Source organism: Massilia norwichensis (assembly GCF_024753245.1).
GTDB lineage: Bacteria > Pseudomonadota > Gammaproteobacteria > Burkholderiales > Burkholderiaceae_D > Telluria > Telluria norwichensis.
Genome location: NZ_JANUGX010000002.1, coordinates 1 through 56,778 on the forward strand (window position 1 = coordinate 1; position 56,778 = coordinate 56,778).

The window sequence follows — 56,778 nt, forward strand, 5'->3', positions numbered from 1 at the left end:
CTCGTTTTTCTGCAACACCAGCGGAGTTATCAAAACGCCTAGCTCAACTACTTGATTTCGTTCAGCTTTCTTGTGCTGCAGAAGCAGGGGGCGAACTATAGCAAACCGGCACTCTGATCTGCAAGGCCTCGCCCAGACTTTTTACAACAGCCAATCGATGGGTAACCACGACAGGATACGCACCCCTGCCCGCTTCCAGATACTGGTTCCGGGCTCGGTCTCATGCCGCACAACCCCCTCGGGCGTGCGCTCAATCCAGACCAGCTTGCCGTCCTGGTCGAGTTTCACTTCATATGCGGCGTGCGGCATGGTGTTCGTCAGTCGCGCGTCGAGGTCGCGCGCGAGTGCCGCACTATCGATGACGAAGCCCATTTCGGTATTCAGCTCGATGGACCGCGGGTCGAGATTGAAGGAGCCGACGAAGACCCGGCCACCGTCGACGCCAAAGGTTTTTGCGTGCAGGCTCGATCCCGAACTGCCGAGTGGTCCCGTGCGCGTTCTGGACTTCGTATCGCCGGCGACGCGACGCAATTCAAATAAGGACACCCCGGATTCCAGCAGCGCGCGCCGCCACTTGGCGTAGCCCGCGTGGACTGCAGCAACGTCGGTCGCTTCCAGTGAATTGGTCAAAACCCGGACCTTGACGCCGCGCGCCGCCATGTCCCCGAACGCACGGGTGGTGTCCTTGCCAGGGACGAAATACGGCGAAACGACGTCGACCTGGCGCCGGGGTTCGCCCAGCAGGTCGCGCAGCCTGGGTGCGAGTCTGGTTTCCGGACGGGCTCGGTCCAGCACCTTGTCCGGATCGTCGCTGATCAGCTGGGTCGTGGCCCACTCCAGGTTCAGGCGGCGCTGCGCCAACTGCTCGACGAAGGGCAAGCTGCGGATCGCCTCTATATAGGCCTGGCCCGCCGGCTGGCCGCGTACCGCCCTCAGCTCTTGCTCGAGCGTTGGGGGAGCCGGGTCGCCGGCCGGCCCAACCAGGGATGAAACCGGGTAGGCAGAGCGGCTATTCCAATAGCGGTCGAAGTCGTGCGAGACGGCCTGCACGACCGGCCCGATCGCCATCACGTCGAGATCGACGAACAGCAGGTCGCCGGCCGCATCGAAATATTCGTCGCCGATGTTGCGCCCGCCGACGATCGTCACCTGGTTATCGACCGTAAAGGACTTGTTGTGCATGCGGCGGTTGAGCCGGCCGAACTCGCCGAGGTAGCCGAGACTGCGCCAGCGACGCATCGGAAAGGGATTGAACAGGCGGACTTCGATGTTCGGGTCGCGGTCCAGCTCGGCCAGCACCGGGTCCAGCCCCGCGGTGTTGTTATCGTCCAGAAGCAGACGAACCCGGACGCCGCGCGCCGCCGCGCTGCGCAAGGCATCGAGCAGCAATAGTCCGGTCAGGTCCTTGCGCCAGATATAGTATTGAAGATCGATGCTGCGCTCGGCACGGTACGCCAAGGCCGCACGCGCGGCGAAGGCGTCGCGCCCCGCCGCCAGGGGATACACACCCGACAAGCCCGGATGCGCCGCCGCCAGCGGGACCACGGCGCTGCCCAGCCTGGTGCCCGCGGTATCCTGAAGGGCAAGCGAAGGCGCGTGCGGCGGCAGCGGCGGCAGCGACGCGCAGCCAATGACGGCCGCCGCCACCGCCAGCACCAATCCGCAGCCGATGACAGCCGCGCGCATGCTGCTTACATGCCCTCGAAGTCCGGCTTGCGCTTTTCCAGGAAGGCGTTCATGCCCTCTTTCTGCGCCGGCGTACCGAAGCCGGCATGGAAATAGCGGCGCTCGTAACGCACGCCTTCGGTCAGCGTGGTCTCGAACGCCCGGTTGACCGAATCCTTGATCTGCATGGCCACCGACACCGGCATCGCCGCGATGGTGTTCGCCACTGCCAGCGCTTCTTCCATCACTTTATCCGCCGGGAACACGCGCGATACCAGGCCGGTGCGCTCGGCTTCGGCGGCGTCGATCATGCGGCAGGTCAGCAGCATGTCCATCGCCTTCGACTTGCCGATGGTGCGCGGCAGGCGCTGGGTGCCGCCGGCGCCCGGGGTCACGCCGACCTTGATCTCCGGCTGGCCGAACTTCGCGCTGTCGGCGGCGATCAGGAAGTCGCACATCATCGCCAGCTCGCAGCCGCCGCCCAGCGCATAGCCGGAGACGACGCCGATCACCGGCTTGCGCACGTTCAGGATGTGTTCCCAGTTGCGGCCGATGTAATTGCCGGGGTAGGTGTCGGCATAGGTGTAATTCGCCATGGCGGCGATGTCGGCGCCCGCCGCGAAGACCTTCTCGCTGCCGGTCAGGACGATGACGTTGACGGCCGGGTCGGCATCGAACTTGTACAATGCATCGCCCAGTTCGTTCATCATGTTGTCGTTCAAGGCGTTCATCGCCTTCGGACGGTTCAGACGGATCACGACAACCTTGCCATGCTCTTCGATCAGCAGGTCGGAATATTCCATGGGACACCTCTTGATTAATAAGATAACCCTGCGATTGTAGCGCCTGCGATGGCACAAATGACAAGGATACGTGGCCTGCTCCGCAAACTTGGCGGCGACCAGCAACTACGCAACCCCGATTTCCGCCGCTTCTGGTTCAGCAGCATCCTCACCAATTTCGGCGCCCAGATCACCCTGCTGGCCCTGCCCATCTGCGCGGCGCTGCTGCTGCACGCCACGCCCAGCCAGATGGGTACTCTGGCGGCGCTCGGCTCCTTGCCCTTCCTGTTGTTCGGCCTGCCGGTCGGCGTCCTGCTCGACCGCAGCCGGCGCCTGCCGGTCATGCTGTGCAGCGATGCGATGGTGGCGCTGAGCCTGGCGAGCGTGCCGATCGCATGGTGGCAGGGCTGGCTCGACATGCACTGGCTGTACGCGGTGGAGTTCGTGCTGGGCACCGGCTACGTGGTCGGCGGCGGCGCCGAGCAGATCTTCGTCACCTTCCTGGTCGGGCGCGATGGCCTGATCGATGCGCAATCGAAGTTCGCAGCGACCGAATCGGCTTCGCGCCTGCTTGGCCCGGGCCTGGCCGGGATCCTTGTACAGGCGCTGGGTGCGCCCTTCGCGATTCTCTGCAACGTGGCCGGCTTCACGGTCTCGATCTGGAACCTGCGCCGCATCCGCGCGTGCGAACCGCAGCCGGTGCCGCCCGAAGCGCACGTCCTGCGCGACATGCTGGCCGGCCTGGCTTTCGTCTGGCGCCATCCGACGCTGCGCCTGCTGGCCTGGACCTCGGCCTGCTGGCACCTGCTGTTCTATGGCTATATGGCACTGTACGTGCTGTTCGCGACGCGCGTGCTCGGCATGTCGGCGGGGATGATGGGCACGGCGCAGATGCTGGGCGGGGTCGGCGTGCTGGCCAGCTCGGTGCTGCTGAAACCCCTGACGCGCCGCTTCGGCGCGGGCGGCACGGTCGTGATCGGACTGTGCGCATCGAGCATCGGCTTCATGCTGATGCCGGCGATCCCGCGCGACCTGCTCGGCAGCAGCAACGCCAGCGCGGCCGCCTATGCGATCGTGGTGTTCTGGCTGGACTGCGGCGCCACCCTGTTCTTCCTGCCCTACCTGGCGCTGCGCCAGCGTGTCACGCCGGATGCCTTCCTCGGCCGCATGACCTCGACGATGCGCTTCATGACCGTGGCCATGGCGCCGGTGGGCGCGGCCGGTGCCGGCCTGCTGGCGGAGCACATCGGCGTGCGCGGCGGCCTGGCCGTGGTGGCGGGCGGCGCGCTGCTGCTGACGGCGTCGACGCTGCTCGGCACGCGCCTGCATCGCGTCGAGGGATAGGCGCTTCCGGAACTCAGCGTGCGGCCTGCACCGTCGCCGGCCGCGGCAGCAGCACCCACATCTGGCCGCGCTGCTTCATGCGGCCCGCGTTGTCGGCCGCCTGGCCGCCGAAGCCGAAGAAGAAGTCGGCCCGCACCGCGCCGCGGATCGCGCCGCCGGTGTCCTGCCCCATCATCAGGCGCTGCACCGGGACGTCGCTGGCCGGCTCGCTGGTCGCCAGGAAGATGGGTGCGCCCAGCGGCAGGAAGCTGGGGTCGATCGCCACCGAACGGCTCGGCGTGAGCGGCACGCCCAGCGCCCCCTTCGGCCCCACGCTCGGATCCGGCAAGCGCTCTTCGCGGAAGAAAATATAGCTCGGGTTGACGTTGAAGAGTTCCTGGCGGCGCTCCGGGTGGGCGGCGATCCAGGCCTTGATGCCCTGGGCCGAGGCTTCGGCGCTGGTGAGTTCCCCCTGCTCGACCAGCCAGCGTCCGATCGCCTTGTACGGATGGCCGTTCTGGTCGGCGTAGGCGATGCGCACGACCGCGCCGTCGTCGTCCAGCTGCACGCGGCCCGAGCCCTGCACCTCGAGGAAGAAGGCCTCGACCGGGTCGTCGACCCAGACCAATTCCTTGCCCGGCAGGCGCGCGCGCTCGATCTCGGCGCGGGTGCTGTAAGGGACCACGGTCTTGCCGACCAGGCGCCCGCGCAGGCGCATGCCTTTCAGAGTCGGATAGACGCTGGCCAGGTCGACCGTCACCAGGTCATCCGGCACTTTATAGAGCGGGGTCTGGTAGGCGCCGCCGCGCTTGCGCGAGCCGTGCAGCATCGGTTCGTAATACCCGGTGATCAGGCCGGTATCCGCACCGTCGGCGGCACGCACCAGGTTCGGCACGAAATACGTTTCGAAGTACTGGCGGATGGCCACGCCATTGCCGGCATCGACCAGTTTGGCGCTGGCACAAGGCGTTTTCCAGTCCGGCTTGGCGCCCAGGGCGCGGCAGGACGCCATGAAGGCCGGCCAGGCCTGGCGCAGGTCGTCCTGCTGCCAGCCCGGCAGCGCCTCGAAGCCGACCGGCGTGAACAGCGGCGCAGCGGGAGTCAACTGAGAAGGCAACTGAGGCGGCTGCTGGGACGGCGCCGACGGCACCGGCGCGGCCGGCGGCGGCAATGTCACCGGCGGTTTCGGTTGAGGCTTCGGCTGGGGCGAAGGCACAGGCCGGGTGGGCGCAGTCGTACAGGCGGCCAGCAGGCTCGCCATGGAAACCAACCCGACCAGGCTGCGGACAGGTACACTTCGACGTGTCGAAAACATAAGGAACCGTGTTATGTGGATACTGGTACTGGAAGCAGGCGCGGCACTGTGCCTGCTGGTCTTCATCGTCTGGTGGACGATGTTCTCCGGCCGCAAATAAGCGCCAACCAAGCTTTAACGCCGACTGCTCAGTGCAGCGCGTGCGGCAGCGACAGCACGAATTCCGGAATCGGCACCTCGAAACGATGCCCATCCTCGGCGACGAAGAAGTATTCGCCGGTCATCGAGCCCTGGGCCGTTTCCAGCTGGGTGCCGCTGGTGTACTCGAATTCTTCGCCCGGCTTGAGCAGCGGCTGGTGGCCGACCACACCCAGGCCGCGCACTTCCTGGGTCTTGCCGTTGGCATCGGTAATTACCCAGTGACGCGAGATCAGCTGGGCCGGCACGTCGCCGGTGTTCTTGATCGTGATCGTGTAGGTGAATACGTGCAGCGTCCGCTCGGGCTTGGATTGCTCCGGGAGGTATTGGGTCCTGACATTGATCGCGAAATCGTAGGCGGCCATCTTGTTTCCTTTTTTCTAAGGCGCCATCATACAACGGTGGCGAAAAGCGCGCCGTCGTACAATAACGGTCTTTCTGAATTGCAGACTTGCAGACCGCCATGACCACCTACCGCATCGCTCCCAGCATCCTGTCCGCCGACTTTGCCCGCCTGGGCGAAGAAGTGAAGAACGTTGTCGCCGCCGGCGCCGACATCATCCACTTCGACGTGATGGACAACCACTACGTTCCGAACCTCACCATCGGCCCGATGGTCTGCCAGGCCATCCGCCCGCACGTGCAGGTGCCGATCGATGTGCACCTGATGGTCAAGCCGGTCGACCGCATCATCCCCGACTTCGCCAAGGCCGGCGCCAACATCATCACCTTCCACCCTGAAGCGTCGGAACACATCGACCGCTCGCTGCAGCTGATCCGCGATAACGGCTGCAAGGCCGGCCTGGTGTTCAACCCGGCCACGCCGCTGCACTACCTCGACCACGTGATGGACAGGATCGACATCATCCTGATCATGTCGGTCAACCCGGGCTTCGGCGGCCAGTCCTTCATTCCGGAAGCGCTGAAGAAAGTGGCGATGGCGCGCCGTATGATCGACGAGTCCGGCCGCGACATCATGCTGGAGGTCGACGGCGGCATCAAAGCCGACAACATTGCCGCCGTGGCAGCGGCCGGCGCCGACACCTTCGTGGCCGGTTCCGCCATCTTCGGCAAGCCGGACTACAAGGCCGTGATCGATTCGATGCGCGCCGAGCTGGCTTCGGTACAGGCGAAGTAAGGATGAAGGCCGGCGCTGCGGCAATCAAGGCCGCCATCATCGACCTCGACGGCACCATGCTGCACACGGTGCCGGATTTCGAACTGGCGCTGAACGGCATGCGCGCCGAATTCGACCTCGCGCCGATCGACCAGCAGACCATCGAACCGATGGTCGGCAAGGGCTCGGAAAAGCTGATCCGCGACGTGCTGTTGCTGGACTACGACGCGGGCAAAGTCGACGCCGTGTTCGACCAGGCCATGGCCGCCTACCAGCGCCACTACCTGGCGATCAACGGAGAGAGAGCCACGCTCTACCCCGATGTGATCGAAGGCCTGCGCGCCATGAAAGAACTCGGCCTGCGCCTGGCCTGCGTCACCAACAAGCCGATCGCGTTCACGCTGCCGCTGCTGGAGCGGAAGGGCCTGGCGCCCTGGTTCGAGCTGGTCTACGGCGGCGATTCGCTGCCGAAGAAGAAGCCCGATCCCCTGCCCCTGCAGCAGGTCTGCCGCGACTTCGGCCTGGCACCGGAAACCGTGGTGGCGATCGGCGATTCGAGCAACGATGCCGAGGCCGCGCGCGCCGCCGGTTGTTTTGTGCTCACAGTCCCATATGGATATAACCACGGAATGCCTGTGCAAACTATTAATTCCGATGGTATAGTTAATTCGCTGCTAGCTGCAGCGAAGCTGATATCTGCACACAACAGCACCTCAAACTAACTTATCTATACATGTTTTTCACCAAAAAACACACCGTCAACCAAACCGGCGCCCTTGAGGCCTGGCTGTGGCGACGCTGGCAATCCTGGGCTAACTAACCCGACTGATTGCTGCCGGCGCACGCCCCGCGTGCACACCAAGCCGGCAGGTTTTTTGAAGAAAACGCCGCCCGACCTCCCTCCCCTCGGCCGGCCCGGAGAAAAGCATGACCGAACTCGAATTCAAATCGCTTGCCACGCAAGGCTATAACCGTATTCCCCTGATCGCGGAAGCTTTTGCCGATCTCGAAACCCCGCTCACGCTCTACCTGAAACTGGCGCAGAGCCAGGACGCCGGCAAGAACACCTTCCTGCTGGAGTCGGTGGTGGGCGGCGAGCGTTTCGGCCGCTATTCCTTCATCGGCCTGCCGGCCAAGACCATCCTGCGTGCGACCATGGACGGCAACGGCATCACGGTCGAGAAGAACGGTGAGATCGTCGAAACGCACCAGGGCAATCCGCTCGAATTCATCGAGGCTTACCAGCAGCGCTTCAAGGTCGCGCTGCGTCCTGGCATGCCGCGCTTCTGCGGCGGCCTGGCCGGCTACTTCGGCTACGACACCGTGCGCCACATCGAGAAGAAGCTGGCCGGCAAAGCGCCGAAGGACGAGCTGAACCTGCCGGACATCCAGCTGATGCAGACCGAAGAGCTGGCGGTGATCGACAACCTGTCGGGCAAGCTGTACCTGATCGTCTACGCCGATCCAAGCCAGCCCGAGGCCTACACCAAGGCCAGGCAGCGCCTGAAGGACCTGCGCATGATGCTGCGCCGGAGCGTCGACGCACCGGTCACCTCGTCCTCGGTCCGCACTGAGGCCGTGCGCGACTTCAGCAAGGAGGACTACCTGAAGGCGGTGGCGGTGGCCAAGGAATACGTGATGGCCGGCGACCTGATGCAGGTGCAGATCGGCCAGCGCATCCGCAAGCCCTACGTGGATTCGCCGCTGTCGCTGTACCGCGCGCTGCGTTCGCTGAACCCGTCGCCCTACATGTACTACTACAACTTCGGCGACATGCAGATCGTCGGCTCCTCGCCCGAGATCCTGGTCCGCAACGAATCGGCGCCCGAAGGCGGCCGCAAGGTGACGCTGCGCCCGATCGCCGGCACCCGTCCGCGCGGCTCGACGCCGGAACGCGATGCCGAGCTGGCCCACGAGCTGCTGAACGACCCGAAGGAAGTCGCCGAACATGTGATGCTGATCGACCTGGCGCGCAACGACATCGGCCGCATCGCCAAGACCGGCACGGTGAAGGTCACCGACCAGATGGTCATCGAAAAATACTCGCACGTGCAGCACATCGTCTCCAACGTCGAGGGCGAGCTGAAAGAAGGCATGTCCAACCTGGACGTGCTGCGCGCCACCTTCCCGGCCGGGACGCTGACCGGCGCGCCGAAAGTACGGGCGATGGAAGTCATCGATGAGCTGGAGCCCGTGAAGCGCGGCATCTACGGCGGCGCCTGCGGCTACCTGAGCTTCGGCGGCGAGATGGACGTGGCGATCGCGATCCGCACCGGTGTGATCAAGGACGGCAACCTGTATGTGCAGGCGGCGGCCGGCATCGTCGCCGATTCCATCCCCGAGATGGAATGGCTGGAAACGGAAAACAAGGCGCGCGCCGTGCTGCGCGCCGCCGAACAGGTCCAGGACGGACTGGATGGGGAGTTCTGACATGCTGCTCATGATCGACAACTACGACTCGTTCACCTACAACATCGTCCAGTACTTCGGCGAGCTGGGCGAGGATGTGCGCACCGTGCGCAACGACGAGATCTCGCTGGACCAGATCGCCGACATGAACCCGGACCGCATCTGCATCTCGCCCGGCCCGAAGAGCCCGAAGGATGCCGGCGTCTCGGTCGACGTGCTGAAAGAGTTCAAGGGTAAAAAACCGATCCTCGGCGTATGCCTCGGCCACCAGGCGATCGGCGAAGCCTTCGGGGGCAAGATCATCCGCGCCAAGCAGGTCATGCACGGCAAGACCTCGAAGATCGCGCACACCGGCGAAGGCGTGTTCAAGGGGCTTCCGAGTCCTTTCACCGTGATCCGCTACCACTCGCTGGCGATCGAACGCGCCTCGCTGCCGGCCTGCCTGGAAGTGACGGCATGGACCGACGACGGCGAAATCATGGGCGTGCGCCACAAGGAATTCGACATCGAAGGCGTGCAGTTCCACCCCGAGTCCATCCTGTCCGAGCACGGGCATGCGATGCTGAAGAACTTCCTCGAAAGATAAATCGTCATTCCCGCGCAGGCGGGAATCCAGGTTTTCGTGTCGCTGCGAACTTGGGTCCCCGCCTTCGCGGGGACGACGTGCAAAGATAAAGGCGCTGCCATGATCACCCCTCAAGAAGCACTCCTCCGCTGCATCGAACACCGCGAGATCTTCCACGACGAGATGCTGCACCTGTTCCGCGAGATCATGTCGGGCAAGCTGTCGCCGACCATGGTCGCGGCACTGACGGTCGGCCTGCGCGTGAAGAAGGAAACCATCGGCGAGATCACCGCCGCGGCCCAGGTCATGCGCGAATTCTCGACCAAGGTGCCGATGGCCGACACCACCCACCTGCTCGACATCGTCGGCACCGGCGGCGACGGCGCGCACACCTTCAATATTTCGACGGCGTCGATGTTCGTGGCGGCGGCAGCCGGCGCGCGCGTGGCCAAGCACGGCGGACGCAGCGTGTCTTCGTCTTCCGGCAGCGCCGACCTGATCGAATCGCTGGGGGCGCAGATCGACCTCAAGCCCGAGCAGATCGCGCAGTCGATCGCGCAGACCGGCATCGGCTTCATGTTCGCTCCGAACCACCATGCGGCGATGAAGAACGTGGCGCCGGTGCGCCGCGAACTCGGCGTGCGCAGCATCTTCAACATCCTGGGACCGCTGACCAATCCGGCCGGCGCACCGAACATCCTGATGGGTGTGTTCCACCCCGACCTGGTCGGCATCCAGGTGCGCGTGCTGCAGCGCCTCGGCGCCGAACATGCGGTGGTGGTCTGGGGTCGCGACAACATGGACGAAGTCTCGCTGGGCGCCGGCACCATGGTCGGTGAACTGATCAACGGCGAGATCCGCGAATACGAAATCCACCCGGAAGACTTCGGTTTGCAGATGATCGCCAGCCGCAACCTGAAAGTGGCCGACGCCGCCGAATCGAAGCTGCGCGTGATGGAAGCGCTGCGCGGCGAGCCGGGTCCGGCGCACGACATCGTGGCGCTGAACGCTGGCACCGCGCTGTATGCGGCAGGCGTGGCAACGTCGATCGAAGAAGGCCTGCAGAAGGCGCGCGCCGCCATCGCTTCCGGCGCGGCGCTGGCCAAGCTCGACCAGTTCGTCAGCGTGACCCGCCAGCTGGGCGCAGCGAACTGAGATGCTGGGCATCCACGACCTGCCCTTCTTCATTCTCTCGGGGCTGCTGCTCAACATTCTGCCCGGCCCCGATTCGCTGCTCATTATGACCCGCAGCGCCACCCAGGGCTGGCGCGCCGGCAGCGCGGCCGCGTTCGGCATCGGCGCCGGCACCTTCGTGCACATCCTGGCTGCGGCGCTCGGACTGTCCGCGGTGCTGGCAACCTCTGCCGCCGCGTTCACGGTCGTAAAACTGGTTGGCGCGGCTTATATTTTATGGATGGCGCTCAGCCTGCTGCGCAGCAAGCGCGTCACGGAAAGCGCCGCTGCACCGGCCGTAGCGCCCCTGCCCTACCGAAAAATCTTTGGCCAAGGTTTCCTGACGAATGTGCTGAACCCGAAGGTGGCGCTGTTCTTCCTTGCCTTCGTCCCGCAATTCATCGATGCCGATGCGCCGAACAAGGCCCTGGCCTTCATCGTCCTCGGCTGCATCTTTAATGTTAACGGCATGCTGTGGTGTAACGCGCTGTCCTTGTTCACGGCCCGGGCCAGCGAGCGCGTCAAGCTAAGCCCTGTCGTGTCCCTGTGGCTCAAGCGCGTCACCGGCAGCCTGTTCGTCTGGCTCGGCGTCAAACTGGCGCTGTCCCGGCAATCCTGAAGGTCTCCCATGTCCGACATCCTCAACAAGATCCTGGCGGTAAAGGCCGATGAAGTCGCCGCCGCAAAAAAACACCGCGACCTGTACAGCCTGCGCCGCGAAGTCGAAACCGACACCGAACTGCGCGCCAAGCTGCGCGGTTTCGAAAGCAGCCTCCGCCGCAATATCGAGCTAGGGCGCGCCGGCGTGATCGCCGAAGTGAAAAAGGCTTCGCCGTCGAAGGGCGTGCTGCGCGCCGACTTCCAGCCGGCGGCCATCGCCGAAAGCTATGCCAAGGGCGGCGCGGCTTGCCTGTCGGTGCTGACCGACGAACAATTCTTCCAGGGCTCGAGCGCCTACCTGCAACAGGCGCGCGCCGCCTGCGAGCTGCCGGTGATCCGCAAGGATTTCGTGGTCGACCTCTACCAGGTGTATGAAGCGCGGGCGATGGGTGCCGATGCGATCCTCCTGATCGTCGCGGCCCTGGACCACGGCCTGATGGCGGAACTCGAAGCCTGTGCTCAGGAACTCGGCATGGATGTGCTGGTCGAAGTGCATGACGGCGATGAGTTGAACGCTGCGCTGCGCCTCAAAACGAGGCTGCTGGGCATCAACAACCGCAACCTGCGCACCTTCGAAGTCACGCTCGACACCACCCTCGGCCTGCTGCCGAACATCCCGGCGGAGCGCCTGGTGGTGACCGAGTCGGGCATCCTGGCGCCGGCCGACGTCAAGCGCATGCGCGACGCCAACGTGCATGCCTTCCTGGTGGGCGAGGCCTTCATGCGCGCGCCCGATCCTGGCACGGAGTTGCGACGTTTATTTGACTAGATCATGAAAACGATCATCCGCTCAAGCCTGGTTTTAGTAACTTCAATCGCAGGCTTGAGCGGATGCTCGACTGTGATCACGGCCACGACCGCCGTCGCCTCCACCGTGGGGCATGTTGCCGGCGCGGTGGTCCGCCCCTTCACTTCTTCCCCTGCGTCGAAGCCCGCATCGCTTCCCTCGCCGGCCGGCCTGGACGACTACAAGACCCAGGTCGCGCGCCACGTCGTCGAGCACAATCCCGGCCACAACTACGACGGCACGCTGCCGCCCCTGCTGCCGGCCATCGTCGTCCTGGAAATCACGGTCGACCGCGACGGCCAGCTGACCGAAGTCGCGGTGCAGCGCTCGCGCGACCCCGATGCCTCCGAAGTCGCCCTCGACGCGGTGCGCCGCAGCACGCCGTTGCCGCCACCGCAGCAGCTGGCGCAGGCGGGCGGCAAGCTCACCTTCTCGGAAACCTTCCTGTTCGCGGACAGCAGGCGCTACCAGTTGCGCAGCCTGGCCGGGCCGCAGGCGTCGGAATAATTTACGAAAATACGCTTGCGGCATAATGGGGGGATGAACACCTCCCCACTCCTGGCCAGCGACGTCTGGATCGATCATCCGCAGGGTCGCCTGTTCAGCCGGCTCTGGCGCCATACCGACGCCAACCAACTGGCCGGCAAAACAACGCCCATCGTCCTGTTCCACGACTCCCTGGGGTGCGTCGATCTGTGGCGCGATTTTCCCGCTCTGCTCGCGGTCACGACCGGCCGCGACGTGATCGCCTACGATCGCCTCGGCTTCGGCCGTTCCGACCGGCGGGAAGGAAAACTGGCACTGGACTTCATCGCCGACGAAGCACGCGCTTACTTCCCGCTAGTGTGCGAGCGCCTGGGTGTGGATCGCTTCATCGCCTTCGGCCATAGCGTCGGCGGCGGCATGGCCGTGCACTGCGCGGCCCAGTATCCGGAACGTTGCGAGGGACTGATCACCGAATCCGCGCAGGCCTTCGTCGGCGAGGAAACGCGGGCGGGCTTACTGGAAGCCCAAGGGCGGTTCGAGGACGCACGCGCCCAGTCGCGCCTGGAGAAATACCACGGCAGCAAAGCGACTTGGGTACTCGATGCCTGGTTAGGCACCTGGCTCGATCCGGCATTCGCGGCGTGGTCGCTGCTGGATGTCCTGCCGGCGGTGACCTGCCCGGTGCTGGCCATCCACGGCGCGCTGGACGAATACGGTTCGTCCAGGCACCCGGAGACGATTGCGGAACATGCCGGCGGCCCCGCGCAGGTCCGTCTCCTGCCCGGGACCTACCACGTCCCGCACAGGGAGCGGCCCGACGAGATCGCCGCGCTGGTGGCCGGCTTCAGCTCGCGCTAGGCCGCGCAATCGCCGCCGCCCGGCGCGCACCCGCCGGCGCCACGCCGATGCTGACGCTCGGCGCCACGCAGCCCTGCAAGGTCACGTCGAAGCGCATCAGTTCGTCGCGACGGAAGACGTGCACCTCGACGGTATCGCCGACGCGGTAGCGCGCGAACAGCTGGTCCAGGTTGGACGGATTGCCGTTGACGCGCAGGCCGTCGATCGCGATCACGATGTCGCCCGCCGACAGGCCGCCCTGGTGGGCCGCCCCGCCCTCATGGACCTGGGTCAGCTTGGCGCCCAGCGGGTCGCGGCCGAGGCCGACGTTCAACGAAGGCTTGCTGGTCTTGCGCTCATCCAGCACCTTGACGCCGAAAGGCGCGTACAGCTTGGCCAGCGGGATGTCGTCGGTGCCGCGCACATGGCGCTCGAAGATGGATTTCAGGCGCAGGCCGCTGACTTCGTCGAACAGCGCTTCCACTTCCTTCTCGGTGATGCCGCGGCCGCTGCCCGACGCGCCGGCGTAGAAATCGCGGCCGTAGCGCTCCCACAGCGTGCGCATCAGGTCGTCCAGCGACTTCTCGCCGCCGGTCTTGGCGCGGATCGTCAGGTCGAAGGCCAGGCCGACCAGCGAGCCCTTGGTGTAGTAGCTGATGATGGCGTTCGGCGCGTTCTCGTCCTGGCGGTAGTACTTGGTCCAGGCATCGAAGCTGGATTCGGCGATGCTTTGCTTGGTGCGGCCGCTGCCGCGCCAGACGCTGCCGACGGTCTTGCCGAGCAGTTTGAAATAGGTTGCTTCGCTGATGATGCCGCTGCGGACCAGCATCAGGTCGTCGTAATAGCTGGTGAAGCCTTCGAACAGCCACAGCAGCGGCGTGTAGTTCTCGACCTGCAGGTCGTAGGGCGCGAACACGGCCGGCTTGATGCGCTTGACGTTCCAGGTGTGGAAGTACTCGTGGCTGCACAGGCCGAGGAAGGTGATATAGCCTTCGCTGCGCTCGGCGGTCCTCAAAGCGGCGGTGGTCGGCAGGTCGTTGCGCGAGCAGATCAGGGCCGTCGAGGCGCGGTGTTCGAGGCCGCCATAGCCATCGCCGACCGCCATCGTCAGGAACACGTAGCGGTCCATCGGCGCTTTTTTCGTCTTCGGCTCGAAGAAGGCGATCTGGGTTTCGCAGATGGCTTTCAGGTCCTGCTGCAGGCGCTCCATGTCCAGGTTGGGCACGCGGCCGGTGACCACGATGTCGTGCTGGATGCCATAGGCTTTGAAGGATGCCAGCGCAAACTCGCCCATCTCCACCGGATGGTCGATCAGCTCGTCGTAGTCGGCGGCGATGTAGGTGCCGAAGCCGTAACGCTTGGCGCCGAGTTCCGGTAGCGAGGTCGCCACGCGCCAATCGCTGGCATCCGGGTGGCCCGGACGCTGGATGTCGACCTGGTGCGGCACCGCTTCCTGGCCCTGCACGCGCAGGAACACGCTGGTGCCGTTGAAGAAACCGTGGGTCTGGTCGAGGTGGGCGGCGCGCACCGACATATCCCAGGCATAGACTTCGTAGTGCAGGGTCAAGGGGCCGGCCACCGGGGCGGCGCGCCAGGTGTGCTTGTCGAGCTTGACCAGTTCGACCGGCTGGCCGCCGGACTCCGCGCGGATGCGCACGATGTTGCGGGCGAACTCGCGGATCATGTAGCTGCCCGGGATCCAGGCCGGCAGCGCGAACACCTGCCCTTCCGGGTTTGGTGCCGCAACGGTGACGGTGACGTTGAACAGGTGGCCCGCGAGGTCCTTCGGCACGATGGTGTATTGCACCCCGGCCGGTTTCTTCTGACTGGTTTTTTTCATGGCGATGAACAATCTCTCACTTTTTCACCGTAGTGTAATCGGATTCTTCGGCGAAAGGTGTTCAAAACGTATGCATACCTACAGGTCGGCGGGGGTGTCGATATCTCTGAAAATGCCGGGATCGGTCACCGCGATCTCGGCGACCGGACAGGTTTGCAGCAGACGGCGCGCGCCCTGGTCGCCGGACAGCGCCAGCAGCGCATCGAGGTGGACGCGGCCAAAGCCGACCGGATTGCCGCGCCGGCCGTCCAGCACCGGGGCGGCAATGCCGGCGCCCGCCGCCAGCGCATCGGCCAGCAGCCGCAAGGTGGCAGGCGCCACGTGCGGCATGTCGCCCAGCGCCACCAGCCAGGCTTGCGGATCGTGAGAGAGGGAATGGCGGATCGCCTGCACCAGCGACGCCGCCATGCCGGTGTCGGCGTCGGGACAGACGGTGACTTCGCAGCCAAGGGAAGACAGCAGCGCGCCCACGCCGCCATCGTCGGGCGGCACCACGGCGATCACGGTATCGAAAAGGGACAGCAGCTTGCGCGCACTGGCGACGACCACCGGGTCGCCGCCGGCGGCGGGCAGCGGCTGGAGCAGCTTGTTGCGCTGCCCCAGCGGATCGAAACGGCGTCCCCTGCCGGCGGCGAGCAAAATGCCAACGACAGGGGCGTTCATGCGCTTACGCCGAAGCCAGGTCGAAGGGCAGCTTGCGCAGCCGCTTGCCGGTCAGCTTGAACAGGGCGTTGGCGAAGGCCGGCGCCAGCGGCGGCAGGCCGGGTTCGCCGAGGCCGGTCGGCGGGTCGTTCGAAGGCACGATGTGCACCTCGACCTGCGGCATGTCATTCATGCGCGCCACCGTGTAGTCGCCGAAGTTCTGCTGCTCGACCACGCCGTCCTTCAGCGTGATGCGCGCGCCCGGCAGCGTGGTACCCAGCGCCATCAGCGCCGCGCCCTCGACCTGGGCCGCCACGCTGAGCGGGTTCACCGCCAGGTTGCAGTGCACGCCGGCGACCGCCTTGTGCAGCTTCGGCGTGCCGTCCTTGGCGATCGACGCCTCGACCACGTAGGCCACCACGGTGCCGAAGGACTCGTGCACGGCGACGCCCCAGGCGCGGCCTTTCGGCAGCGTCTTCTTGCCGTAGCCGGACTTGGCCACCGCCAGGTCCAGCGCCGCATGGTGGCGCGCGTGTTTCGGATCGATCAGCTTCTTGCGGTACGCGACCGGATCCATCCCGGCCGCATGCGCCGCCTCGTCGATCAGGGTTTCCATCACAAAGGCGGTGTGGGTCGAGCCCACCGAGCGCCACCACAGCACCGGCACATTGGCCTTGGCCATGTGCGCGCTGAGGTTCATCGGCACGTCGTAGGGTGCGCCCATGCCTTCGACCATGGTGCTGTCCACGCCCTTCTGGATCATGAAGCCTTCGAAAGGCGTGCCGGCGGCGATCGACTGGCCGACAATCACATGGTCCCAGGCCTGGATATTGCCCTGCGCGTCCAGGCCGATCTCGGCGCGGTGCAGGTGGGACGGACGGTAGTAGCCGCCGCGGATGTCGTCTTCGCGGCTCCACATCATCTTGACCGGGCCGTTGTTCCCTGCTTCCTTCCACGCCTTGGCGATGTTGACCGCCTCGACCACGAAGTCCGAGCTCGGCACCGCGCGCCGGCCGAAGCCGCCGCCCGCCATCATCGTGTGCAGGGTCACCTGCTCCGGCTTGAGGCCGGCCGTTTTCGCGGCGGCAGCCTGGTCGCCGGTCTGGAACTGCGAACCGACCCACAGCGTGCAGCTGTCATCCTTCAGGTCGACGGTGCAGTTGATCGGCTCCATCGGCGCGTGCGCCAGATACGGGAATTCGTAGACGGCCGAGATCTTCTTCGCGGCCGTGGCCAGCTTGCCCGTATCGGCTTCGCGCGCGACCGCACCCGGGGTCTTGGCCAGCGCGTCGAATTCGGCCAGCTGGGCGGCGGAATCGAGCTTGGCGACGCCGGCGGTATCCCATTCGATCTCCAGCGCGTCGCGGCCCTGCTTGGCCGGCCAGTAGCCATCGGCGATCACGGCGATGCCGCGGCCACCGCGGTCGACCGGGATCTCCAGCACGGCCAGCACGCCGCGGATCGCCTTCGCTTTCGACGCGTCGAATTTGGCGACCTTGGCGCCGAACACCGGCGGGTGCGCGACCACCGCGACCTTCGCGCCTTCCGGCTTGAAGTCGATGCCGAACTGCTGGCGGCCGCTGGACTTGGCGCGCGCATCCAGGCGCTTCATCGGTTTGCCGATGTAGCGGAACTGCTTCGCATCCTTCAGCGTGACCGCTTCCGGGACCGGCTGCTTCATCGCGGCGTCGGCCAAGGCGCCGTAGCTCGCTTTCTGGCCGGCGGGGCCGTAGACCACGCCCTTGGCGGTGCGGCACTGCGCCGGGCTCACTTTCCACTGCTCGGCGGCGGCGGCCACCAGCATGGTGCGGGCGCGGGCGCCGATTTCGCGGTATTGGGTGAAGGAGTGGGCGATGGTGCCCGAGCCGCCGGTGATCTGCATGCCGAAGGCCGGGTCTTTATAGGCCTCGCCGGCCGGCGCCAGTTCGGCGCGCATCTGCGTCCAGTCGGCGTCCAGCTCGTCGGCGATCACCATCGGCAGCGCCGTGTGCACGCCCTGGCCGAACTCGAGGCGGTTGACGATCACGGTGACGGTATTGTCCGGCGCCACGCGCAGGAAGGCGTTCGGCGCGTAGACGACCGGCTTGCCCTCCGCCGCGCGCGCCATGCGACCGCCGCCCGGCAGCATGAAGCCCAGCACCAGGCCGCCGCTGGCGACCGCGCCGGCCTTCAGGAAACCGCGGCGCGAACTTGCCATGCGCGTACCCGCCGCGGCGCTGATTAAGCCCGCGTTCTTGAACCATTCTGCTCGCATGTCGGCTCCTCTTTACGCGATGGTCTTGGCGGCATCCTTGATGGCCGCGCGGATGCGTTGGTAGGTGCCGCAGCGGCAGATGTTGCCGCTCATGGCGTTGTCGATGTCGGCGTCCGTCGGCGCCTTGTTCACGCGCAGCAGCGCGGTCGCGCTCATCACCTGGCCGCTCTGGCAGTAACCGCACTGCGGCACGTCGTGCCTGACCCAGGCGTCCTGTACGGCCTTGCCGACCTTGTCGGCTTCCATCGCTTCGATGGTGGTGATCTTCTGGCCGGCGGCGGCGGAGATCGGCGTGATGCAGGAGCGGATCGCCTCGCCGTTCAGGTGCACGGTGCAGGCGCCGCACAGGGCCGCGCCGCAACCGAACTTGGTGCCGGTCATGTTGAGGTTGTCGCGCAGCGCCCAGAGGATGGGCGTGGAGGGATCGGCGTCGACCTGCTGGTCGCGCCCGTTGATGTTCAAAGTGACCACGTGTTTGCTCCCTAGTTTTGGACGGAGGTGCTGCTTTTATTGTGCGTGACGTGGGCACGGGCTGCCCACCCTACCGGAATAAAGTAGGGTGGGCACCCCGTGCCCACGCAAACTTACTGCTTGATCGATTCCAGTTTTTTCTCGAGCGTCGCCAGGTCCACAGCACCCGGAATCCGCGAACCATCGGCAAAGAAGATCGCCGGCGTGCCCTGGATCTTCAGCTTCTGGCCCAGCGCCAGCACCTTGTCGTTCGGGGTCGCGCAGTTCGGGGCCGCCGCCGGGGCGGCCTTCCCGCCGATCATCCAGTCGTCCCAGGCCTTGCTGCGGTCCGGCGCGCACCAGATGTTCTTCGACTTCTCGAACGAATCCTCGGACAGGATGTTGTACATGAAGGTATAGATGGTGACGTTGTCCAGGTCCTTCAGCGTGGTCTGGCGCAGGCGCTTGCAGTAGCCGCAGTTCGGGTCTTCGAACACGGCGATCACGCGCTTGCCGTCGCCCTTGACCTGCTTGATGGCATCGCCCAGCGGCAGGTCCGAGAACTTGATCTTGTTGATCTCGTCGATGCGCTCGCGCGTCAGGTCGCGCGTGGTCTTGGTATCGTAGACGTGGCCGATGACGAGGTATTCGCCCTTCTTGTCGGTGTACAGGATGTCGCCGGCGACGCGCACTTCATACAGGCCGCCGTACGGGGTTTCCTTGATCGATTCGATCTTGGCGCCGCCGAGGCGCGGCTCGATGTTCTTCTTGATGGTCGCCTCGACCGAATTCTGCGCGCCGACGCAGGATGTAACGAGGCCGGCCGCTAGCAGGACGGCGAGTTTGGTCTTGACCATGAATATATTTCCTAAAAAATTATTTGCCCACTTATTTACCAAGGGCGTGGGCGATGAGTCTGCGCTTTACTAGCGGCAACTTATCCAGCAAGTTTAATCCTAAATTGCGGACCACGCGTACCGGTTCCAGATTGGCGCCGAACAAACGTTCGAGCCCGTCGGTGGCCAGTTGCATGAGGAGGACGTCTTCCTTGCGCGCCCGGGCGTAGCGCGCCAGCACGCGCTCGTCGCCGATGCCGTGGTGCGCTTCGCGCGCATCCAGGATGCGCAGCAGGTCGACGATGTCGGCGAAGCCGAGGTTCATGCCATGCCCGGCCAGCGGATGCACGGCGTGGGCGGCGTCGCCGATCAGGGCCACGTGCGGCGCGGTGATCGCATGCGGACGCACCAGCGCCAGCGGGATCGCTTTCACGGCTTCCGGCTGCAGCGGCTTGAGCAGCCCGAGCTTGTCTTCCGAATACTCGCCGAGGCGGATCGCCAGCTCGCCGAGCGACTCGCCCATGATGGTATCGGCCAGGGTTTCCGGCGCCGACCACACCAGCGACACTTTATTGCCCGGCAGCGGCAGCAGGGCAATGATGCCTTCCTTGCAGGTGAACCACTGGTGAGCGACGTTGTGGTGCGGCTTCTCGCAGGCGAAATTGGCGACGATGGCGCGCTGGTGATAGGAACGGTAATCGATGCCGATGTCGCACTGGCCGCGCACCCAGGATTCGCGGCCGTCGGCGCCGAGCAGCAGCTGGGCTTCGACGAATTTCACGCCATCTTTGGCACCTTCTTCCAGCTCGACCCTGGCGCCCAGCGGGCTGCAAGTCAGCTTGCAGGCGCGGCCGCTGACGATGTCGACGTTCTGGGCGAAGCGCAGGGCTGCGTCCAGCGCCGTGTTCAGATTGCTGTCCTCGACGATCCAGGCCAGTGTGCCGGTATGGGCGCCGAAGGCATCGAAGCCCAGGTGACCGCCCTGCTCGCCGTCGCCCTTGACGTCCATGGCGTCGACCGGCGCCACCCGCGCCATGTCGAGCGCGCCCCAGACCTTCAGCGAAGACAGCAGCTTCTGCGCAGTGTGGTTGAGTGCATAGACGCGCACGTCCCAGGGTTTTTCAGTCCCAGCCGACAATGCAGACGCTTCTTCCGCCCCCGGACGCGCGGGCGGCACCAGCAAGGTGACGCTGTGCCCCGCCTGGGACAGGCCCAGGGCAGCAGTCTTGGCGATCGCGCCGTTGCCGACGATGCAGACGTCGCTGCGGCGCGCGTCGGCACGGTATGGTGAGGTGGGAGAGGTCTGTGTAGTCATGAAGACATTATATCCCTTTGCCTCAGGCGGCTTCGCCAGGCTGTGCACGGGGGCCGGCTTGCCCGGCGCTGAAAAAATTGCCGCTCAGGACTTGCGGGCTTGGAAACCGCTGGCTATAATCATGCCTCTCTTGGCCTGGTAGCTCAGTTGGTAGAGCAGAGGATTGAAAATCCTTGTGTCGGTGGTTCGATTCCGCCCCGGGCCACCAAGAATTCAGCAGTAAAGCAAAACGCCACCTTCGGGTGGCGTTTTTGTTTTGTGGCCAGCAATCAGGCGCTCTTGCAAGCGCCTTCCCGCCTTACTTCACCGGTTTATCAAAACCGGAAAGCAATTCATCGATAACAGGCGATATCTTGGTGGAGGTACTCGCCCATTTGTTCAAAGCAAATCCACCTGAATGTTTGTAGTTTGCCGAGGCAATCGTCTCGCCCTTATAGCGCAGTCGCAATTCGGCACGGTTGAGGAATGGCGCCAGGTCCCATCCACGGGTCGCCGTGTACCAAAGGGTATAGTCACAGCGATCGGGCGGATTACCCTGATAAATCATCGTGCGGATATCGTGACGCTGGAATCCCTCTTCCAGCACCGACAGCATGTCATCCACAATGACCTTGGGGTTTTGCTCGATGCAAACCAGCTTCATGGCATGGGCAGATGCATCGACTTTTCTGACATTGACCGAAGTGCACGCCTGCAAAGCAGACGCCGCGAGGACGACAAACAATATTTTTTTCATTGCTATGAGAGAGTGCGTGGATCGAGATTCTTCACGATTAAGAATAGCACATTACTAATGGTTAATATAAAATGCCGCACAGATATATTTATAGCGGCTATGCTCCGGCATCAAGATTGAAAATGCTGGTATCGGCGCGCCGATTCGGCCCCGCGCCACCAGAATTCAGCCGCACAAGAACCTGTTCCCCCTCACTTACCCAAAGCCGACCATGAAATCCCTGCCGCCCTGCCCCGCCTGCGCATCCGAACTCAGCTATGAAGACGGCTCCGGCAACTACGTCTGCCCGGAATGCGCGCACGAATGGCCGGTCAAGGCCGAGGCCGCCGCGGAAGAGACGGCCCGCGTGTGGCGCGACGCCGCCGGCAATGTGCTGCAGGATGGCGACGCCGTCACCGTCATCAAGGACCTCAAGCTGAAAGGCGGCGGTGGCGTGGTCAAGCAGGGAACCAAGGTCAAGAACATCCGCCTGGTCGAAGGCGATCACGACATCGACTGCAAGATCGACGGCTTTGGCGCGATGAGCCTGAAGTCGGAATTCGTCCGCAAGAGCTGAACAAGCCGCTTCCAAGACGACTGGTCTAATTGGTGCTAAGATGGTTTCCATGAGCAGCGAACAGCAAAGCGTGCGCCAGCATATCCTTGCCAGCGGCCGCGCCATCATCATGGGCAAGGGCTATTCGGGCGTCGGCCTGAACGAGATCCTGTCCGCGGCTGGCGTGCCGAAGGGCTCCTTCTACCATTACTTCAAGTCGAAGGAACTGTTCGGCAAGGCCTTGCTCGAGGATTACGTCGACACCTACCTGGCCGAGCTGGACAGCACACTCGCAGCCGACGGCAACCCGGGCCTGGCCCGCCTGATGCGCTATTGGGACAGCTGGCTGGTGCTGGCGGACGACGCCTGTGCCGGCAGCAAGTGCCTGGTGGTCAAGCTGAGCGGTGAAGTCGCCGACATGTCCGAGGCCATGCGCGAAGTTTTGCTGCAGGGCACGAACCGGATCGTGCAGCGCATTGCAGACTGCATCGCCGAGGGTGTTGCCGACGGCTCGATCCGGACCGGCGTGGTGGCGCCGGAGGCTGCCCTGGCCCTGTACGAAATGTGGCTGGGTGCGGCCCTGCTGACGAAACTGCGGCGCGACCCCAGTGCGCTGCATAATGCGATGCTATCGACCCGGGCCATGCTCTTGCCCGGCTGAGCAAAGGTGGCGGCCCATGATGCCGCCCTATTTTTTAGACCGTTTCTAGACGACCAGTCTAATAGACGCCAAGAAAGAATTTCCCAGAAAGGATACGCCATGACCCAGGACCGCAATCGTAACCGCCGCTTCGTACTGCAGCAGCGTCCGCACGGCGCCCCCGACGCCAACACCTTCCGCCTGCTGGACGAGCCGGTGCCCACGCCACAGGAAGGCCAGGTCCTGCTGCGCACCCTGTTCCTGTCGCTCGATCCCTACATGCGCGGCCGCCTCAGCGATGCGCCCTCGTATGCGGCGCCGGTCGAGATCGGCGCCACCATGGTCGGCGGCACCGTATCGCGGGTGGAAGCCTCGCGCAACCCGGACTTCCCGGTCGGCCAGCTGGTGCTGGGCTATAGCGGCTGGCAGGATTACGCGCTGTCCGACGGCAGCGGCCTGAACAAGCTGGGCGACGACGTGGCCCAATCCTCGCGTGCGCTTGGCGTACTCGGCATGCCCGGCTTTACCGCCTACATGGGCCTGCTCGACATCGGCCAGCCGAAGTCCGGCGAAACCGTGGTGGTGGCCGCCGCCAGCGGGGCAGTCGGTTCGCTGGTGGGACAGATCGCGAAAATCCAGGGCGCGCGTGCGGTCGGCATTGCCGGCGGCGCCGAGAAATGCCGCTACGTGGTCGAGGAACTCGGCTTCGACGCCTGCATCGACCACCGCGCGCCGGATTTCGCACAGCAACTGGCGAAGGCCTGCCCGGACGGCATCGACGTCTACTTCGAGAACGTGGGCGGCGCCGTGTTCGACGCCGTGCTGCCGCTGCTGAACACCAAGGCCCGCATTCCAGTGTGCGGCCTGATCGCCAACTACAACGCGACGGCCCTGCCTCCCGGCCCGGACCGCCTGGGCCTGCTGGAGGGCATCCTCCTCACCAAGCGCATCCGCATGCAGGGCTTCATCATCTTCGACGACTACGGCCATCGTTATGGCGAGTTCTTCAAGCAGATGAGCGAGTGGCTCGAGCAAGGCAAGATCAAGTTCCGCGAAGACATCGTCGACGGCCTGGAAAACGCCCCGCAAGCCCTCAACGGCCTGCTCGAAGGGAAGAACTTCGGCAAGCTGGTGATCCGCGTCGCCCAAGGTTGATTCATCACTGAAAGGAAACCGCTATGAAAAAGATCCTGATGGTACTGACCTCCCACGACCAGCTCGGCGATACCGGCAAGAAGACCGGCTTCTGGCTGGAAGAGTTTGCCGCGCCCTACTACGTCCTGAAAGATGCCGGGGCCGACATCACCGTGGTCTCGCCGGCCGGCGGCCAGCCGCCGCTCGACCCGAAGAGCGACGAACCGGACGCGCAAACCGATGCCACCCGCCGCTTCAAGGCGGATGCCGCCGCGCAAGCCGTGCTGGCCTCGACCGGCAAGTTGTCCGAGGTAAAAGCAGCCGACTTCGATGCCGTGTTCTACCCGGGCGGCCACGGCCCGCTGTGGGACCTGGCCAAGGACAAGGATTCGATCGGCCTGATCGAGGCATTGGTGGCGGCCGACAAGCCGGTCGCCCTGGTCTGCCATGCACCGGGCGTGCTGCGCCATGTGAAGGCGGCCGACGGCAGCCCGCTGGTCAAGGGCAAGAAGGTGACGGGCTTCACCAATACCGAGGAAGACGCGGTCGGCCTGAGCCAGGTCGTGCCCTTCCTGGTCGAAGACATGCTCAAGCAGAATGGTGGTGTGTATTCAAAAGGTGCGGATTGGCAGTCCTATGTCGTCACCGATGGCAAGCTGGTCACCGGTCAGAATCCGGCTTCGTCGGAAGCGGGTGCGGAAGCCCTGTTGAAGCTGCTGGGCTGATTCTCAGCGCCGGCGCAGCAACCGACGCAGCGCCGGTTGCTGCGCCGGCGCTGCTACTCAGACGACACTGTTCCACGGCGCCGACAAGCGCATCGCACAGTTAATCAGGCCTACCATCGAGTAAGTCTGCGGGAAATTCCCCCACATCTCGCCGGTGACCGGATGGGTGTCTTCGGACAGCAGGCCGAGGTGGTTCCGTGCCGAACAGCATAACAAGTTTCCATTGCATGCCGGCGCCGCCCAGGGCAAGCAGCGCGCTGCCGAGGCTACGGGCCCGATTCAGCACTTCGGCCTGCGCCGCCATTTGCGCAGCCCCAGCGCGATAAAGGCGATGGTCAGCGCCGCCAGCGCCAGCATCTCCTGGCCGACCTCGGCCAGCGACGCGCCCATCTGGTTGGTGGCGATAAAACCCTGGATCGCAGCGGTCGAGGGCAGCAGCCAGCGCAAGCCTTGCAGCGGCAGCGGCAAGGCGCTGGCCGGCCAGGCCAGGCCGGCCAGAAACAGGATCGGCATCGAACTGGCCACCAGCAGCTGCACGCTGCGCTCGCGGGTGCGAAAGAACAGCCCCATCCAGATGCCGAGCGCCGCCACGCACACGCTGTACAGCAGGGTCAGCGCCAGGCTCGCGCCCGGATTGCCGCCGCGCGGATAATCCTGGAACCAGAACACGAAGCCGAAAAACCAGGCGGCGTTGAGCACCACCACCAGAGAAAACGCGGCCAGCGCGCCGGCATACGCGGCAGTGCGCGGCGCGTACGGAAAGCGCCCTTCGCTGGCCCAGCTGCCGAACAGCAGGCCGATCCCCAGCAGGAAAGTCTGTTGCATCAAGAGCACCACCACGCCCGGCACGATATAGGAAGCGTAACCCTCGCGCACGTTGAACATCGGCAGCACCTCGACCGATACCGGCTGGCGCTGGGCCTCGGCCTGGCTTGCCGAGGGCGTGGCTGCGCCCAGGCGCTTCAGCTCGACCCCGGCCGACAGCGTGCCCACCACCTCGGCCAGTCCGTTCAGCACCACCTTGTTCAGCAGCGGGTAGGCGCCGAGACCGCCCACCTCCACTTCCGGCTGCCGGCCGGCCAGGATCTTGCGGCTGAAATCGCTGGGGATGATCATGACGCCGGCGGCTTCGCCGCGCCAGATCCAGTCCTGCGCCTGTTCGGGCCTGGTGGTGACGCCGGCCACCGCCAGGCCGGGATGGGCGCCGGTCCAGCGCACCAGCTGGCGCGACAGGGTGGAGTTGTCCTGGTCGACGATCGCCACCGGCACCCGGCGCACCGTCTCGCCGCTGTAGGGCAGCGGATAGAAGAAGGAGTAAATGATCCCGGAAATGAAGAACAGCAGCAGCGCCGCCTTGTCGCCCAGGATCGCGCGCCAGGTCTGGCCCCAGGCTTGCAAGGCGGCGTCGAGCGTCTTCATGTCCGGCCCCAGCTGCCGGGCTGGCGCACGCGCGTACGCAGGCGCAGGTAGGCGGCGGCGCCAAAGCCGACGGTAAACAATGCCAGCACCGCCAGCGCGCTGGTACTGTAGCGCAGCGGTGCGCCGCCCAGCCAGGTATTGTTCACCAGGCCCAGGAAGTGGGTCAGCGGCAGCGCCTCGGCCCAGGCCCGCGCCGCCACCGGCATCGCCCGCATCGGGAAGCCCTGGCCGGAAAAGGCGAAGGCCGGCGCGGTGATGAAGGCGCAAGCCGACAGTGCCGAGCGCAGCGAGCCGCTCCAGGCGACGACGCAGACGCCCAGGGCAAGGTAAGCCAGGATGAACAGAAGCGTACCGAGCGCCATCGCGAAAGCGCTGCCGAGGATCGGCCAGCCGAGCAGCGCGCCGAAAGCCAGCGTCACCAGCACCGCCTGCAGCAGGAACACCCCGAGCGGGATCGCCAGCTTGGCCAGCAGCGCCACCCCGAGACGGCCGTCGGCCGTGGCCAGCCATTCCGGCACGGTAGCATTGCGTAGCTCGCGTCCGACCGCAGTCAGCGCCGCCAGCGCCACGAAGATGTGCAGCAGGCTCCACACCGCCGGCAGCGCCAGCGAAGGCACGATGCTGCCGCTTTCGTTGAACAGTCCCATCGGCCGCGTGGCCACCGGTTCGAGCTGCTGCATGGCCTGCACGCCGGCGCTGCCGCGCTTGGCCCTGCCCTGCAGTTCGGCCCCCGCCGACAGGGTCGCCACCACGGCCCGCACGTCGCGCGTCATGGCGCCCGTGTGCGAGGGGTACTGGGCGTTGTAGGCCCAGCCCAGGGTGACGTGCTCGCCGCGCGACAGGCGCTCGCCCATGTGCTGCGGGATCGACAGGATGCCGAACACGCGCCCGGCGCGCAGCGCAGCCAGCGCGTCGGCATCGCTGGCAACGGGCAGCGGCTGCAGGCCCGGCGACTGGTCCAGCATCCGCAGCAGGCCGCGCGACTGGCTTGAGTAATCGAGGTCGCGCACTGCCAATGGCAACTCGCGTGCGATCCCGGCCGAAAAGATCCACCAGGTCAGCAGGTACAGCACCAGCGGAATCCAGCCCAGCATGGCCAGGTCCCAGCGGTCGGCGCGCAGGCGCGCCCACTCGCGAGCGAGCGAGGCCGACCAGAGAGAATGGAACCGGGATGCGGCGGCGGCCATGGCTCGCCCGTTCAGTGCTCGAACACCACCGTCATGCCCGGGCGCAGGCCCGGCACTGCGGCAGTCGGGCGCAGCCGCACCTCGAAGGTGCGCAGGTCGGTGCCGCCGGGGCTGGCCGCGCGCCAGGTGGCGAAAGCCGGCAGGGCCGACACCGCCGTCACCTTGAAGCGGGCGTGCGTCTTCAGCGCCGGAATGCCGGCTTCGTGCACCGTGTCCATGGCGAAGGCCTTGAACATGTCCTCGCGTACTGCCAGCACCGCCCACACGTCGTTCAGGTCGACCAGGGTCACCACCGGGAAGCCTTGCGGCGCCAGCTCGCCGGCCTGGATCGCCAGCTTGCTCACTTCGCCGGCGGCCGGGGCCAGGATACGGGTCTCGGCCAGTGCGGCGTCGGCCTCGGCCACGACGCCATCGACCTGGCGCGCCTGGGCCTGGGCGGCTTCCTTGTCCTCCTTGCGGGCGCCCTGGCGCGCGAGGTCGTACTGGGCCTTCGCGGCGCTCGCCAGTTCACGTGCCGACCGTGCCTGGGCCTGGGCCTCGTCGCCCTTCTGGCGCGCCAGCACACCCTCGGCCACCATCGATCCCACCCGTTGATAGGTTACCTCGGCCAGCCGGGCGCCGGCTTCGGCGCGCTCCCAATTCGCGCGCGCCGCGGCGATTTCCTCGGGCCGTGCCCCGGCCTGGGCCTTTTGCACGACGGCGCCGGCGGCCTCGCGCGCGGCCTGCGCCTGGGCCACCTTGGCGCGCACTTCCGGGCTGTCGAGTTCGAACAGCAGCTGGCCGCGGCTGACCGCCTGGCCCAGCTGCACATGGACCTGGCCCACCCGGCCCGGCACCTTCGACGACACATTGATTTCCTGGGCTTCGACCTGGCCCTGCAGCGCATCCGGCACTGGCTGCAGCGAACGATACAGCCCCCAGCCCAGCAGGCCGAGGACCAGGATGCCGGCGACCCCGGCCAGCGCGCGTTTGCGATTTGGGTTTGCCATTTTCTTCATTCCTTTTCCAGCTCGACCACGTAAGGCGCGCTGCGCGCCAGCTCGCCCAGCCGCTCCGGACTACCGGTCGTGCCGAGCAGGCGCGCCAGCGCCAGCACGTAGTCGTAGGCGGCCTGGGCCCGCTCGATTTCGGTCTTGGTGCGATTCAGCGAGGCGTCGTTGACGTCGGCGGTGGTGCCCTGGCCGTTCTTGAACGAAACCTGGGCCAGGCGCAGGGTTTCCTGCGCCAGTTCGATGGTCGAGGCCATCGCCAGGTAACGCTGGCGCGCGTCTTCCATGGCACGCCACTGGCTCTCGGCCAGGGTCGGGATGTCGCGTCCGGCCTGCTCGGCCGCGACCTCGACGCGCTGCTGCTCGAGGCGGGCGGCGGCGCCCAGCTTGCTGCGGTCGACCCGGTCGACCAGCGGCACGCTCAGCGCCACCCCCACCAGCCAGTTGGCACGCGCCGTGCCGCCGCGGTTCAGGTTGTAGTTGGCGACCCCGATCACGGTCGGACTGAAGGCCTGGCCCTGCAGCTTCAGGCTGGCGGCGGCCTGTGCGCGTTTGGCGTCGATCTGCTTCCACGCCGCATTCGAGGCCAGTGCGGCGTCGACGAAGGAGGCCAGCGAGCCGACCGCGCGCTCATGCACGAACAGCGGCGTGGCCGGCGCCACTGGCCGCTCTTCGGCCAGCATCCGGCGCAGCGCCAGCTCGGCCACCTCGAGATCACTGGCGGCCCTCGCGGCTTCACGTAAGGCGTTGTCGAGCGCGACGTCAGCCTTCAGGCGCTCGACCTTCGCAATCAAGCCGGTGCGCTCGAGCTTGCGCGCCATTTGCTGGTGTTCCTGCGCCACCGTCACCGCGGTGGCGCGCAAGCGGCTGGCCTTGCGCGCCAGTTGCACGCTGAAATAGCGCTGCGCCAGTTGCAGCGCGGCCTCGTCGCGGGCGCTCTGCAGCGCCGCGCCAGCTTCGTCGGCGCGGCCCACGGCGACATCCTTCAAGGCCTGCAGGCGGCCTGCGGTGTACAGCGGCCAGACCGAGCCCAGGCCCAGCGAGCGGACGTTGAACACGCGGTTCGCCTCGATGGTATCGGGGATCTCCGGCAAACTCAGGCCCGGCACTGGCGGCAACAGCTCCAGCACCGGCGCCAAGCCCGGCTCCAGCGCCTGCGTGATGCGGCTGGTGTCGACGCTGAGGCTGGTCGAAACGCGACCCGCAAAGCCGTTCAGGCGCAGGTCCGGACCATCGATGCGGCGCAAGGCCTCGGCCTGCAGCCGCCTGGCACGGTAGTCCAGATCGGCGCCCTGCACTGTGCCAGAGCGCGCAGCCAGTCGTTGCCAGGCCTGGTCGTAGTCGAGAGCGATACCGTCCTGGGCCATCGCTGATGCCGAACCCAGCAGCGCCGCCGCACCGGCGAGCATGAAGATGCGAAGCGTCATCGATTTCACCTTGCCCCCGCTGTCCATCGTGTGTTGTATTTACGTTCAATCATACTGCTGTTTTGCTGAGCTTGGCGGCACACGCGGACAGGCCGAAAAAAAACGGATGCACGCTCATCGCGCATCCGTTTTTCATCCTGCTGCCCGAGCGGCGCCTGCGCCGGTAGCGGATCAATGCATGAACATGTAAATCAGAACCAGAACGATTGCCGGAACGCCGAGGATCCATGCCAGGAAATATTTGCCCATGATCGTGCTCCTTTCAAGTTGTGCAATGAATACGGTTCCATGATGCCTTGAGCAGATGCCATTGTCCGTACGCTAATACACAAAGTGCGCCTGCGATTCATGGGAGGCCTACAATGGCCGGGCAGTTCAACCGGTTCACGCACTGAAGCTTTCACAGGAGACTCCCATGAAAACAGTCAGCCTTGGTTCTGCAATCCTGCTCGGCCTATTCTCGCTGTCCGCCCTCGCCGCCGATCCGGTCGTTCCGGTCAAGAAGACCAACGGCATGCTGGTCGACTCGAAAGGGATGACGGTCTACACCTTCGACAAGGACACGCCCAACAGCGGCAAGAGCGCCTGCACCGGCACCTGCGCGCAGAACTGGCCGCCGGTCCAGGCCGGTGACGTGCCGCTGCCCGCCCCCTACTCCTTCGTCACGCGCGATGACGGCAACCGCCAGCTCGCGTATCAGGGCAAGCCGCTGTACACCTTCGTGAAGGACAAGAAACCGGGCGACAAGACCGGCGATAAAGCCATGAACGTGTGGCACGTGGTGACCGACTGAGCCGGGTTTGAGCGCGGGCTGAGCACCGGCTGCGCGTTCAGCCGGCGTGATCGCGATCGGCATGGCCGCTTCCGAGCCCCATGCCGAGTCCCATGCCCATGCCGCCGCCGGCATCGGCACCACCGCCTCCGCCGCCACCTTTTCCGCCACCGCCGCCGCCACCCTCGCCGCGGCCGCCGCTTTTGCCGCCGCCGCCCTGGGTCCGGGTCGGACCCTGCAGCGGGATCGCAACGTCCTTCGGCATCGGGTCCAGGTCGAGCGCTTCGCGGATGAAGTCGCGCAGCGAGACGACCAGCTCGGCCGTGTGGATCGGGCGCCCGGCCGCCATGTCGCTGGCGGCCTGTCCGGCCAGCCGGCAGTGCTCTTCGGTGCCGAGCAGCAGGATGTCGGCCAGCGCCGCCTCGACGGCGTCGCGGATGCGCCGTGCGCGGTCGGAGTTGGCGGCAGCAGCCGGAGCCGCCTCCCCTGGCGCGGCCGGCGCTGCCGCGCGCAGTTCGCGCAGATGGGTCGGGTCGACCGTCAGTTCGCCGGTAAAGGAACCACCCAGCGTTTTATAGGCCGCGATCAGGGTCCGCAGCCGTTCGTTGATCTGGCGGTTCATGCGCTCCCTGCGTTGCTGGATGGTCTGCATCATCAGCACGCGGATGCCGACCCCCAGCAGGGTGAACACGGCAAGGCTCATCAGCGTGCTGAACACACCCTGCCAGGAACTGAAATCCATGTAGCGCACAGGCACCTCGAACGGCAATCTCGACACTGCCAGTGTAGCGGGATCGCGTGTCCGGCAACGTACGCCGCCGAACGCCCGGCAGCATGCCGAGGCTAGCGCGCCGCCATCTCGCGCAGGCGCTTGCGCATCTCGCGCTCGTGCCGCTGCTGCGCGGCCCAGTCCTCGCGCATGGCGCGCCACAGCGACAGCACCATCAGCACGATCACCGCCGTCAGCGGCAGGGCGAACACGATGGTCGCGGTCTGCACCGCCTGCAGACCGCCGGCCAGCAGCAGGCTGATGGCGATGCCCGCCACCAGCACGCCCCAGACGATCTTGACGCGGTTCGGCGGATTCGGGTTGCCGCCGCTGCTCATCATGCCGAGCACCAGCACCGCCGAGTCGCCGGAGGTGACGAAGAACACCAGCACCAGCAGGGTCGCGACGGCCGACATCGCCAGGCCGAAGGGCATCGCGCTGAACATCGCGAACAGGCCGGTCGCGACCTCGTTCTTGACCGCCGCCGCGATCGGCACGTGCTGCCAGATCTGCATCGTCAGCGCGCTGCCGCCGAAGATCGAGAACCACAGGAAGGCCACCAGCGAGGGTGCCAGCACGGTGCCGACGATGAATTCGCGGATCGTGCGCCCGCGCGAAACGCGCGCGATGAACAGGCCGACAAAGGGCGACCACGAAATCCACCAGGCCCAGTAAAAGATGGTCCAGGTGCCGACCCAGTTACTGTCGCGGAAAGGCGTGGCCCGCAGGCTCATCCTGACGAAATCGTTCAGGTAGCTGCCCAGCGTATTGCTGAAGGTGTCGATGATCGCCACCGTCGGTCCGAAGATGAACACGGCCAGCGCCAGCAGGCCCGCCAGCACCATGTTGAAGTTGGACAGCAGCTTGACGCCCTTCTCGACCCCGCTCACCGCCGAGGTCACGAAGATGGCGGTGGTGACGACGATGATGGCCACCTGCCAGCGCGGGTTGACGTCGATCCCGAACACCGCCTGCAGGCCGCCGTTGATCTGCAGCGCGCCCATGCCGAGCGAAGCGGCGACGCCGAACGCGGTCGCGACCACCGCCAGGCCGTTGAACAGGCCGGACATCGAGCGCACCGCGCGCCAGGGCAAGGCGCTGGTGGCGGTGCTGATCAGGGCGTCGCCGTTGCGGCGGTACTGGAAGAAGGCGATCGCCAGCGCGACGATGCCGTACACCGCCCAGGGATGCAGGCCCCAATGGAAGAACACGTAGCGCATCGCGGCGTTGGCCGCCTCCGGCGTGCCGGACTGGATGCCGGGCGGCGCCGTGACGTAGTGCGAGATCGGCTCGGCCACGCCCCAGAACACCAGGCCGATGCCCATGCCGGCTGCGAACAGCATCGCGAACCAGCTGCCGGCCGAAAACTCGGGTTCCTCGTCTTCGCCGCCGAGCTTGAGGTTGCCGTAGCGGCTGAAGGCGACGAAGGCGGCGAACACGACCAGGCCGAGCACGACCCACAGGTAGAGCCAGCCGAAATTACGGTTCAGCGACGCCAGCACGTCGTTGAAGATGGACGCCATATTGTCCGGCGCCAGGATGCCCCACAGGACGACAAGCAGGATGAATCCCGCGGATAAAACCATTTGCATTGAGAGTCCTCTTTACTTCGAGAACCCTCAATTATATTCCTACAAATGTATTTGCGTCGTCCTTGCCTAACGAACAACTTGTAGCTTGACCTGCTTGCCCTCGCGGTAGGTGTAGAGCGTCAGGGCGGCATTGCGCAGGTCGCCGCTGGGGTCGAAGGCGATATCGCCGGTGACGCCGTGGTAGCTGATCTTCGCCAGCGCCGGCAGGAATTTGGCCGGGTCGGTCGAATTCGCCTGCTGCATCGCCTGGGCAAAGACCATGGTCGCGTCGTAGGCGTAAGGCGCGTAGGTCTGCAGCGGAATCTTGTAACGCTGGCGGTAGCGCTCGGCAAAGGCGGCGGCCGCCTTTTCTTCTTCGGCGCTGCTGACGCCGCCGGCCACCACGCAGATCACCTTGTCGCTGCCGAGCGCATCGCCGGCCAATTGCGGCAGCTTTTCCGAGCACACGCCATCGCCGGAGACGAATTTCGCGTTGATGCCGAGTGCTTTCATTTGCTTGAGCATGGGGCCGGCCACCGCGTCCATGCCGCCATAGAAGATCACGTCCGGCTGGCGGGCGCGGATCTGGGTGAGGATGGCGTTGAAGTCGGTCGCCTTGTCGTTGGTGAACTGGCGGCTGACCAGCTGGGCGCCGCCGACTGCCTTGACGCCTTTCGTGAATTCGTCGGCCAGGCCCTGGCCGAAGGCGGTGCGGTCGTCGATCACCGCGATCTTTTTCGCCTTGAGCGTCCTGATCGCATACGCAGCCAGGGTCTTGCCGACCAGGCTGTCGCTGGCGACCACGCGGAAGGCCGTCTTGTAGCCTTGCCGGGTGTACAGCGGCGTGGTCGCGGCCGGCGAGATCTGCGGGATGCCGGCGCTGTTGTAGATCTTCGAGGCCGGTACCGTGGTGCCCGAATTCAGGTGGCCGACCACCGCCACCACCTTGTCGTCGACCAGCTTCTGCGCCGCCGCCGTGCCCATCTTCGGGTCGGCGCCGTCGTCCTCGGCCTGCAGCACGAACTGGATCTTGCGGCCGCCGATGCTGACGCCTTTCGCGTTGAGGTCGTCGATGGCCATGCGGGCGCCGTTCTCGATGTCCTTGCCCTGGTGGGCGCCGGTGCCGGACAGCGGCGAGGCACTGCCGATCTTGACGGTCAGCGGCGCCTGGGCCTGGGCCAGAGGGGTGAGCAGGAGCAACAGCGGAATCAGGGTCGAACGCATGGATTTTCCTTTCCTTGGATGCCTGATTGTAATGCGCTGGCGCGCCCTCACCTGTCCCGCCATGAAGATGCGCAAGAAAGCCGACCTGCCGGTCAAGACCTGCGCCCATTGCGGCCTGCCCTTCAGCTGGCGCAAGAAGTGGGAGCGCGACTGGGACCAGGTCAGATATTGTTCGGAACGCTGTCGGCGTAGCGCCAAGCCGATGCGTGACGAGGAAGCTGATCCGCCAGGAAATTAATTGTAAAATGGAAATGTCGGCGAATTTTACACTTCAACTGCTGAGCGATAGGGAAAATATGCAACAAGCCTGATTTCATTAGAAAAATATGAAGGCGGCATAATTATTGCTACTTCGCTAATATAGACCAACCAGAGATAAAGGCGAACCCATGCGATTCCATTTCTCCCTCAGCCGCCCCGCCCTCGCCCTGGCTGCCGCCTGCACGCTGGCATGTGCAGCCGCACCGGCATCGGCAACCGCCATCCTGTTCATCGGCAACAGCTTTACCTATGGCGACCCGGCCGGCGCCGCACCGACCGTGCAGAACTACCGCCCCAACACGGTAACGGACCTGAACGGCACCGGCATCGGCGGCGTGCCCGCCCTGTTCAAGGCCTTTACGGAGCAGGCGGGCCTGCACTACGACGTCAGCCTGGAAACCTCGCCCGGCAAGGGTGTGGACTGGCATTACATCAACAAGCTCGGCACCATCGCCAAACCTTTCGACACCGTCCTGCTGCAGAGCTACAGCACGCTCGACGCCTCGAAACCCGGCGATCCGGCCACGCTGATCAAGTATTCCGGCCTGCTGGCGCAAGCCTTCCACGACCAGAATCCGAACGTCGACGTGCGCCTGACCTCGACCTGGTCGCGCGCCGACCAGACTTATAAACCGGGCGGCGCCTGGTACGGCAAACCGATCGAACAGATGGCGCTGGACGTGCGCGCCGGCTACGACAAGGCGGACCAGGCCTCGAACCTGATCAGCGACGTGATCCCGGTCGGCGAAGCCTGGAACCGTGCGTTCGCCAGCGGCCTGGCCGACGTCAATCCCTTCGACAACACGGTCACCGGCATCGATCTGTGGGCGCCGGACGCCTACCACGCCAGTTCCTATGGCTACTATCTGGAAGCGCTGACCATCTTCGGCAACGTCACTGGCCTCGACCCGCGTTCGCTGGGCGCCAACGAATACGTGGCGCGCGACCTCGGCATCGATCCGAAGATCGCGGCATCCCTGCAGTCGCTGGCCGCGGCCCAGCTGCAGGCCGAAGTGCCGGAGCCAAGCATGGCGCTGACCTTCGCCAGCATGGGCGGACTGATGCTGCTGGCGCGCCGCCGCCGTCAGGCTTCCCGGGCGTCGTCCGTGAAGTAAGCCATGTCGCGCTCGATGGCCGGCGGCAGTTCTTCCTTCAGCAGGTCGATCCAGGCGCGGGTCTTGGCGTCCACGAAACGGCCCGAGGGCAAGAGCGCGAAAATGCCGATCTCGGGTGAGCGCCAGCCGGGCAGTACCTGGGCCAGCCTGCCGCTGCGCAGGCCGTCGACCACGCTGTAGGCCGGCAGCAGCGCAATGCCCAGTCCGTGCAGCGCGCCGTCCAGCAGCACCTCGGCGGTATTGCCGATCAGCGGGCCTTCGGGGTCGAAGGTGAGGTGTTCGTCGCCGCGGTCGAGCTGCCAGCAGGCGCTGAACGAGGAATTCACCAGGCGCAGGCAGGTGTGCCGGGCCAGGTCGTGCGGATGCTGGGGCTGGCCGCGTTGCGCCAGGTAGTCCGGGGCCGCGCACAGCACCGAGAACATGCGGCCCAGCTTGAGTGCAACCAGGGCCGAATCGGGCAGGTATTGCGCCAGGTAGATGCTGACGTCGATGCCTTCCGCCAGCAGGTCGGGCGGGCTCTGCGACGAGCTGTATTCGACCGTCACCCGCGGGTTGGCCGCGCAAAAGCTGCTGACCAGGGGCGTGACGTAGCGGTTGCCGAAGGTCGCCATGCTCATCAGGCGCAAGCGGCCGGACAGCGCATGCCCGGCGCCGCCGGCCTCCCCTTCGGCCTGGGCGACCATGTCGAGGATGGCCTTGCAGTGCGCGGCGTAGCGCTCGCCGGCACTGGTGGCGACGATGCGCCGGGTACTACGGTGCAGCAGTTTGGCCTGCAGCCGGTTTTCCAGCAGCGTGACCAGGCGCGAAACCTGCGCCTTGGACATGCCCATGTGGTCGGCGGCGGCCGTGAAGCTGCCGCCGTCCATCACATGCACGAACGCGTTCATTGCATGCAGTAGTCCGTAATCGAGATCCTTGCGCATAGCGCGCAATGTTACTCAATTATTCTGGTAGAGCGGGTTATCCGACACGTAAACCACGACACGGTGGGTCAGCAGGCCCGAGGGCGCGATCTGCTGCAGGTCGAACGGCACCACATGGGCGCTGCCGTTCTGGAAGTTCCAGCTGAAGGAACGCTCGCCAACGACGAAGCGCACGGTCGAGCCGCCGGTGACGTTGAGGTGGCGGGTCGCGTCGGTAATGACGATGACCTGGTCGACCGGCGTCGAAGCCGACACGGCCTTGCCGCGCAAATCGGACGGCTGGACGGCGGCCAGCGCGGTGCCGGCCAGGCCCAGGGTCATGGCGGTGAGGAGAGGAAGAAGCAGCTTGGTTTTCATCTTGTTTTTCCGTTCAGGGTGCGCGGCGCCGCCACCGCGCCGCGCGTTGTTCTGGTGTGCCACCTGGCGACGGTGGCACGTCAGTCGCCTTGTTGTGAGCGTTTTGCTGACAGGGAAATGATAATTTCCACTTCCAATCGGAAAAATAGCGCTACAGGGGATTGTTTGTTACGTCTGGCGTAACAATGAAAAAAGCCAGCCCGAAGGCTGGCTTTGTTTGGCTGAAGGCGCCCGGCACCGGTTCCCGCTTGCGCGGGAACGACGGCTGGCGGCTTACCAGAAAATCACACGGTCTTCCGGCGCCAGGTACATCTTGTCGCCCGGCTTGACGTCGAAGGCTTCGTAATAACCCGGGTGATTGCGCAGGCTGCCGTTCACGCGGAACTCGGCCGGCGAGTGCGGGTCCGACTTCACCTGGGCGATCAGGGCGGCGTCACGGGCCTTGCCGCGGCGTGCCTGGGCCAGGCCCATGAAGATGCGCTGCTCGGCGGTGTAGCCGTCGATGACCGGTGCCGGCTTGCCCTTCAGCGAGATCTTGTAGGCGCGGCTGGCCATGATCGCGCCGGCGTTGTCGGCAATGTTCTCGCCCAGCGTCAGTTCGCCGTTCAGGTGGTAACCCTCGACCGGGCTGTAGGACGCGTACTGGGACACCAGCACCTTGCCCTTGGCCGCGAACTTCTCGCCGTCTTCCTTGGTCCACCAGTTGCGCAGGTTGCCGTCGCCGTCGTACTGCGAGCCCTGGTCGTCGAAGGCGTGGCTGATCTCGTGGCCGATCGAGATGCCGACCGCGCCGTAGTTGATCGCCGGTTCGGCGTCCGCATCGTACAGCGGCGCCTGCAGGCGCGCGGCCGGGAACACGACTTCGTTCATCTCCGGGCTGTAGTAGGCGTTCACCGTCTGCGGGGTCATGTGCCACTCGCCGCGGTCGACCGGCTTGCCCAGCTTGTTCACGCCGTACAGGTGGCCGAACTCGCGCGCGCGCATCACGTTGCCGACCAGGTCGTCACGCTTGACGGCAAGCGACGAATAATCGCGCCACTTGTCCGGGTAGCCGACCTTGACCGAGATCTTTGCCAGCTTGGCCTGGGCCTGCTTCTTGGTATCAGGGCTCATCCAGTCCAGGGTCTCGATGCGTTCCTTGTAGGCCAGCAGGAAGTTGTGCACCATCTCCTCGACCTGCTTCTTGCGCTCGGCCGGGAAGTAGTTCTGCACATACACCTTGCCCACCACTTCGCCCAGGTCGCGGTTGACTTCGGCAATCGCGCGCTTGTCCAGCGGACGGTTGACCTTGGCGCCGCTCAGCACGGTGCCGCGGAAGGCGAAGCTCTCGTCGACGAAAGGCTGCGACAGGTAAGGCGCGTAGGCGCTGATCAGGCGGAAGGTGAAATAGGACTTCCAGGTCTCGACCGGGGTCGCGGCGATGATCCTGTCCAGGCCTTGCAGGTAGGACGGCTGGCTGACGATCACATCATTGGCCTTGCCGGCAACGCCGCAATCCTTCAGGTAGGTGGCCCAGTCGAAGCCCGGCGCCAGCTTGGCCAGCTCGGCGGCCTTCATCTTGTTGTAGCCCTTGACCGGATCGCGGTTCTCGACGGCGCTCCACTGCACCTTGGCGATCTCGGTTTCCAGCGCCACGATGGCTTGCGCTTCTTTCGCCGCGTCCTTGTGGCCGGCCAGGCTCAGCATCTTCTCGACGTGGGCCAGGTACTTGGCGCGGGTGTCCTTCAGGCGGGCTTCGTCCTGCAGATAAAAATCGCGGTTGGGCATGCCCAGGCCAGACTGCGAGATGTCGACAATGTAGCGGGTCGAATCCTTGTTGTCCTGGTGGACGCCCATGTTGACCGGCGAACCGGCGCCGATGCGTTCGAAGCGCGCGGCCACCTTGGCCAGCGACTTCTTGTCCTTCAGGGCGTCGATGCGCGCCAGTTCGCTCTTCAACGGCGCCAGGCCGAGCTGGTTACGGCGCGCTTCGTCGATGTAGCTGGCGTAGAAATCGCCCATCTTCTGGGTATCCGAACCGGCTTTCGCGTTCTTGTCGTTGGCGGCCTGCTCGATCAGGGTGCGGATCTGGGTCTCGACATTGTCGGCGGCGATGTTGAAGGCGCCCCAGCTGGAGCGGTCGTTCGGGATATCGACGTCCTTCAGCCACTTGCCTTGCGAGTAGCGGAAGAAGTCGTCCTGCGGGCGTACCGCGCTGTCCATTGCGCCGGTGTCGACACCGGAACGGGCACTGCCGGCAGTTGCGCTGGTGGCGCTCGATGCGTCCGCCGCCGGGTGGGCGACGGCTGCGCCGGTGTGGGCAAAGCCGGCGAACAGGCCCGCGATCAGGGCGCTGCACAGGGTACGCTTCATTGTGTTGTCTCCATGGATGAATCTGGTGAATCGGATCGTTGATCCTAATTTAAACTTTGCCCAATGCCAAGGTTTCATCATGGTTTTCGCATATGCATGTGTTGCGCAACCGCTTGATTTCCAGGCTGCCGGCCCCATGTCGTGAGAAGCATCTCTTCCGAACACCCACCCATATTCCATGTCCTCGACTTCCCGACTGCTGGCCGCTGCGCTCGCCTGCGCCGCCGTGGCCGCGCCGCCTGCGTTTGCACGCCAGAATAAGCAAATGAGCGATGAACTCGCCGGCCTGATCAACGCCTACCGCAGTGCGCCCGGCACCTGCGCGGGCCGGCCCGCCCTGCCCGCCGAACCGCTGACCAGCGAGCGCGTGCTCGCCAGCGTGCACATCGGCGCCGGCACCTTCCTGGAATCGGCATTGAAACAGGCCGGCTACCGCTCCGACCTCGCGGAGATGATCTCGGTGACCGGGCCGGACAACGCGCAGGCGGCGATGGCGGCGATCCGCGACAAGTACTGCGGCCGCATCCTGAGCAGCGAATTCTCGGCGGTCGGCACGGCGCGCTTCGGCAACGAGTGGCAGGTGATTCTTGCCCACCCGCTGGTCTTCCCCACCCTGCCCGAGCCAGGCCAGCTGAGCCAGGAACTGGTGGCCCTGGTCAACCAGGCGCGCGCCACCCCGCGCACCTGCGGCACCCAATCCTTCGGCGCGGCGCCGCCCATCGTCTGGAACGAGACCCTGTCCCAGGCCGCGCTCGGTCACAGCCAGGACATGGCGAGCAAGCGTTACTTCAGCCACAAGGAGCCGGGCGGCAGCGACCCGGCCGCGCGCGCCACCCGCGCCGGCTACCGCTGGACCCAGATCAGCGAGAACATCGCTGCCGGCCAGCATTCGGTGAAGGAGGCGATGGCGGGCTGGCTGGACAGCCCGGGCCACTGCGCCAACATCATGAATCCGGCCGTCACGGAGATGGGCGCGGCCTGGGCGGTGAACCCGGCCAACGAGAACCGCACGCCTTACTGGACCCAGATGTTCGGCCGGCCATGAAACCCTGTCATCATTTCGGGCTATCGTCCCGATTGCGCCAATTAGATAGCGCGCTATTTAATTTTGCGCTATGATTCATCCATCGAAGCACCAACCACTCATGAAAGGGTAACGCGATGACCACCAAACTCGACAAAGTCCTGTACACCGCCAAGGCACACACCACCGGCGGCCGCGACGGCCGTTCGACCACCGACGACAATCTGCTGGACGTGCGCCTGGCGCCGCCGAAGGAAATGGGCGGCAAGGGTGATGCGACCAATCCGGAACAGCTGTTCGCCGCCGGTTACTCGGCCTGCTTCATGGGTGCGATGAAATTTGTCGCCGGCCAGAAGAAAATCGCGGTGCCGGCCGACGCGGCCATCGACGCCAGCGTCTCGATCGGCCCGATCCCGGCCGGTTTCGGCCTGGCCGTGGAACTGGCGGTGAGCCTGCCGGGCATGGACCGCGCGCAGGCGCAGGAACTGGTGGAAGCCGCGCACGGCGTCTGCCCGTACTCGAACGCCACCCGCGGCAATATCGACGTCACCCTGACCGTGGTGTAAATCAGACCAGAGGCACTCGCTCCACCGCCCGCACCAGGGCGTCGTAACAGTCCGGATCGAGTGCCGTCCCCACCGTTTTCTGCATCATCTCCAGCGCCTGCGGAATCGGGATCGCGCCGCGGTAGGGGCGTGCAGCCGTGATCGCGTCGAAGATGTCGGCGGTCGTGATGATGCGCGTCTCGATCCGGATGTCGTCCGCCGCCAGGCCGCGCGGGTAACCGCTGCCGTCCAGGCGCTCGTGGTGCGCGCCGGCGATCGCGGCCAGTTCGCGAAAGGCGCCGATGCGCCCGAGGATGGTTTCCGTGAATGCCGCATGCAGCTTGACGGCATCCCACTCGGCGCGGTCGAGCGCGCCCGCCTTGTCCAGTACGCTATTGCTGACGCCCAGCTTGCCGACATCGTGCAGCAGCGCGCCGCGCTTGAGCCAGCGCCGCCTTTCCATCGTCAAGCCCAGGGACTCGGCGATCATGTCGGTGTACAGCGCCACCCGCGCGCTGTGGCCGCTCGTGTAGGGGCTCTTGGCATCGACCACCTGGCCGAAGGCGGCGGCGATGTCGTCGAGGTAGTCATCGTCCAGCAGATGCTGCTGCCCTGCCCCGGCCGGCAGCAGGCCCACCACCGCCTCGTCGATGCGCGCCGAGGCCAGCGTGTCCCAGAACGCGCCGGACTCCGCCACCGTTTCGAAGGCCTGCACCAGCATCGGATCGAACCACTGCCCCGAGCGCGCCCGCATTTCCTTCAACGCCCCGGCCCGCCCGCTCGCGGTATGGAAGACATCGATCACCTGGGCCAGCAGAGCGATGCGCGCATACAGCGGAATCGCCTCCCCGGCCAGCCGCTCCGGCTTGCCATTGCCGTTGAAGTGTTCGTCCAGCGAATAAATCCCCTCGGCCACGCCTTCCGGAAAGCGCAACAGGCGCGCGATCTCGGCGCCGCGCTGGCAGCGCGTGGCGACCAGCTCGCGCGCGATTTCCGGCCCCTCGCGCAGGATCGTCATCACGCTGCGGAAGCGTTGCGCCAGGCCCGCCTTCAGACCGGTGTGCTTGAGCACGAAGCCCAGCACCTGCGGCAGGCTGTCGCCGACGGTCTTGTAGTCGCGCTTGAAGTCCAGGTCATCGGTCAGGTAGAGCTCGCAGATGCGCGCGGCATTGCTGCTGCAGCCCAGGTCCTTCAGCAGCAGCGTGTAATACAGCTCCCACAAGCGCGCGTCGTGCAGGCCGAGCTCGCGGCCGATGTGCATGCCGATCCAGCACGCGCGCAAGCAATGGCCGGGCGGCTGGCCCTCGGTGATGTCGAGGGCATAGCTGAGCGAAGCGATCAATTCCGACAGTTTCAGCTCGGTGGCGGGCAGGATTTCGGCCTTCATATGCAACACGGGTCAATCCCGAAGAAAATTTGATGATTTAACGCAATATCGTACTGTCTTTACAGCGCTGGGTCAGCATTTATTTTCCCTATGGAAGAGATATAAATAGATAGTTTGCACAAATGACCGGCCCGGCTTACCATGGCCGCGAACTAGAAAATCTATCAAATTTAAAAATTCGATAGCCAATAACTTTCATCAGGAAGCAGCCATGACCGATCTCACTACCGCCTCCGGCATCCCCGTCACCGACAACCAGAATTCGATCACCGCCGGTCCGCGCGGTCCGGTCCTGCTGCAGGACTTCCACCTGATCGAAAAGCTCCAGCACTTCAACCGCGAGCGCATCCCCGAGCGCGTGGTCCACGCCAAGGGCTCGGGCGCCTACGGCACCTTCACCGTCACCCACGACATCGGCAGGTACACCAAGGCGAAGCTGTTCAACGCCATCGGCAAGCAAACCGAGACCTTCCTGCGCTTCTCGACCGTCGGCGGCGAAAAGGGCTCGGCCGACACCGAACGCGACCCGCGCGGCTTCGCCCTGCGCTTCTATACGGAAGAAGGCAACTGGGACCTGGTCGGCAACAACACCCCGACCTTCTTCCTGAAAGACGGCATCAAGTTCCCCGACTTCATCCACACCCAGAAGCGCGATCCGCAGACCAACCTGAAATCCGCCCAGATGATGTGGGACTTCTGGAGCCGCGCCCCGGAAAGCCTGCACCAGGTAACGATCCTGTTCTCGGACCGCGGCACCCCGGACGGCTACCGCCACATGGACGGCTTCGGCAGCCACACCTATAGCCTGATCAATGAAGACGGCCAGCGGGTCTGGGTCAAGTGGCACTTCAAGACCCTGCAGGGCATCAAGAACCTGCCCGCGGCAGAGGCGGTACGCCTGGCCGGCACCGACCCGGACTACGCCCAGCGCGACCTGTTCAATGCGATTGCCAAAGGCGACTTCCCGCGCTGGAGCGTCGAGATCCAGGTGATGGACGACGAACAGCGCGCCGCCTGGGAAGCGAAAACCGGCTGGGATGCCTTCGACCTCACGAAAGTATGGCCGCAGGGCGAGTTCCCGCGCATCCCGGTCGGCCTCCTGGAACTGAACCGCAATCCGGACAACTACCACCAGGATGTCGAACAGGCCGCGCTGTCGCCGTCGAACATCGTGCCGGGCATGGGCTACAGCCCGGACAAGATGCTGCAGGCACGCCTGTTCGCCTACCACGACGCCCAGCTCTACCGCGTCGGCACCAACCACCAGCACCTGCCGGTGAACCGCCCGCGCTGCCCCTTCCACAACCAGCAGCGCGACGGCGCGATGGCGATCGCCAACGGCGGCGCGGCTGCGAACTATGACCCGGTGCGTGCAAGCATGCCGGCAGCCGGCGGCTTCGGCCACGGCGACGCCGGCTGGCAGCTCGAAGGCGTCGCCGGACGCTACGACACCCGCGCCACCGACGACCATTACACCCAGGCCGGCAACCTGTTCCGCCTGTTGAGCGAGGATGGCAAGCGCAACCTGATCGCCAACATCGCCGGCAGCCTGAGCCAGGCCGATGCCGCGATCCAGGACCGCCAGATCGGCCACTTCCTGCGTGCCGATCCGGCGTACGGCCACGGCGTGGCCGAGGCGATCTACGCGCTGGGCAACAAGGCCTGAATTCAGCGTCTGCAGTAACCGAAACGGGATGGTTCGCCATCCCGTTTTTTTTCGTATATTCCTGTAGGAAATATCACAGAAAATCACCTAAGCCATTCTTTTTAAAGAAGTTCTGGACTGTATTGATGGGCTGAGAGATAGTTCCTTCTTTACCAAAATTATTAGCCAACATGAGCACGGACACCGCGCCGCCGCAACTCGTCAGCATGCCGAAAGACGGACAACCGGCGGCGGGCGATCTTGTCTTCACTTTCAACGAAGCGATCCAGGCCGGCAGCGGCAAGTTCAGCCTGTACCTGTACTACGGCGCCTACACACCCGTCTTTTCCGCAGACGTCGCCAGCAGTTCGGCGATCACGATTTCGGGCAATACGCTGACCGTGCACCTGCCGCAAAGGCTGGAGTACGCGACCAACTACACGGTGTCTCTGGAAATTGGCGCGGTCACGGACCTGGCGGGCAATGCCTATGCTTCTTACGGGACCATTGGCTACTTCCGCTCCGGCCTGAGTCCGGTTGCGCTCAACCTGAGCGGCACCGACAAAGCCGATACCCTGAACGGTAGCGACCTGGTCGACACCCTGTCCGGCGGCGCCGGCGCCGACACCATCAATGGCTACGGCGGCGACGATCTGCTGAACGGCGGCGACGAGTCGAACGATCTGCCCTATTACACCTACGACGGCGACTATCTCTCCGGCGGCGCCGGCAACGACACGATCTACGGCGGCAGCGGCCATGACCGGCTGTATGGCGACGATGGCAACGACCTGCTGGTCGGCGGCAGCGGCGACGACACCCTGGACGGCGGCACCGGCGACGACCTGCTCGAGGGCGGCGCCGGCAACGACCGGCTATCCGACGATGGCGGCCTGAACACCCTGCGCGGCGGCGATGGCGACGACTTCCTGGAGGCTGGATGGAGCGGCCGCGGCCTGCTCGACGGCGGTGCCGGCAACGACATCCTGACCGGCAGCGACCTGGCCAGTTACACGGGCGGCACCGGCGATGACCAGATCTCGGTCTCGCTCAGGTCGATCGGTGCGGCGGCCTCCAGCATCGACGCAGGCGACGGCAACGACACCATCAGCCTGACCATGTACGACCGCACCACCGGCCGCGTGAGCGTCAGCGGCGGCGGGACCGACACCTATGTCCTGCATTCGGTCCTCGGCCTGCCGGACAGCAGCGCCCGGATCGAGGTCGGCGATTTCCAGCCCGGCGCCGGCGGCGACCGTATCAATGTCCTCGATCTGCTGGGCAGCTTCTACGAAGGCAACCCCTTCAAGAACGGGTCTCTGAAACTGGTGCGGGACGGCGCCGACACCCTGCTCCAGGTTCAGGTGCCGAACTACACGACCTGGCAGACCCTGCTCCACCTGAAAAACGTCCTGCCGAGCCAGCTGACCAGCGATAACTTTGTTGGCGGCATCGACCCTGCGGGCACCACCAAAGGCCTGAGCCTGACCGGCACCGCCGGCAGCGATGGCCTGTCCGGCAATCTCATGGACGACACCCTGTCGGGGCTGGACGGCGCGGACACCCTGTTCGGCTATAACGGCAACGATTCGCTCGACGGCGGCGCCGGCAACGACATGCTCGACGGCGGCCGTGGCAACGACACCCTGGTCGGCGGCCTCGACGACGACCGGCTGAGCGACGACGCCGGCGATAACACCCTGCTGGGCGGCGCCGGCAATGACCTGCTGAGCAGCTACTCGACCGGCGCCAGCCTGCTCGACGGCGGCGCCGGCAACGACACGCTTTCGGGCGGCAACGGCAACGACGTCCTGCGCGGCGGCGACGGCGACGACACCATCGGCGTCGCCAACGGGTATCTGCTCAATGGTCAGCGTACGGTCAGCGTGAGCGGCGACGCCGGCAAGGACCTGCTGATTTTCTACGGCAATTCGAATTCGAGCGTCAGTGCCAGCGGCGGCGACGGCGCCGATACCTTCCGCTTCGTTTCCGGCTGGGGTTGGGGCACCACCACGATCACCGATTTTTCGACCGCCCAGGGCGACCAGCTCGACCTGCTCGCGCTCATTCCCTACGACCTGGGCAGCAATCCCTTCGGTGCGGCCAAGCGCCTGGTGGCCACCCAGACCGGCAGCGACGTGACGATTTCGCTCGACCTCGACGGCACCGGGAGCGAATACAGCCCGACGCCCATTGTCACGCTGAAGAACATCGGCCTGGCGTCGCTCACGCCCAACGCCTTCGTCGGCGGCTTCGACCCGAGCGGCGGCACCAAAGGCATGCTGCTGACCGGCACGGCCGGCGCGGACACCCTCACCGGCGGCTGGCTCGACGACACCATCAGCGGCGGCGACGGCAAGGACGCGATCGATGGCGGCCCCGGCGACGACAGCATCGACGGCGGTAACGAAAGCGTGCTGGGCGCCGGCGACACGCTGAGCGGCGGATACGGCAACGACATCATCCACGGCGGCGGCGGCGCCGACGTGCTGCTCGGCGACAGCGGCAACGACAGCCTGGACGGCGGCGAGGGCAGCGACAAACTGGAAGGCGGTCTCGGCAACGACACGCTGGACGGCGGCGCCGGCGACGACATCCTGACCGACAACAAGGGCTCGAACGTGCTGCACGGCGGCGCCGGCAACGACACGCTGGAAGCGCTGACGACCAACTGGACGAACTACGACACCGGCTATGCCACGCAGGGCGACAGCACGCTCGACGGCGGCGACGGCGACGACTTCCTGCATCTTGGCCGCGGCAACGACATGGCCAGCGGCGGCGCCGGCAACGACACCATCGCCATCGAGCTGGGCGCGAGTACCGGCATCCACATCGTGGTCGAGGGCGGCGACGGCGACGACCTCATCAGCGTGTCGAGCGACCGCGTGCTGACCGACGTGACGGTCGAAGCGAGCGGCGGGAATGGCCGCGACACCTACCGCTTCTCCTCCTACTACCCTGCCGCCAACACCCTGACGATCAAGGACTTCCAGGCTGGGGCGAACGGCGACGTGCTGGACGTCCTGTCCCTGATGAGCTCACTACCGTCGGGCAACCCCTTCGGACCGCTCGGCTATCTGCGCCTGAAGGCGGACGGCAGCGACACGCTGGTGCAGTTCGACAGCGACGGCGCCGCCGGTCCCGGCGAATTCAGGACCCTCGCCATCCTGAAAGGCGTGGCGCCAGCCAGTCTAACCGGCGACAACTTCCCGCAAGGAATACGCCCGGACGGCTCCTCGACCGGCATGACGATCGCCGGCACCGCCCAGGCCGACACCATCAAGGGCGGCCTGCTCGACGATACGATCGACGGCGGCGCCGGCAACGACAGCATCGACGGTGGTGCCGGCGCCGACCTCATCCACGGAGGCGAGGGCAACGACAGCCTCACGGTCACGATCGGCAACACACGCTTGTTCGGCGACGACGGCGACGACTATCTCAGCGGTGCGCATTACTACAACGGCGGCATCGGTAACGATACCCTGTCCGGTGGCGCCGGCAACGACACGCTGCAAACCTGGCTCGGCGACAATGTCATGAACGGCGACGGCGGCAACGACTTCCTGTACGCCTACGGCAGCGGCCACAATATGCTGTCCGGCGGCGCCGGCAACGACCTGCTGTCGGCCCATGCCGGCAACGATACCCTCGACGGCGGCGATGGCGACGATACCCTGTCGGTGTCCAACTACTTCTACACGAGCGTACCCAATCCGGTGCCCACCGTCGCCTTCAAGCTGCTTGGGGGCGGCGGCCGCGACATCTTCAACTTGCACTTCTCGGGCAATACCCGCGTCGACATCACGGCAGACGGCGGCGCCGACAGCGACCTGTTCCGCATTTTCGATCATCCGTTCGCGTACGGTTACAAGAACACGCTCACGATCGAGCATTTCGATGCCGGCGCCGGCGGCGACCTGATCGACCTGTCCGCCTTCGTCAGCAACGGGAAAAATCCGTTCGCCGCGGGCGGTCCCCTGCTGGTGGTGCAGCGCGGCACCGACACCGCGATCCAGGCCGACCCGGACGGCAGCGGCCCGATGGGCGTGGCGGACATCCTCGTCCTCAAGAACGTCGACAAAACGAAGCTCACGGCCGATAACTTCTGGAACGGCTACAACCCGGACGGCTCGAACACCGGCATCAAACTGAACGGCACCGACGGCGACGACAGCCTCACGGGCGGCTGGCTCGACGATACGATCAGCGGCGGCCAGGGCAAGGATTGCATCCTCGGCGGCTTCGGCAGCGACAGCATCGACGGCGGCGATGGCGACGACACGATCAGCGGCGAAGACAGTACCTGGCCGAACTACGGCACCGACGAGCGCAACGGCGACGACGTGCTGTTCGGCGGCGCCGGCAACGATGAGCTGATCAGCTACAGCGGCAGCGACACCCTGGATGGCGGCGCCGGCGACGACAGGCTCACCATCGTCGGCGATGTCTTCGCCGGCAGCAGCAGGGCGGTCGTGGTCCGCGGCGGCGACGGCGACGATGCCATCATGGTCAGCCCCTTGCGGGTGGCGGGGACGATGAGCGTATCCATGACCGGCGGCGCCGGCAAGGACAGCTTCTCGCTGCCGTCCTACGAGCCCCTGCTCAAGTTCACCATTACCGACTTCCAGGCCGGCGCCGGTGGCGACGTCCTGAACGCCTTCGATTACTGGACCGGCACCACGCCCTTCTCCAGCGGCTGGTACCGCTTCGTGCAGCACGGCGCCGACGCCGTGCTGCAGTTCGACAAGGACGGCCCATCCGGAAACGCCGCCTTCGTCGACGTCGTCACCCTGCAGAACGTCGACTGGACCAAGCTGCTGCCCGAGAACACGGCCGGCTGGCCGGCGGACGGCAGCACCAAAGGCCAGCTCATCGCCGGCACCGACCAGAACGACAAACTGCCGGGCGGTCCGCTCGACGACACCATCACGGGCGGCATCGGCAACGACGCCATCGACGGCAAGGGCGGCAACGACAGCATCGATGGCGGCGACGGCGACGATGCCATCAGCGGCGGCCCCGGCAACGACACCCTGAGCGGCGGCATCGGTGACGATATCATCGACGCCACCGAAGGCAACGACCTGGCGCTGGGTGGCGACGGCAACGACTACCTGATCGCCAGCATGGGCAAGACCACGCTGAATGGCGGCGCCGGCGACGACCTGCTGGAAGTCTTGCCGAGCAACACGTCGCAAGCGCACGCCATCACGCTGCTGGGCGGCGACGGCGACGACATCTTCCTGGTCGGTGGCTGGATCAATGCGGACAATCCAATCGTCGCCACCGGCGGCGCCGGGCGCGACCTGTTCAAGCTGGATCCCGGCGCGCTGGGCCAGGGCGGCCGCTACACGGTCACCGATTTCCAGGCCGGCGCCAAGGGCGACCGGATCGAACTGGGACCGCTGGCGAGCACCTTCGTCAAGGGCGTCGACCCGTTTGCCGACGGCCACCTGCGCCTGCTGCAAAACGGCAGCGACACCCTGCTGCAGTACGACTGGGACGGCAGCGCCGGCGCCTACGGCAAGCTGCAGACCGTGCTGACCCTGAAGAACGTGGACATGTACGCGCTGACGGCGGCGAACTTCGTCGAGGCGGTCACGCCGCCCTCACCGCCGCCGCCACCGCCGCCACCTCCTCCGCCACCGCCGCCCCCACCGCCGCCGGTGGTCGTGCCCCCACCCCCACCCCCGGCGATTCCCGGCGTGAGCGTCACCGGCGGCGACGACAAGGACCTGGTCGAAGGCAGTGTCGGCGACGACAAGCTCGACGCCGGCGCCGGCGACGACGTCCTGCACGGCGGCGGCGGCACCGACCTGCTGGTCGGCGGCCTCGGCAAGGACACCGCGACCTACGGCGGCAAGCTGGAGAACTACAAGATCACGCACGACGATGCCGGCTGGCACGTGGCCGACCAGCGCAGCGGCAGCGACAGCGACGGCAACGACACGCTGCTGGACGTCGAGCGGCTGCAGTTCACGGACCACATCGTGGCGCTGGACATCGACGGCATACCGGCCCAGGCCTACCGCCTGTACCGCGCCGCCTTCGACCGCGAGCCCGACCTGGGCGGTCTCGGTTACTGGCTCGAACGCCTGGAGGCTGGCGCTTCATTGGTGAACGTCGCCGACGGTTTCGTGCACTCGCAGGAATTCGCCGACCTGTACGGCAGCGCGCCGACCAATGCCGAGATCGTGATGCGGCTGTACAAAAACATCCTGCACCGCGCCCCCGATCCAGGCGGCTACGCCTACTGGCTGGACATCCTCGACAGCAAGAAGGCTTCGCTGAACCACGTGCTGGGCTTCATGAGCGACAGCAAGGAAAACATCGAGGCGGTGGCGGAGCTGATCGCCAACGGGATCGCTTACACGCCTTACGGTCCCTGATAGCGCGCCAGCCACGGCACGATGATCGCGGCCAGGCGCTGCGGCGCCTCGATCGGGATCATGTGCCCGCTGTCCTCGACGACTTCGAGCGTGGCGCCAGGAATCCCGGCCTGCAGCTCGCGCGCCTCCTCGATGCTGCGCAGCTGGTCCTGCGCGGCCGCCACCACCAGGGTCGGGCAGCGGATCTCCCGCAGGCGGTCCAGATCGCCGGGCCGCTCCAGCATCGACTGGCGCCGGAACACCTCGCCGCCCAGGCGCATGCCCATCGCCCGCACCCTTTCGATCAGCGCCTCGTTGTTGCGCTCTTTCGGATGCAGCGAGGATGCGACCGCGATGCGGCTCAGGCCACTGAAGGCGATCGATGGCGCCGCATTGCCGATCGCGCCCTTGCGCTGCCGCAGCGCCGGCGTGTCGGGACGGGTCGAGGTGGCGATCAGCACCAGCGCGCGCACGCGTTCGGGCGCCAGCCGCGCGATCTCGCGTGCGACGTAGCCGCCCATCGAAAACCCGACCAGCAGGAAGGACGGCGGTGCGGCTTCCAGCGCGCGACGCGCCATGGCTTCGATCGAGCCATCGTGGCGCAGGTCGGCGTAATGCAGGGGCCCGAAAGGCGCCAGCGGCGCTTCGAGGTCGGCCCACAGGGTTTCATCGGCCATGAAGCCGGGAACGAGCAGAAGTGACATGGGGGCATCCTAGCAGATTGTTGCGCCAGCTCAGGGCAGCGCTTAATCAACTAGGAGCCGATGTGCCGACCTCCCCACCGCCAGCGTACGGAACCAGCTCAGGTTCGCGTTCGCCATCGTGATCATTCTCTCCTTCGTGTCGACCGCGATCGCCATCTGGCGCCTGCAGACGCTGGCGAACGACGCCAGGGAACTGACCCAGCACCCGCTGGCGAAGGAGCGGCTGGTATCGAACTGGCTGCTGAACATCTCGATGTCCGCCGAGCGCACCGCCGCGCTTGCCCGCGCGCCGGATGGCGAACCGGCGAAGGCCTTCGCCGACGAAGCCGTGCAGCAGTCGAAGCGCAGCACCGAGCTGCAGCAGCAGATCGGCGCGCTGCTCGACGGCGCGGACGAGAAAGCCCTCTACACGCAGATCGGCGCCGCGCACGAGCAGTACCTGGCGGCGCACGGGCGCCTCATGGCGCTGAAGGCCGAGGGCAAGCACGACGAGGCGCGGACGCTCTACGCCCAAGGCTTCGCGCCGCTCATGGACGGCTACATCGCCCGCGTCAGGGAGCTGCTCGCGCTGCAGCAGAAATCGATCGCGGCGCGCACCGGCGAAACGCTGGACGCCGCCCACGACAGCGCGACCCTGCTGGTCGGCCTGTGCCTGGCCACCCTGATCGCCAGCATCCTCGCCGCCCAGGTGTTCGCGCGCGTGCTGTTCCGCCGCCTCGGCGGCGAGCCGGCGCTGGCGGCCGCGGTGGCCGGCGAGATCGCGGCCGGCAACCTGCGCGTCGAGGTCAAGCTGGCGGACGGCGACCAGACCAGCCTGATGGCCGCTTTGCAGCACATGCGCGACAGCCTGGCCGGCATCGTCGGCCAGGTCCGCCACGGCAGCGCGGCCATCGGCGAATCGATCGCGGTGTTGTCGGGCGAAGCCCAGGAGCTGTCGCGCCGCACCGAAAGCCAGGCCGCCGCGCTCGAGGAAACCGCGTCCTCGATCGAGGAGCTGACCCAGGGCATCCAGCACAGCGCGGACAACGCCGAGCAGGCCAACACGCTGGCGGCGCAGGCGTCCCAGGTCGCGCAGCAGGGCGGCCGCATGGTGGGCCAGCTGGTCGAAACCATGGGTGCGATCAACGCGTCCTCGGCGCGCATCGCCGACATCATCGGCGTCATCGACGGCATCGCCTTCCAGACCAATATCCTGGCGCTGAATGCGGCGGTGGAAGCGGCGCGTGCCGGCGAACAGGGACGCGGCTTTGCGGTGGTGGCGGGCGAGGTGCGCGCGCTGGCCCAACGTTCGGCCTCGGCGGCCAAGGAAATCAAGGTCCTGATCGACGATTCGACCGGCCGCGTGACCGAAGGCTCGACCCTGGCCGGCCGCGCGGGCGAGACCATGCGCGACATCGTCACCAGCATCGAGCGCGTCAGCACCATCATGAGCGACATCGTCGCCTCCAGCCGCGAGCAGGCCAGCGGCATCGCCCAGGTCAACCAGGCGATCACGCAGATGGACGGGGTCACCCAGCAGAATGCGGCGCAGGTCGAGGAGTCGGCCGCGGCGACGATGTCGATGCAGGCGCAGTCGCAGCAGCTGCAGCAACTGGTGTCGGTGTTCCGGGTCGACCTGCCCGCCAGCAGGACGCTGGCTGCGCGCCCTGCCCTGGCCGTTGCCGCGGCCGGCAAGCCGGCGGCAGCGGCGGCTGCGGCACCGGCACCCGCGCGGGCAAAGCAGGCGCCTGCGCACGGCACGCGCAAAGCCGCAGCGGCGCAGCCGGCCAGGGCCGCCAAACCATCCAGACCGGCCGGGCCCACCGCCGTCGCCGACGACTGGGAAGAGTTCTAAGCCGGCGGTTGCCTCGCTGGGGTTTCCGTGTCAGCATGCGATGTCATGCACAAGGAGACCCCATGGGAATGAGGCACATACCGCTTCTGCTGGCCGGCCTGCTCGGCGCCCTCGCGCACATGCAGTTGCAGGCGCAGCCACCGGCCCCGGGACGGCTGCCGCAGGCGCCGTCCGCGGAAGTCCGCAAGTTCATCAAGGTCGATGCGCCGCTGCTGGCGCTGACCCACGTGCGCGTGATCGACGGCACCGGCGCGCCGGCGCGTGAAGACCGCACCGTGATCCTGCGCGATGGCCGCATCGACGCCATCCTCGATGGCGCGGCCGCGCCGCCAGGCGGTGCCCAGGTGCTCGACCTGCAGGGCCGTACCCTGATGCCGGGCCTGGTCGGCATGCACAACCACCTGATGTACACCGCCTCGATCAACCTCGACGAAGACGACAGGATCCCGCCGCCGGGCTTCTTCGTCACCGAGATCGCGTTCTCGGCGCCGCGCATGTACCTGGCCGCCGGTGTGACCACGATGCGCACCACCGGCAGCATCGAACCCTATACGGACCTGAACATCCGCCGCCTGGTCGACGCCAACCAGATCCCCGGCCCGCACATCGACGTGACCGGTCCCTACCTCGAAGGCCGCGCCAGCAGCTTCCCGCAGATGACGGCGATGGACGAACGCGAGCAGGCGCGCCGCACCGTGGCCTTCTGGGCCGGCGAAGGCGCGACGTCGTTCAAGGCCTACATGAACATCCCCGCCGACGTGCTGGCCACTGCCATCACGGAGGCCCACAAGCACGGCACGAAAATCACCGGCCATCTGTGCTCGGTCGACTACCGCCAGGCGGCCAGACTCGGCATCGACAACCTCGAGCACGGCCCGGTCTTCACGGACACGGAGTTTGTCCCCAACCGGAAGAAGGACGTGTGCCCGTCCGGCGCCGAGATCAGCGCCTCCTGGGAAAAACTGGAGGTGTCGAGCCCGGAGGTGCAAAGCCTGATCCGCGACCTAGTGGCGCGCAAGGTGGCGATCACCTCGACCCTGCCGGTCTTCGAATCCTTCGTCGCGACCCGCCCGCTGCTGTCGAAAAAGCAGATGGCGATGATGTCGGCCGAATCGCTGCGCAGCCACCTGGCGGCACGCGCCGCAGCCGCTGCCAATCCGGCGCGCGCCGCCAGGCAGGAAGCGGCGCTGAAGAAGGAGATGGCTTTCGAGCTGGCCTTTGTGCGCGCCGGCGGCCTGCTGCTGGCCGGCCCCGACCCGACCGGCAACGGCGGCGTGCTGCCCGGCTTTGGCGACCACCGCGAAGTCGAACTGCTGGTCGAAGCGGGCTTTACGCCGGTCGAGGCGATCCAGGTCGCGACCGCCAACGGCGCGCGCTATCTCGGCAAACTGGATCGCATCGGCACCGTCGAAGCGGGCAAGAACGCCGACCTGGTCGTCGTGGGTGGCGACCCGAGCCGCCGCATCCAGGACATCGAGAACGTGGAGATCGTCTTCAAGGATGGCGTGGGCTATGATCCGGTCAAGTTGAATGCATCGGTGCGCGGCATGGTCGGCACCCGTTGATTGTCGAGGAAGGCTTCATGAATCTACCCAACCACCAGCTCAGCATGACCGTGCTGATGACCCCGGACACCGCTAATTTTTCCGGCAACGTCCACGGCGGCCACATTTTAAAACTGCTCGACCAGGTCGCCTACGCCTGCGCCAGCCGCTACGCCGGCGCCTACGTGGTGACGATGAGCGTCGACCAGGTCACCTTCCGCCAGCCGATCCACGTGGGCGAGCTGGTGACCTTCCTGGCGGCCGTCAACTACACCGGCCGCAGCTCGATGGAAATCGGCATCAAGGTGCTGGCCGAAAGCATCCGCACCCAGGAAGTACGCCACGTGAACAGCTGCTTCTTCACGATGGTGGCGGTCGGCGACGACAAGAAGCCGGTCGCGGTGCGGCCGCTGCAGCCGTCCACGCCGGACGAACTGCGCCGCTTCGAGGAAGCGAAATACCGCAAGGAGCTGCGTTTGGCGCTGGACCGGCAGCACGCGAAACGCTGAAGAAATGCTGAGCTGAGCGCCGGGGCTATTGCTATGCCGCGCGGATGTGCTACAATGCGCCGCCTTGGCCTGGTAGCTCAGTTGGTAGAGCAGAGGATTGAAAATCCTTGTGTCGGTGGTTCGATTCCGCCCCGGGCCACCAAGAACATGCCTCACGAAACGCCAACCCATGCAGGTTGGCGTTTTTGTTTCCGGAACTGGAAATTCTCATGTCCGGCCCATTTCCGGGCTTTCTTCGAGCATCCTGCGCAATGCCTCGCAGCTTGGCGCAAACCGTCAATCAGTCGTCACCGTCGACCAAGCTCGACGGATCTCGATACTTCGCGTACCGCCGGGGGATCTGGCGCTGGCGTAAGGGTTTTAAGCTGCCAGGCCCGTCACTGTCGCCGGTATCGCCCCCACCGCGGCACGCCGGAAGGTGGAGGGCGACACGCCGGTGTGCTCCTTGAAGAAACGGGAGAAATTGCTGGGCGCGGAAAATCCAAGGTCGAGTGCGACCGATGTCAACGATCCGCCCTGGACGATCAGCCGGCGCATTGCCTCTTCCACCCGAACGGCGCTCCAGAAAACCTGCGGACTCGTATTAAGCTGATCGCGGAACAGCGTAAAGAAATGCGCGCGCGACAGACCGACCTGGTGCGCGATCGCATCGAGTCCGATCTTATCGTGGACATGCTTGCGCATCAGCGTGATCGCGCTACGCAGGCGGTGGTCGAGCAAGGGCGGGAGCAAGCGCTTGGGATCGACCACGGGTCCGCGCGTGGTGGCATTGATGGTGGCGCTGATCAACTGCTCGACCAGGCCATTCAACCCGTCCCTGGGTTCGCGCGCCGACAGGATCAGGTCCAGCACCCGCCAGCAGGCCTGGCGCAAGTCGGCATCGATCGGAATGCGCGATGACGGAAAAACGAAGGGACGGCCGGTCGCCTGCCGCAGTTCATTCAGCCACTTTCGCGAAATCATAAACACCAGGAACACCGCCGGTCCCGTTCCATCCAGCCGCGTCATGTCGTGCGACTGATACGCATTGGTCGCGAGGCCCACGTTTTCGTCGTACCCGACCACCTCAGGGCCAACGTTGGCCTGGGCCCGCGCACCGCCCAGCCAGAACACGATCTGCGACTCGGAGTGCGCGTGCGCGACCAGGTCGGTACACGTTTCCAGCACGATCGCCTGTCCAAACGTTCCTTCGTAGAATGCATACGACTCTGCCATATTGTCTCCCTTGCCGGCATTGCCGGTCATATCTATATGTAAATTGTAGTCCTGGCAGCGAGGCGATATCCGTCATTCAAAAAGATATCAGACGCATTGATAAGCAGTTGGACCCGCCGATAAGCCCAGCCATGGGTTGATAAGCGCATGTGCCCCTTTGTTCCTAGACTCCTCCCACGGTCAGCGGTCCGAACGTCAATCGGTCCCGGCCGGATACTTGGAGGAATACATGCAAATCGCAACATATCAACTCGATGGACGCCGTTTCGTCGGACTTGTTTCCGACGACCGAGAGCAGGTCACGCCATTCGAGCTTCCCGGGAACGCGGCGGCCGAAGGCGCCCTGGCGATCATCAAGCTGCTCGCCGACGGCGCCCCGCTTCCCGCAACCGCGGGGCCGGCAGTGGCGCTCGCCTCGGTCCAGCTGCTGGCGCCGATCCCGGTACCACGCCGCAACGTCTGGTGCGTGGGCCGCAACTATCACGCCCATGCCAAGGAACTGCAAACCTCGGTATTCAAGGACAACGACGCCAATCCCGACGCCTGGCCGATCGTGTTTACCAAGGTGCCCGAATGCGTCGTCGGCCCGTTCGACAAGGTCATGCTGCCGGGCGCCGCGATCTCCGGGCAAATCGATTACGAGGCCGAACTGGCGGTCGTCATCGGCAAAGGCGGCAAAAACATCGCCCGCGCCGACGCCATGGGGCACGTGTTCGGCTACACGGTGGTCAACGACGTCACCGCGCGCGACGTCCAGATGCGCCACCAGCAGTGGGACATGGGCAAGTCGTTCGACACGTTCTGCCCGATGGGGCCGTGGATCGTCACTGCCGACCAGCTCGACGGCACCCGGACCCGCGTGCGTTGCTGGGTCAACGGCGAGCTGCGCCAGGATGGACCGACCGAAAACCTGATCTTCGACATCCCGACCCTGATCGAGACGATTTCGCGCGGCATCACCTTGTACCCGGGTGACGTCATCGCCACCGGCACCCCTGCGGGCGTCGGGCTGGGCATGAAGCCGCCGCGCTTCCTGGCCGCTGGCGACGTGGTGCGGGTCGAGATCGACGGCATCGGTGCCATCGAAAACCAATTCGTTTAAAAGGAAAAATGACATGACGACCCACATCGTTGCAGGACTGACCGTTGAAGTCGAAGGCGAAGGCGCCGCCATCGTGTGCGTCCACGGCCTGGGCGGCTCGAGCAATACCTGGACCCCGGTGATGGCCGCGCTGCAAGGCCACCGCATCGTGCGCATCGACCTGCC

51 protein-coding genes, 2 tRNA genes and 1 pseudogene (1 of these 54 only partly in view) are annotated in these 56,778 nt (G+C 65.7%); 30 read left to right on the forward strand and 24 right to left on the reverse strand.

The window, feature by feature from the left end:
- Positions 1–141: 141 nt before the first annotated feature.
- Together NX782_RS01735 and NX782_RS01740 are read right to left on the reverse strand one after the other, a co-directional pair.
- Positions 142–1,686, reverse strand: coding sequence for a phospholipase D family protein (locus NX782_RS01735; protein ID WP_258843777.1), 1,545 nt, complete (start codon positions 1,684–1,686; stop codon positions 142–144).
- 5 nt (positions 1,687–1,691) lie between these two features.
- A complete protein-coding gene (locus NX782_RS01740; RefSeq protein WP_258843778.1) occupies positions 1,692–2,468 on the reverse strand; it encodes an enoyl-CoA hydratase in 777 nt (258 codons plus the stop codon).
- Between the two features lie 57 nt (positions 2,469–2,525).
- Between NX782_RS01740 and NX782_RS01745 the strand changes: the two genes are divergently transcribed.
- Positions 2,526–3,791, forward strand: coding sequence for an MFS transporter (locus NX782_RS01745; RefSeq protein WP_258843779.1), 1,266 nt, complete (start codon positions 2,526–2,528; stop codon positions 3,789–3,791).
- 13 nt (positions 3,792–3,804) lie between these two features.
- Here NX782_RS01745 and mltA read toward each other — a convergent pair whose 3' ends face one another.
- Positions 3,805–5,031: a murein transglycosylase A gene (mltA, locus tag NX782_RS01750; RefSeq protein ID WP_258843780.1), complete on the reverse strand. Its 1,227-nt coding sequence runs from the start codon at positions 5,029–5,031 to the stop codon at positions 3,805–3,807.
- Here mltA and NX782_RS01755 point away from each other — a divergent pair.
- Positions 5,030–5,185, forward strand: coding sequence for a hypothetical protein (locus tag NX782_RS01755; protein ID WP_258844057.1), 156 nt, complete (start codon positions 5,030–5,032; stop codon positions 5,183–5,185). The two genes, mltA and NX782_RS01755, sit on opposite strands and share 2 nt — an antisense overlap.
- A gap of 28 nt (positions 5,186–5,213) precedes the next feature.
- Here NX782_RS01755 and apaG read toward each other — a convergent pair whose 3' ends face one another.
- Positions 5,214–5,588, reverse strand: a complete 375-nt coding sequence (gene apaG / locus NX782_RS01760) for a Co2+/Mg2+ efflux facilitator ApaG/CorD (protein ID WP_258843781.1) — start codon at positions 5,586–5,588, stop codon at positions 5,214–5,216.
- A gap of 98 nt (positions 5,589–5,686) precedes the next feature.
- On the opposite strand from apaG, the gene rpe reads away from it, so the two are divergent.
- The 9 genes from rpe to NX782_RS01805 all read left to right on the forward strand — a co-directional run bounded on the left by rpe (position 5,687) and on the right by NX782_RS01805 (position 13,278).
- Complete coding sequence (gene rpe, locus NX782_RS01765; protein WP_258843782.1) at positions 5,687–6,361, forward strand: ribulose-phosphate 3-epimerase; 675 nt, start codon at positions 5,687–5,689, stop codon at positions 6,359–6,361.
- A 2-nt stretch (positions 6,362–6,363) separates the two neighbouring features.
- Complete coding sequence (locus NX782_RS01770) at positions 6,364–7,062, forward strand: phosphoglycolate phosphatase (RefSeq protein ID WP_258843783.1); 699 nt, start codon at positions 6,364–6,366, stop codon at positions 7,060–7,062.
- 205 nt (positions 7,063–7,267) lie between these two features.
- A complete protein-coding gene (trpE, locus tag NX782_RS01775) occupies positions 7,268–8,770 on the forward strand; it encodes an anthranilate synthase component I (protein ID WP_258843784.1) in 1,503 nt (500 codons plus the stop codon).
- A gap of 1 nt (position 8,771) precedes the next feature.
- Positions 8,772–9,335 (forward strand): anthranilate synthase component II, encoded by a 564-nt coding sequence (locus NX782_RS01780; RefSeq protein ID WP_258843785.1) that lies wholly within the window; start codon positions 8,772–8,774, stop codon positions 9,333–9,335.
- A gap of 99 nt (positions 9,336–9,434) precedes the next feature.
- Complete coding sequence (trpD, locus tag NX782_RS01785; protein ID WP_258843786.1) at positions 9,435–10,469, forward strand: anthranilate phosphoribosyltransferase; 1,035 nt, start codon at positions 9,435–9,437, stop codon at positions 10,467–10,469.
- A 1-nt stretch (position 10,470) separates the two neighbouring features.
- On the forward strand, positions 10,471–11,106 hold the full coding sequence (locus tag NX782_RS01790; RefSeq protein ID WP_258843787.1) for a LysE family translocator: 636 nt from the start codon (positions 10,471–10,473) through the stop codon (positions 11,104–11,106).
- A 9-nt stretch (positions 11,107–11,115) separates the two neighbouring features.
- Positions 11,116–11,916 (forward strand): indole-3-glycerol phosphate synthase TrpC, encoded by an 801-nt coding sequence (gene trpC / locus NX782_RS01795; protein ID WP_258843788.1) that lies wholly within the window; start codon positions 11,116–11,118, stop codon positions 11,914–11,916.
- Between the two features lie 72 nt (positions 11,917–11,988).
- Positions 11,989–12,441: a TonB family protein gene (locus tag NX782_RS01800; protein WP_258843789.1), complete on the forward strand. Its 453-nt coding sequence runs from the start codon at positions 11,989–11,991 to the stop codon at positions 12,439–12,441.
- 33 nt (positions 12,442–12,474) lie between these two features.
- Complete coding sequence (locus NX782_RS01805) at positions 12,475–13,278, forward strand: alpha/beta fold hydrolase (RefSeq protein ID WP_258843790.1); 804 nt, start codon at positions 12,475–12,477, stop codon at positions 13,276–13,278.
- Here NX782_RS01805 and NX782_RS01810 read toward each other — a convergent pair.
- The 6 genes from NX782_RS01810 to NX782_RS01835 all read right to left on the reverse strand — a co-directional run bounded on the left by NX782_RS01810 (position 13,265) and on the right by NX782_RS01835 (position 20,594).
- On the reverse strand, positions 13,265–15,097 hold the full coding sequence (locus tag NX782_RS01810) for a M61 family metallopeptidase (RefSeq protein ID WP_258843791.1): 1,833 nt from the start codon (positions 15,095–15,097) through the stop codon (positions 13,265–13,267). The two genes, NX782_RS01805 and NX782_RS01810, sit on opposite strands and share 14 nt — an antisense overlap.
- A gap of 78 nt (positions 15,098–15,175) precedes the next feature.
- On the reverse strand, positions 15,176–15,760 hold the full coding sequence (locus NX782_RS01815) for a nucleotidyltransferase family protein (protein WP_258843792.1): 585 nt from the start codon (positions 15,758–15,760) through the stop codon (positions 15,176–15,178).
- Positions 15,761–15,764: 4 nt separating this feature from the next.
- Complete coding sequence (locus tag NX782_RS01820; protein WP_370661751.1) at positions 15,765–17,993, reverse strand: xanthine dehydrogenase family protein molybdopterin-binding subunit; 2,229 nt, start codon at positions 17,991–17,993, stop codon at positions 15,765–15,767.
- Between the two features lie 12 nt (positions 17,994–18,005).
- The gene (locus tag NX782_RS01825) at positions 18,006–18,464 is read right to left on the reverse strand and encodes a (2Fe-2S)-binding protein (protein WP_258843793.1); all 459 of its coding nucleotides are present in this window, start codon (positions 18,462–18,464) and stop codon (positions 18,006–18,008) included.
- Between the two features lie 113 nt (positions 18,465–18,577).
- The gene (locus NX782_RS01830) at positions 18,578–19,300 is read right to left on the reverse strand and encodes a DsbC family protein (RefSeq protein WP_258843794.1); all 723 of its coding nucleotides are present in this window, start codon (positions 19,298–19,300) and stop codon (positions 18,578–18,580) included.
- 31 nt (positions 19,301–19,331) lie between these two features.
- Positions 19,332–20,594 carry an FAD-dependent monooxygenase gene (locus tag NX782_RS01835; RefSeq protein WP_258843795.1) on the reverse strand — a complete coding sequence of 421 codons (1,263 nt, stop codon included), beginning with the start codon at positions 20,592–20,594 and terminating at the stop codon, positions 19,332–19,334.
- A gap of 132 nt (positions 20,595–20,726) precedes the next feature.
- On the opposite strand from NX782_RS01835, the gene NX782_RS01840 reads away from it, so the two are divergent.
- Positions 20,727–20,802 (forward strand) — tRNA-Phe (locus NX782_RS01840).
- A gap of 90 nt (positions 20,803–20,892) precedes the next feature.
- Here NX782_RS01840 and NX782_RS01845 read toward each other — a convergent pair.
- The gene (locus NX782_RS01845; protein ID WP_258843796.1) at positions 20,893–21,318 is read right to left on the reverse strand and encodes an Sbal_3080 family lipoprotein; all 426 of its coding nucleotides are present in this window, start codon (positions 21,316–21,318) and stop codon (positions 20,893–20,895) included.
- A gap of 223 nt (positions 21,319–21,541) precedes the next feature.
- On the opposite strand from NX782_RS01845, the gene NX782_RS01850 reads away from it, so the two are divergent.
- From NX782_RS01850 to NX782_RS01865, 4 genes are all read left to right on the forward strand, one after another.
- Positions 21,542–21,886 carry a zinc ribbon domain-containing protein YjdM gene (locus NX782_RS01850; protein WP_258843797.1) on the forward strand — a complete coding sequence of 115 codons (345 nt, stop codon included), beginning with the start codon at positions 21,542–21,544 and terminating at the stop codon, positions 21,884–21,886.
- A 49-nt stretch (positions 21,887–21,935) separates the two neighbouring features.
- The gene (locus NX782_RS01855) at positions 21,936–22,526 is read left to right on the forward strand and encodes a TetR/AcrR family transcriptional regulator (protein WP_258843798.1); all 591 of its coding nucleotides are present in this window, start codon (positions 21,936–21,938) and stop codon (positions 22,524–22,526) included.
- Between the two features lie 99 nt (positions 22,527–22,625).
- The gene (gene curA / locus NX782_RS01860; RefSeq protein ID WP_258843799.1) at positions 22,626–23,660 is read left to right on the forward strand and encodes an NADPH-dependent curcumin/dihydrocurcumin reductase; all 1,035 of its coding nucleotides are present in this window, start codon (positions 22,626–22,628) and stop codon (positions 23,658–23,660) included.
- 23 nt (positions 23,661–23,683) lie between these two features.
- Positions 23,684–24,364 (forward strand): type 1 glutamine amidotransferase domain-containing protein, encoded by a 681-nt coding sequence (locus NX782_RS01865; protein ID WP_258843800.1) that lies wholly within the window; start codon positions 23,684–23,686, stop codon positions 24,362–24,364.
- A 279-nt stretch (positions 24,365–24,643) separates the two neighbouring features.
- Here the strand turns inward: NX782_RS01865 and NX782_RS01870 are convergent, their stop codons facing one another.
- Genes NX782_RS01870 through NX782_RS01885 form a run of 4 tightly spaced genes read right to left on the reverse strand, consistent with a single transcriptional unit; the run spans position 24,644 to position 29,386 of the window.
- Positions 24,644–25,783: an ABC transporter permease gene (locus tag NX782_RS01870; RefSeq protein WP_258843801.1), complete on the reverse strand. Its 1,140-nt coding sequence runs from the start codon at positions 25,781–25,783 to the stop codon at positions 24,644–24,646.
- The gene (locus NX782_RS01875; RefSeq protein WP_258843802.1) at positions 25,780–26,970 is read right to left on the reverse strand and encodes an ABC transporter permease; all 1,191 of its coding nucleotides are present in this window, start codon (positions 26,968–26,970) and stop codon (positions 25,780–25,782) included. Before NX782_RS01875 ends, NX782_RS01870 begins: the two co-directional genes overlap by 4 nt.
- A gap of 11 nt (positions 26,971–26,981) precedes the next feature.
- A complete protein-coding gene (locus NX782_RS01880; protein ID WP_258843803.1) occupies positions 26,982–27,959 on the reverse strand; it encodes an HlyD family secretion protein in 978 nt (325 codons plus the stop codon).
- A gap of 5 nt (positions 27,960–27,964) precedes the next feature.
- A complete protein-coding gene (locus NX782_RS01885; RefSeq protein ID WP_258843804.1) occupies positions 27,965–29,386 on the reverse strand; it encodes a TolC family protein in 1,422 nt (473 codons plus the stop codon).
- A gap of 415 nt (positions 29,387–29,801) precedes the next feature.
- On the opposite strand from NX782_RS01885, the gene NX782_RS01890 reads away from it, so the two are divergent.
- Entirely contained in the window at positions 29,802–30,179 is a 378-nt protein-coding gene (locus tag NX782_RS01890; RefSeq protein WP_258843805.1) for a COG4315 family predicted lipoprotein, read from the forward strand.
- 37 nt (positions 30,180–30,216) lie between these two features.
- Here NX782_RS01890 and NX782_RS01895 read toward each other — a convergent pair whose 3' ends face one another.
- The 3 genes from NX782_RS01895 to NX782_RS01905 form a co-directional block, all read right to left on the reverse strand.
- Positions 30,217–30,900, reverse strand: a complete 684-nt coding sequence (locus NX782_RS01895) for a hypothetical protein (RefSeq protein WP_308632776.1) — start codon at positions 30,898–30,900, stop codon at positions 30,217–30,219.
- Between the two features lie 101 nt (positions 30,901–31,001).
- Positions 31,002–32,519 carry a BCCT family transporter gene (locus NX782_RS01900; RefSeq protein WP_258843807.1) on the reverse strand — a complete coding sequence of 506 codons (1,518 nt, stop codon included), beginning with the start codon at positions 32,517–32,519 and terminating at the stop codon, positions 31,002–31,004.
- Between the two features lie 66 nt (positions 32,520–32,585).
- Positions 32,586–33,722 carry a branched-chain amino acid ABC transporter substrate-binding protein gene (locus NX782_RS01905; protein WP_258843808.1) on the reverse strand — a complete coding sequence of 379 codons (1,137 nt, stop codon included), beginning with the start codon at positions 33,720–33,722 and terminating at the stop codon, positions 32,586–32,588.
- Between the two features lie 61 nt (positions 33,723–33,783).
- On the opposite strand from NX782_RS01905, the gene NX782_RS01910 reads away from it, so the two are divergent.
- Complete coding sequence (locus NX782_RS01910; protein WP_258844049.1) at positions 33,784–33,960, forward strand: DUF2256 domain-containing protein; 177 nt, start codon at positions 33,784–33,786, stop codon at positions 33,958–33,960.
- Positions 33,961–34,111: 151 nt separating this feature from the next.
- Positions 34,112–35,098, forward strand: a complete 987-nt coding sequence (locus NX782_RS01915; RefSeq protein WP_258843809.1) for a DUF4886 domain-containing protein — start codon at positions 34,112–34,114, stop codon at positions 35,096–35,098.
- Here NX782_RS01915 and NX782_RS01920 read toward each other — a convergent pair.
- From NX782_RS01920 to NX782_RS01930, 3 genes are all read right to left on the reverse strand, one after another.
- Positions 35,068–35,985 (reverse strand): LysR family transcriptional regulator, encoded by a 918-nt coding sequence (locus NX782_RS01920; RefSeq protein ID WP_258843810.1) that lies wholly within the window; start codon positions 35,983–35,985, stop codon positions 35,068–35,070. The two genes, NX782_RS01915 and NX782_RS01920, sit on opposite strands and share 31 nt — an antisense overlap.
- Positions 35,986–36,036: 51 nt before the next feature.
- On the reverse strand, positions 36,037–36,378 hold the full coding sequence (locus NX782_RS01925; protein ID WP_258843811.1) for a CzcE family metal-binding protein: 342 nt from the start codon (positions 36,376–36,378) through the stop codon (positions 36,037–36,039).
- A 273-nt stretch (positions 36,379–36,651) separates the two neighbouring features.
- Complete coding sequence (locus NX782_RS01930) at positions 36,652–38,730, reverse strand: M13 family metallopeptidase (protein WP_258843812.1); 2,079 nt, start codon at positions 38,728–38,730, stop codon at positions 36,652–36,654.
- Between the two features lie 265 nt (positions 38,731–38,995).
- On the opposite strand from NX782_RS01930, the gene NX782_RS01935 reads away from it, so the two are divergent.
- Both NX782_RS01935 and NX782_RS01940 read left to right on the forward strand, forming a co-directional pair.
- Entirely contained in the window at positions 38,996–39,775 is a 780-nt protein-coding gene (locus NX782_RS01935; protein WP_258843813.1) for a CAP domain-containing protein, read from the forward strand.
- 116 nt (positions 39,776–39,891) lie between these two features.
- Positions 39,892–40,320 (forward strand): organic hydroperoxide resistance protein, encoded by a 429-nt coding sequence (locus NX782_RS01940; protein ID WP_258843814.1) that lies wholly within the window; start codon positions 39,892–39,894, stop codon positions 40,318–40,320.
- Between the two features lies 1 nt (position 40,321).
- On the opposite strand, the gene NX782_RS01945 is transcribed toward NX782_RS01940, so the two are convergent.
- The gene (locus tag NX782_RS01945; RefSeq protein ID WP_258843815.1) at positions 40,322–41,686 is read right to left on the reverse strand and encodes an HD-GYP domain-containing protein; all 1,365 of its coding nucleotides are present in this window, start codon (positions 41,684–41,686) and stop codon (positions 40,322–40,324) included.
- Between the two features lie 211 nt (positions 41,687–41,897).
- Between NX782_RS01945 and NX782_RS01950 the strand changes: the two genes are divergently transcribed.
- Positions 41,898–43,352, forward strand: a complete 1,455-nt coding sequence (locus tag NX782_RS01950; RefSeq protein WP_258843816.1) for a catalase — start codon at positions 41,898–41,900, stop codon at positions 43,350–43,352.
- Positions 43,353–43,522: 170 nt separating this feature from the next.
- Complete coding sequence (locus NX782_RS01955) at positions 43,523–49,726, forward strand: type I secretion C-terminal target domain-containing protein (protein WP_258843817.1); 6,204 nt, start codon at positions 43,523–43,525, stop codon at positions 49,724–49,726.
- On the opposite strand, the gene NX782_RS01960 is transcribed toward NX782_RS01955, so the two are convergent.
- Positions 49,714–50,409, reverse strand: a complete 696-nt coding sequence (locus NX782_RS01960; protein ID WP_258843818.1) for an alpha/beta fold hydrolase — start codon at positions 50,407–50,409, stop codon at positions 49,714–49,716. The genes NX782_RS01955 and NX782_RS01960 overlap by 13 nt on opposite strands.
- Positions 50,410–50,503: 94 nt before the next feature.
- Between NX782_RS01960 and NX782_RS01965 the strand changes: the two are divergent.
- The 5 genes and pseudogenes from NX782_RS01965 to NX782_RS01985 form a co-directional block, all read left to right on the forward strand.
- Positions 50,504–50,977: pseudogene (locus NX782_RS01965) on the forward strand (MCP four helix bundle domain-containing protein); the annotation flags it as partial.
- 267 nt (positions 50,978–51,244) lie between these two features.
- Positions 51,245–52,243, forward strand: a complete 999-nt coding sequence (locus NX782_RS01970) for a methyl-accepting chemotaxis protein (RefSeq protein ID WP_308632788.1) — start codon at positions 51,245–51,247, stop codon at positions 52,241–52,243.
- Between the two features lie 68 nt (positions 52,244–52,311).
- Entirely contained in the window at positions 52,312–53,808 is a 1,497-nt protein-coding gene (locus tag NX782_RS01975) for an amidohydrolase family protein (protein ID WP_258843819.1), read from the forward strand.
- A 17-nt stretch (positions 53,809–53,825) separates the two neighbouring features.
- Positions 53,826–54,296 (forward strand): acyl-CoA thioesterase, encoded by a 471-nt coding sequence (locus NX782_RS01980; RefSeq protein ID WP_258843820.1) that lies wholly within the window; start codon positions 53,826–53,828, stop codon positions 54,294–54,296.
- Between the two features lie 66 nt (positions 54,297–54,362).
- Positions 54,363–54,438 (forward strand) — tRNA-Phe (locus NX782_RS01985).
- Between the two features lie 218 nt (positions 54,439–54,656).
- Here NX782_RS01985 and NX782_RS01990 read toward each other — a convergent pair.
- On the reverse strand, positions 54,657–55,541 hold the full coding sequence (locus NX782_RS01990) for a helix-turn-helix domain-containing protein (protein ID WP_308632778.1): 885 nt from the start codon (positions 55,539–55,541) through the stop codon (positions 54,657–54,659).
- Between the two features lie 199 nt (positions 55,542–55,740).
- On the opposite strand from NX782_RS01990, the gene NX782_RS01995 reads away from it, so the two are divergent.
- Entirely contained in the window at positions 55,741–56,613 is an 873-nt protein-coding gene (locus NX782_RS01995) for a fumarylacetoacetate hydrolase family protein (protein WP_258843821.1), read from the forward strand.
- A 13-nt stretch (positions 56,614–56,626) separates the two neighbouring features.
- Positions 56,627–56,778, forward strand: partial view of an alpha/beta fold hydrolase gene (locus NX782_RS02000; RefSeq protein WP_258843822.1) — the 5' portion only. The gene runs 646 nt beyond the window's last position; only the first 152 of its 798 coding nucleotides appear in the window; its start codon is at positions 56,627–56,629; the stop codon falls past the right edge of the window.

Excerpts from the sequence above, each read along its gene's own strand:
- NX782_RS01835 (WP_258843795.1), bottom strand. The coding sequence starts at position 20,594 with ATGACTACACAGACCTCTCCCACCTCACCATACCGTGCCGACGCGCGC.
- NX782_RS01930 (WP_258843812.1), bottom strand. The coding sequence starts at position 38,730 with ATGAAGCGTACCCTGTGCAGCGCCCTGATCGCGGGCCTGTTCGCCGGC.
- NX782_RS01900 (WP_258843807.1), bottom strand. The coding sequence starts at position 32,519 with ATGCAAATGGTTTTATCCGCGGGATTCATCCTGCTTGTCGTCCTGTGG.
- NX782_RS01735 (WP_258843777.1), bottom strand. The coding sequence starts at position 1,686 with ATGCGCGCGGCTGTCATCGGCTGCGGATTGGTGCTGGCGGTGGCGGCG.
- NX782_RS01970 (WP_308632788.1), top strand. The coding sequence starts at position 51,245 with ATGCGCGACAGCCTGGCCGGCATCGTCGGCCAGGTCCGCCACGGCAGC.
- NX782_RS01910 (WP_258844049.1), top strand. The coding sequence starts at position 33,784 with ATGAAGATGCGCAAGAAAGCCGACCTGCCGGTCAAGACCTGCGCCCAT.
- trpE (WP_258843784.1), top strand. The coding sequence starts at position 7,268 with ATGACCGAACTCGAATTCAAATCGCTTGCCACGCAAGGCTATAACCGT.
- NX782_RS01820 (WP_370661751.1), bottom strand. The coding sequence starts at position 17,993 with ATGCGAGCAGAATGGTTCAAGAACGCGGGCTTAATCAGCGCCGCGGCG.
- NX782_RS01770 (WP_258843783.1), top strand. The coding sequence starts at position 6,364 with ATGAAGGCCGGCGCTGCGGCAATCAAGGCCGCCATCATCGACCTCGAC.
- mltA (WP_258843780.1), bottom strand. The coding sequence starts at position 5,031 with ATGGCGAGCCTGCTGGCCGCCTGTACGACTGCGCCCACCCGGCCTGTG.
- NX782_RS01740 (WP_258843778.1), bottom strand. The coding sequence starts at position 2,468 with ATGGAATATTCCGACCTGCTGATCGAAGAGCATGGCAAGGTTGTCGTG.
- NX782_RS01925 (WP_258843811.1), bottom strand. The coding sequence starts at position 36,378 with ATGAAAACCAAGCTGCTTCTTCCTCTCCTCACCGCCATGACCCTGGGC.
- trpD (WP_258843786.1), top strand. The coding sequence starts at position 9,435 with ATGATCACCCCTCAAGAAGCACTCCTCCGCTGCATCGAACACCGCGAG.
- rpe (WP_258843782.1), top strand. The coding sequence starts at position 5,687 with ATGACCACCTACCGCATCGCTCCCAGCATCCTGTCCGCCGACTTTGCC.
- trpC (WP_258843788.1), top strand. The coding sequence starts at position 11,116 with ATGTCCGACATCCTCAACAAGATCCTGGCGGTAAAGGCCGATGAAGTC.
- NX782_RS01875 (WP_258843802.1), bottom strand. The coding sequence starts at position 26,970 with ATGGCCGCCGCCGCATCCCGGTTCCATTCTCTCTGGTCGGCCTCGCTC.
- NX782_RS01960 (WP_258843818.1), bottom strand. The coding sequence starts at position 50,409 with ATGTCACTTCTGCTCGTTCCCGGCTTCATGGCCGATGAAACCCTGTGG.
- NX782_RS01920 (WP_258843810.1), bottom strand. The coding sequence starts at position 35,985 with ATGAACGCGTTCGTGCATGTGATGGACGGCGGCAGCTTCACGGCCGCC.
- NX782_RS01895 (WP_308632776.1), bottom strand. The coding sequence starts at position 30,900 with ATGGATTTCAGTTCCTGGCAGGGTGTGTTCAGCACGCTGATGAGCCTT.
- curA (WP_258843799.1), top strand. The coding sequence starts at position 22,626 with ATGACCCAGGACCGCAATCGTAACCGCCGCTTCGTACTGCAGCAGCGT.
- NX782_RS01940 (WP_258843814.1), top strand. The coding sequence starts at position 39,892 with ATGACCACCAAACTCGACAAAGTCCTGTACACCGCCAAGGCACACACC.
- NX782_RS01990 (WP_308632778.1), bottom strand. The coding sequence starts at position 55,541 with ATGACCGGCAATGCCGGCAAGGGAGACAATATGGCAGAGTCGTATGCA.
- NX782_RS01950 (WP_258843816.1), top strand. The coding sequence starts at position 41,898 with ATGACCGATCTCACTACCGCCTCCGGCATCCCCGTCACCGACAACCAG.
- NX782_RS01830 (WP_258843794.1), bottom strand. The coding sequence starts at position 19,300 with ATGGTCAAGACCAAACTCGCCGTCCTGCTAGCGGCCGGCCTCGTTACA.
- NX782_RS01905 (WP_258843808.1), bottom strand. The coding sequence starts at position 33,722 with ATGCGTTCGACCCTGATTCCGCTGTTGCTCCTGCTCACCCCTCTGGCC.
- NX782_RS01790 (WP_258843787.1), top strand. The coding sequence starts at position 10,471 with ATGCTGGGCATCCACGACCTGCCCTTCTTCATTCTCTCGGGGCTGCTG.
- NX782_RS01945 (WP_258843815.1), bottom strand. The coding sequence starts at position 41,686 with ATGAAGGCCGAAATCCTGCCCGCCACCGAGCTGAAACTGTCGGAATTG.
- NX782_RS01805 (WP_258843790.1), top strand. The coding sequence starts at position 12,475 with ATGAACACCTCCCCACTCCTGGCCAGCGACGTCTGGATCGATCATCCG.
- NX782_RS01975 (WP_258843819.1), top strand. The coding sequence starts at position 52,312 with ATGAGGCACATACCGCTTCTGCTGGCCGGCCTGCTCGGCGCCCTCGCG.
- NX782_RS01995 (WP_258843821.1), top strand. The coding sequence starts at position 55,741 with ATGCAAATCGCAACATATCAACTCGATGGACGCCGTTTCGTCGGACTT.
- NX782_RS01815 (WP_258843792.1), bottom strand. The coding sequence starts at position 15,760 with ATGAACGCCCCTGTCGTTGGCATTTTGCTCGCCGCCGGCAGGGGACGC.
- NX782_RS01915 (WP_258843809.1), top strand. The coding sequence starts at position 34,112 with ATGCGATTCCATTTCTCCCTCAGCCGCCCCGCCCTCGCCCTGGCTGCC.
- apaG (WP_258843781.1), bottom strand. The coding sequence starts at position 5,588 with ATGGCCGCCTACGATTTCGCGATCAATGTCAGGACCCAATACCTCCCG.
- NX782_RS01850 (WP_258843797.1), top strand. The coding sequence starts at position 21,542 with ATGAAATCCCTGCCGCCCTGCCCCGCCTGCGCATCCGAACTCAGCTAT.
- NX782_RS01935 (WP_258843813.1), top strand. The coding sequence starts at position 38,996 with ATGAGCGATGAACTCGCCGGCCTGATCAACGCCTACCGCAGTGCGCCC.
- NX782_RS01745 (WP_258843779.1), top strand. The coding sequence starts at position 2,526 with ATGACAAGGATACGTGGCCTGCTCCGCAAACTTGGCGGCGACCAGCAA.
- NX782_RS01810 (WP_258843791.1), bottom strand. The coding sequence starts at position 15,097 with ATGAAAAAAACCAGTCAGAAGAAACCGGCCGGGGTGCAATACACCATC.
- NX782_RS01755 (WP_258844057.1), top strand. The coding sequence starts at position 5,030 with ATGGAAACCAACCCGACCAGGCTGCGGACAGGTACACTTCGACGTGTC.
- NX782_RS01855 (WP_258843798.1), top strand. The coding sequence starts at position 21,936 with ATGAGCAGCGAACAGCAAAGCGTGCGCCAGCATATCCTTGCCAGCGGC.
- NX782_RS01870 (WP_258843801.1), bottom strand. The coding sequence starts at position 25,783 with ATGAAGACGCTCGACGCCGCCTTGCAAGCCTGGGGCCAGACCTGGCGC.
- NX782_RS01890 (WP_258843805.1), top strand. The coding sequence starts at position 29,802 with ATGAAAACAGTCAGCCTTGGTTCTGCAATCCTGCTCGGCCTATTCTCG.
- NX782_RS01780 (WP_258843785.1), top strand. The coding sequence starts at position 8,772 with ATGCTGCTCATGATCGACAACTACGACTCGTTCACCTACAACATCGTC.
- NX782_RS01980 (WP_258843820.1), top strand. The coding sequence starts at position 53,826 with ATGAATCTACCCAACCACCAGCTCAGCATGACCGTGCTGATGACCCCG.
- NX782_RS01865 (WP_258843800.1), top strand. The coding sequence starts at position 23,684 with ATGAAAAAGATCCTGATGGTACTGACCTCCCACGACCAGCTCGGCGAT.
- NX782_RS01885 (WP_258843804.1), bottom strand. The coding sequence starts at position 29,386 with ATGACGCTTCGCATCTTCATGCTCGCCGGTGCGGCGGCGCTGCTGGGT.
- NX782_RS01955 (WP_258843817.1), top strand. The coding sequence starts at position 43,523 with ATGAGCACGGACACCGCGCCGCCGCAACTCGTCAGCATGCCGAAAGAC.
- NX782_RS01880 (WP_258843803.1), bottom strand. The coding sequence starts at position 27,959 with ATGGCAAACCCAAATCGCAAACGCGCGCTGGCCGGGGTCGCCGGCATC.